The following is a 42,292-nucleotide window of genomic DNA, read 5'->3' on the forward strand; positions in this document are numbered from 1 at the left end:
CCACCGAGTTGTACACGTGGCAGGTTGAGGTTGAGCGCAGTTTGTTGGCCTCAGTTTCATGAACACCATCCAGAATCAAAGAATATAGCGGGAAAGGTCGCGGGATGCCAGCACATTCTCTAGTCGCGCCTCCACATATTCCTTGGTCACTTCCACGCGCCCTAGATTGGTCTGGAACGAAACCTCTTCCAACAGCCGTTCCAAAACCGTCGAGAGGCGTCGTGCGCCAATATCCTCCAACTCTTGGTTAGCTTGGTGAGCAAACCGGGCCACCGCCTGGATGGCCTCGGGTGTGAAGTGAAGCTCGGTATCGTCGGCAGCAAGCAAGGCGGAGTACTGCTTGATGAGTGAGTTTTCCGGTTCCCGCAGGATTCGCTCGAACTCCTGGGGCCCGAGGGGCTCGAGCTCCACCCGGATGGGGAAGCGGCCTTGCAGTTCGGGAATCAGGTCGGAGGGCTTGGAAACGTGAAAGGCCCCAGCGGCGATAAACAGCACATGATCGGTTGAGACCGGCCCCAGGCGGGTCGAGACCACGGTTCCCTCCACAATGGGGAGCAGGTCCCGCTGTACGCCCTCCCCCGAGACATCCGGCCCACCCACCGTCCCCTTGCCTCGAGCGATTTTGTCCATCTCGTCTATGAACACAATGCCTTCTTCCTGGGCCCGCCGCAGGGCCTCCTGGGTGGCTTCTTCCTTGTCTACGAGGCGTTCCGCTTCCTGGTTTTTGAGGACTTCCAGGGCTTCTTTGACCCGCAGCTTGCGCCGCACCCTGCGCTGAGGCATCAACCCTTTGAGCATGTCTTGCAGGCCTTGCATCTGCTCGCCGCCAAACATACCCATCATGGGCAGGCGGGCTTCCTCGGCCACCTCGATCTCCACGATCTGGTCGTTGTAGCGGCCCGAACGCAGCTCAAAAGGCTGTATCCGCAGTAGCGAGGCCACTTCCTCTTCGGCCAGGCTCTGGGCCCGCCCCTCCACCTTGCTCTTCATCTCCTGCATGACCAGTTGGTAGGAAGCCTCCGCCAGGTCGCGTACGATGGAGTCTACGTCGCGGCCCACGTAGCCCACCTCGGTAAACTTGGTGGCCTCCACCTTCAGAAAGGGCGCTTCCGCCAGCCGGGCCAGCCGCCGGGCAATCTCGGTCTTGCCCACCCCGGTAGGGCCAATCATCAAGATGTTCTTGGGCATGACCTCTCGAGCCAGCTCGGGTGGCAGTTTCTTGCGGCGTATGCGGTTGCGCAGCGCAACAGCCACCGCCCGTTTGGCAGCAGCCTGCCCCACGATGTGTTTATCCAGCTCGCGCACAATTTCGGCGGGGGTCAGGTTCATGTCCCACCCCCCACGCTCAGCACCTGGGTAGGCTGGCCGCTGGTGTAAAGGTCAATCTCCCCCGCCAGCCGGATAGCCTGTTCGGCAATCTCGGTAGCAGACAGGCTGGAGTAGCGCAGCATCGCCTTGGCCGCCGCAAGGGCATAGGGGCCCCCCGAACCCACCGCTATGACGGGTTCATCGGGGCTCAGCACCTCGCCGTTTCCGGACAGCAAGAGCAGGTTTTCCCGGTCGGCCAGCACCAGCATGGCCTCGAGGTTGCGCAGCACCCGGTCGGTTCGCCAGAGCTTGGCCGTTTCGATGGCCGCTCGAGGTAAGTTGCCCTTGGCCCCCGACAAAGCTCCCTCGAACTTCTCCAACAGCGTCAGCGCATCGGCCACCGCACCCGCAAAACCCACCAGAATGCCCTCTCCCTGCTGCAAACGGCGCACCTTGACCGCTCCGGTTTTCATGATGGTTTGTCCGAGGGTGACCTGGCCATCGCCTGCGATTGCGGTGACACCGTCTCGACGTACTGCCACGATGGTGGTGCCGTGCATTCGCTACATTCCTCCGGAATGTAGCGCCGCACGGTGAATCTGACATGAGAAGCGCTCTTTGTGGCACTTGGGCGAGCACTACGTACAGCCACCTGAGACCAGGCTAGCCCTGGGCTTATGGTTTGCCTACTAGTCCCTTGAAGCCTTCGGGAACAGGTAAACTGCGGATTCGGTTCAGGGGCCACCAGACCGCATTGGCGCGGCCCGCAATCGCGCTGGTGGGAACCGGCCCAAAGGTGCGCGAGTCCTCCGAACCCCCAAAAGTGCGGTTATCACCCATCACAAAGTAGTAGCCCGGCTTGAGTTTGAGCGAGCCGGTATAGCAGTGCTCCCCGTTCCGGCTTTTTTCCAGGTCTGCAGGGCTGGGAGGCACGAGCATTTCCAGGGTCGGCCTGAGGTACTCGGGCAGGCTTTCAGGGGAAAAGCGCACCTGTTGCTGGGTAATCAGCGCGGTCAGACGCTCGTTTTCGTAACAGACCACGGGATAGCTGTCGGGATAGGGGGTGAGGGAGGCGGTGATGTGCAGCTCGTTGATCGGCTGGCCGTTGAGGTACACCACCCCTTCCCGCAGGCTTACCTCGTCGCCCGGCAGGCCGATAATGCGCTTTATAAAAAAGGCCCGAAACTGGAAACCCAACACCGGGAACTGGGCTACCGCATTGGGCGTACCCTCAGGGGGCTTGACGATGGCAACCTCTCCCCTGGCCCACTGCATTAGGCCAAAACGCACCAGCCAGGTTTCGTATTTGGGCACAAACACCCGCTCCCCATTCAGCAGGGTGGGGTTCATGGAGCTACCCACCACCCCCACCGTGGTAAAGACAAACGTGGTTACCAGGAAGGCCAGCAAAAGGGCCTCGCCCACCTGGCGAAACCATTCCTTGAAGAGATAGTCCAAAAATCTGCGCATCGTAAAAGGTCCCCTTGGTCTGGGCTAAAGCCCGGCCCATAGCATAACGCACCCTCCCTCAACTGCGCTCCTGGTCTTGCCTAGCCCCAAGTAGCCTCCATTGCTGCTATAGCCGCCACCACAGGCTGTTTGGATACCAGTGATTTGGTAAGTTAAGGATTGATATGGAGTGAAGTTCCCAAAATGAAGTGCTCAAAGCAACTTCCAGATATTAAAGGAGCCAAATCCATCCCAGGAATTAAGTTACCGGAGCACTAGTCCCCTGCGCCAAACTTTAGAATTTCAGGCGAGCCTGCGAAGCCGCCTTGCGACCCGCCTCGACGATTTCCTCCAGGCGACCGAACTGTTCGATGCCCACCCCCGGCAGCTCGGGGCGGATGTAAAGCTCGGGGGGGTACAGCGAACGGCGCGCTGCGGTTAGGTGGTTTTGCATAATATCAATGGCGCGGCGCACCTGTCCGATTGACGACCGGGGAACCCCCGGCAAACGCATCTCTGGGGTCACGTCCACCGCTAGTACGTATTTGGCCCGCATGAACCGGGCTGCGTCTACCGGGAGGTTATCCAGCACCCCGCCATCCACATAGGTTCTGCCTTCGTACTGAACCGGCGCGACCAGGCCCGGATAGGCCACCGAAGCCAGAACCGCCCCCGGCAGGTCCCCTTCAGAAAAATAAGCCAGCTTGCCGGCCTCGAGGTCCACCGCCGTTACGACCAGCTTTTTGGGGAGTTCTTCGAACCTGGCAGGCAGGTATTTAGCCAGGAAATCCCTCAGGCCCCGCTGGGAGATCAGGCCAGGTCTGGGCACCAAGTCCAGCAAGCGCAACCAGGGGGTCGAACGGGAAATCTCGAGGATCTCGGCGGGCTTTCTACCCGAGGCATACAAGGCCCCAACCACGCCGCCCATGCTGGTTCCGGCAACCACCTCGGCCTCGAACCCCTGGGCCTCGAGCACCTCCAGCACCCCAATGTGGGCGAGCCCCCTGGCCCCTCCCCCCGACAACACCAGACCGCGCACTTTGCTACCTCCAGACCGCCGTTTAGCTTACATAATTCTATACCCAGACCTTCATAAGCCCACTCCCCCCTGCTTCTTATCCGGTGCTGTGAGAGACGGTTCAAACCTTACGAAGCTAATAAAATTCCGAAGCCAAAATAGCTGAGCAGAATTGCCCAAAACCCTGCCAAAAAATCGGTATAGTGATGTTTGTGGGGCTCGCCGGTGTTACCTTGGAAGACCGTTACAAGGTCATTCGACCCATTGCCCGTGGAGCATTGGCGACGGTCTATCTGGCCTTTGACATTCATGGCACACCCTACGCACTAAAGGTCTTTCCCAAGGGATTCGAGGGTCGGGCCGACCGTGAATGGAAGGTTGGACATCAGCTCAAACATCCCCATATCAACCCAGTACTGGCCCGGCTGAGCGTGCCTCACGATGGCATAGAGCAACCTGCCGTTTTGTTGGCTTACGCACCGGGTACCCGGCTCTCTGAATGGCGCAAAGACAACCCCGACAAGGTGCTGGGGGTATTTCAGCATCTGCTCGAGGCCCTCGCGCACATGCACAGCCTGGGCCTGGTTCACCGCGATGTGAAGCCCGACAATCTGGTCGTGGATGGCACGGGAGAAGCGCGTCTGGTGGACTTCGATCTTTCCGGACCCCAAAGCGAGCGTTTTAGTCATAAAGTTCGTCTGGGCACAATTGCCTATATTGCCCCCGAGCAAGTCCGAGGGCAATCACCCACGCCTGCATCTGACATGTACTCGGCTGGCATCTTGCTCTACTGGGCGCTCGCAGGCGAGCTACCCTTTGTCGGTGAACCGGTGGAAGTCATGAACGCCCATCTAAACGAAATACCACCGCCGTTGATTGCTGCACCGGATACAAACCTGCACGTTACCGCCGAACTACAAAGCTATCTAAACCGGCTCATCAGCAAAGACGTAACCAAGCGATATGCCAATGCTATAGAAGCCCTGCTAGACTTCGAGAAGATCGGTCTATCGCGGGCTTCCTAGAGAAGTTCTCAGAAAGAAGAGCCCAATCCCATTCGTGAGGTGTGCTGTGGTAGACTTATATTTTGCCGCTATTCCTAGCGGCAAAAAATGAAGACCGTGATAAGGTAGCACGATACCGCCCGAAAAAAACAAAAAGGGATGACCGAAGCCACCCCGCTGTTTTTTCCAAACGTTAGCGCTTAGACAGTTTTTTGTAAGGCAGATCTAGTTTGCCGGTGTAGTGCGAGTCTGGGCGCAGGAGGCGGTTATCAATCTTGGTGTACTCGAGGATATGCGCACACCAGCCCGAGATGCGGGCCACCGCAAAAATGGGCGTGAAGAACTCGAGGGGATAACCCAGGTCAGAATAGACCACCCCTGAGTAGAAGTCCACGTTCGGGTAAATGCCCTTGGGATTGTAAATGGCCCCAGCCTGCCGTTCGACTTCCTTCAGAATGGCGTATTCCTTGCTGTGACCGTGTTTGACCGCCACCTCCCCGGCGTATTTGTCAAGCACTCCTGCCCTCGGGTCGTAGGATTTGTAGACACGGTGTCCCATGCCCATCACGCGGCCTTTTTTGGCTTGCAGATCAGCCAGCCAAGCCGAGACCTTCTCAGGGGCACCAATCTCGGCAATCATCTTCATCACCGCTTCGTTGGCCCCTCCGTGGCGGGGCCCTTTGAGCGCACCAACTGCGGCCACAATCGCGCTGTAGATGTCGGCCTGGGTGGAATAGGCGGCAATGGCCGTGAAAGTGGAAGCATTAAAGCCGTGTTCGGCCTGCAAAATCAGGGCCACATCCATCAACTTAACTTCCTCTTTGTTGGGCACCTTGCCGTTGGACATGTAGAGAAAGTTGGCTGCGTGGGACAGACCTTTGCGGGGAGCCAGAATCTTCTGCCCTTCACTATGACGCTTGGTGGCAGCCACAATGGTGGCAAATTTGGCGATCAACGAAAGTGATTTTTGGTAGAGCGCTTCGGGGGAAACATCCCCCTCGGTCTCGTCTACCATCCCCAGCTCACTTACAGCGGTACGCAGCATGGACATGGGGTGGGCGTTGCGGGGAAACTGCTTGATCTGCTTGATGATCGAGGCAGGTAGGACCCGCAGCGAGGCCAGTTTGGCGCTGAACTCCTTGAGTGCAGCCTTATTGGGCAGGTGGCCGTGCAACAGTAGGTAGGTCACTTCTTCGAAGGTGGCATACTCGGCGAGATCTTGGATTTTATAACCACCATAGTACAGACGGCCTTGTTCTCCATCAATGAAGCAAAGGCTGCTTTCAGTAAAAATTACGTCCTCTAGACCCCTGGCAATCGTCGCAGTTGCACTCATGTTTTCTCCTGTAACCTTTCCGGCCCATCTCGACTTCAGCCTGTGTATTCTATCTTGTTTCTACACCGAAAAACCGCAGAACAACTCATAATCCTGCAGTGTAGTTACACTGGGAGTGGTTCCACAGACCGGGCAGTCGGAGCGCTGCGGAAACCGAATGGTTTGAAGGTGAGTGTGCAATCCATCGTAGAGCAAAAGCCTACCGGAGAGCACATCACCCACCCCCAGCAAAACCTTGAGCGCTTCGGTGGCCATCAAGCTGCCGATTACCCCCGGTAGAACGCCGAAAACCCCCGCTTCCGAGCAACTCGGAACCGTTCCGGGTTTGGGCGGGTTGGGGAACAGGCAGCGGTAGCATGGCCCCCCCTGGTAATGGAAGACCGAAAGCTGTCCTTCAAATTGGTGTATTGCTCCGTATATGAGGGGCTTGTGCAAGAGTACACAGGCATCGTTTACCAGATAGCGGGTGGGAAAGTTGTCGCTACAGTCGATAACGAGGGTATACGGCTCGAGCAAGCGTAGCGCGTTTTGCGAATCCAGCTTGAGGGCATGGGTCTCTACCTGTACATGCGGATTGAGATGGGTCAAACGGGCCTTGGCAGCCTCGGCCTTGGACTGCCCAACCGCTTGGGTATCGAACAACACCTGGCGCTGCAGGTTGGAGAGATCCACACGATCCATCTCCACAACCCCTAAACGGCCCACCCCCGCTGCGGCCAGGTACATCAAGACCGGCGAACCCAACCCTCCCGCACCTACCACCAGTACTGCACTCTGTTTCAACTTGGCCTGACCCGCGCCACCTATCCCCGGTAACACAATATGCCGGGCGTAGCGATCAAGTTCGTCTTTTGTCCACATAGCAATTTCTCAGCTTCAGCATCAAAATCATCCTATTATTTGAGACTAAGGCCTAACTACCCAGCCGCTAACTCCACCACAACCACCACCTCTTCCCTCTCTGGCAACCAAAAGGCTCGGATATCCCCTGTTTCCAGCGCAACAATGACGTAGGGAACCCGCCAGAAAGCCTCCAACCGGTCGGTCTCACTGGGTTGAGCCGGGCCGGTGGGATGGGAGTGATAGATGGCGACGAGCTCGAGCCCCGTCGTTTCCATCTTTCGCAGTGCTTCGAGCAAAGCCTGAGGGTTGGCCTCGTAGCACAGTTGGGGGGTAGCGTGGATGTTTTCCAGCGGCCAGACCTGCCTCACCTGACCCCACTGACCTACCCAAAGCCCAACGCCTTCGTTGGGCTGCACCGCCCTGAGATGAACCAAGGTTTGCTCGAGGCAATCCTGTGAAACCCGAAGCATGGCTACTCCCGCCCCTCGAGCAACAATACCGCACTCAGGAACTCGTTGAGCGGCAACAGCTCACGAAAGGCCCTCTCCATGGTTGCCAGCAGTTTTTCCGAGAGCACCTCTTCCTCACTTAAGCCATACGAAACCGTAAAGCTGCGCTGTTTGAGATCTTCGATTAAGGGATGATCTGTGCTGTAGCCCTTGGGGGGGCGGGTGAGCTTACCTTCGCCATCCAGTTCAAGCCGCTTGCGCAGTTCCAACCAGCGGTAATCCTGTCGCGCAATGGCTATCCTTATCCGCCGGAGATGTTCTGGCTCGGGCATCCAAATGCCCGCTCCCAAAAAGCAGTGGTCGGGCTCCAAATGAATATAAAAACCCGGCATGTGTACATCCTGCCCCAACCGATGGCGAAACTGGGCCGCCGCATGAGTCTTGTAGGGGGATTTGTTGGCGCTAAAGCGGGTATCGCGGTTGATACGAAAGAGGCTACGCGAACCAGCTACATAATCGGGACTGATCTTCTCCAAACGTGGGGCGAAGTCTTCAATAAAACGCAAAAAAGGTTGCCGCACTAGGCTCTCATAGCGGTGCTTGTTGGCCTGAAACCAAGTACGGTGGTTGTTGTAGCGCAACTCGATCAAAAAGTTGAACAACTCCGGCGCAAAATAAGCCTGCTTTCTGGATAGCACGGGTGGCATACCTAAACACTACCGCTGGGTTGTATACAGAATTGTTAGCAAGTTTCGGATCAGTTTAACTTTCAGCTATCAATCGCTCTGGTGCCTTTGTTTCATCCACCAGGTTGAGGCCCAGGGCGCGCTCAGCTAGGCGTTCCCCGGCCTCAGCGAAGGGATGGGAGATCAGGGTTGCACCAGCTTCAGCTAAAATAGGATCTTCTTCGCGGTGGTAGCTGGTAGCGGCAATGGTTCCAGGAAAGCCCCGTAGTTTGAGTCCCTGGATGGCCCGTACTTTGGCCTCCAGATCGGGCAGGGTCAGTAACACGCCGCTAAGACCCCTCAAGTCCAAGCGCTCCCATAGTTCAGGGTCCTCGGCATCGCCATAGCGTACCTGACGCTTTTTGGCGCGGTGAGCATCCAACTTGCCTTCGTCGGCATCTAGCCCCAGCACCCGGAACCCCTGGCGCTCGAGCATTTTGTAGGCAGCCCCACCGGTGCGCCCCATCCCGACTACCAGCCACTCAGCTCCACCTAGACTGGTAGGTTCGTCGTCTGCGTGTTTACCCTTTCGCTCAAAACGAAGCAAGAAGGTCTCATGGCGCTGAAACAAGCCGTGCACCGAGCGGTTGAGTGGAGCTGCAACCGCCAGCGAAACCGCAACAACCAGGCCAACAACCTGGCTCATGGACTCAGGTAGCAGGTTGCCCTCTACGGCGGCCACGCTGGTAATTAGGGCAAACTCGCTGTAGCTCGAAAGCGAAGCACTGGTCACAAAGGCCGTGCGGGCGCGCAGCCCAAAAGCGATGAAGAGGGCAAAGAACAGCATGGCTTTGAGCGGAAGCAACAACAGGAAGCCCAGTGCCAGCGGCAGGCCCTCGGCTGCCGGTAGCCCCATTAGCCCAATCTGGAGGAAAAAAGCCACCAGGAAGGCTTCTTTTAGGCCCCACAGGGTACGCGAAAGCTCCGAGGTTTGCGAATGTCCGGCCAAGGCTGCACCAATTAGCAAGGCCCCAAGCTCGGGCGAAACCCCCAGACTTTTAGCCAGACCAGCTCCACCCAGCGCCAATCCAAGCCCATAGAGCAGCAAGAGTTCGTCATGACCGCTCTTTTCCAGAATCCAGCCCACGATTGGGCGTAACAACGGCAGTGCCAACAACAGCAAAGCCCAGGGTGTGGGATTTTTGACCCCGGCGTATGCCAGTAGTCCCACCGCGACTAAATCTTGCAAGACTAGGATGCCAACCGCCACCCGTCCGTGGAAGGTGGATAGTTCTTTTCGGTCGTCCAGTAGCTTTACTGCCAGTACGGTACTCGAAAAGGCCAGTCCAACTCCCACAAAAAGCGCAGCATTGTTCCCTAGGCCCAGTAGAAGTGTAATCAAGCCCAACAATAGGGCAAACAATACCAGGTGGATGCCCCCTACCCCCAGCACTTCAAGGCGCACCAGGCTGGCAAAACGGAGCTTCAGGCCCACTGTGAATAAAAGCAACAACACCCCAATGTCAGCAATTTCACCAAGCAGGTTACTGTTGTGGTAGCCTAAAACCCACAACACAAAACCAGCCCCCAGATAGCCCACCAAAGGCGGCAGCCCAAAACGGCTCGCCAACAACCCCAGTGCATAGGCTGCCCCTACCCAAAGCAACTCCATAGCTAAATCATAGGGCCTAAGTGGTCTGGTAAGCTAAGGACTGATATGCAGTGAAGTTCCCAAAATAAAGCGCTCAAAGCAACTTCCAGATATTAGGGAGCCAAATCCATCCCAGGAATTAAGTTACCGCAGCACTAGCAGGGAAAGCTATGGTTTAGATTTCTTTGCGGAAAACACCCCGAAAGGCGGTTGGCCCAAGCGTCGGGAAAGCCTTGGCATCACAACCAGCTCTTTGTTTTCAAGCCAGAGCGCGTCCAGCAAAGCCTGGGCTAGTAGGCCAGCATTACTGTAGCGGCGTAGTGCTACACGAACCGGATCACGCTGGGCTGCCATCAGCACTATCTGCATACCCCCTCCCAGCATGTCGCGCAGGCCATCTACTGCTTCGATCTGGGTCAAAGAATACTCTTCCCAGCGACCAAAACTGCGGATGCGCAGCCGATGGGGGGTGACCTCGAGGCCGCTTAGCCAACCCTCGTCTACCCCTAGAAAAACCATATACAGCCCCAATAACCCAAACAAGACGACCGACCAACGCGGCTCGACACCCTGCAACCAGGCTGCCGCGCAAAGCGCAGCCAATCCCAGACCCATGCCCATCATGCCAACTGCTAGAACATAGGTTTGTATGCTGCGTTTAGAGATCACCCGGAGAACCTCAGCCATTGGGGCAAGTGTAAAGAGGGATCTTAATACACACAAGAGGCAAAACTGTTTCGGTAGTCCGATGGCAATTACCACAATCAGAGTGGCTAATTTGACAACCACCCTAGGCGCAGTATCCAAATGTGTCCTGGATTTAGGGATGGTGGCCCGAAGCTGGTAATAAGAAGTCCTTTTGAGTTATTCCCTTAATATCCCCTGGCCACCAGTGGAATAGGGTGTAGCCCTGGGTAAGCGCTGGCTGGGTTAAGTGGTGTTGTAGTCGGAGTTCCAACCGGGGGCGGCGCTGACGTTGGGCCAGTTGCATGGCTCCACTTTAGTGGAAAGAGTATTGAAGATTTTATATAAGCCCCTGCCACAACCTAAGTGCGCCCAAGATAGAGATTTTGGTTTTGCATCTACCAGATGCATTTTTGAGGTTTGCAGCGGAGCTGCTTTATCGTGAGTTTCCGCAATCGCAGCTCCCAACCTTACTTGCCCACACAAAAGTTGCGAAAGACCCGGTCAATCACTTCTTCCGATACATCTTTGCCTAGGATTTCCGCCAGTGCATCTAGCGCGCTTTCAATTGAAACCCCAGCTAGGTCTTCCGGGGCCAACAAGGCTTCTTGCAGATGGGCCTCGGCCCGGCGCAGGGCTTCGACGTGGCGCTCGTTGCTGACCCAGATTTCGCCCTCGGGAGCGTCGCCCAAGAGCCGGCTGTGGATTTCTCGGCGTAAATCCCCCAGACCCTGGCCGGTCTGGCTCGAGACGGCTAAGAAGGAAGCGTCCTGCCATACCGGAGGTAGATCGGCCTTGGTCGCCACCCGCAAGGTGCGCTCCCAGGGCAGGGCAGCAGGACTGGTTCTGGGCTGGCTTTGGTCGGCCAGATACAAGACCAGATCGGCCTCTTGGGCGATTTGCAGGGCCCGTTCGACCCCACTCTTCTCAATCACATCCTCGGTTTGGCGCACCCCGGCGGTATCCACTGCCACGATCGGCACCCCAGCAATTTCCAATGGGGCTTCCAGGTAGTCGCGGGTAGTGCCAGGAATCGGGGTGACGATGGCCCGTTCGTAGCCCAACAGCGCATTTAACAGACTGGATTTGCCCGCATTGGGAGCACCTACCAGTGCAATGCGAGCCCCTCTCTGGGCCATGCGTCCAGCGGGGGCAGTAGCAAGCAGGTGTTGGACTTCACGCAAGACCGGCTGCAAGGTTTCTGCAATTCGCGCCGGCTCCACGCCTTCTTCGGGGTAGTCCAGCCAGGCCTGGATATGGGCCAGCAGGTTGAAGAGCTGCTCGGAAAGGTGTTGAATTTTCTCTGACAAAACCGCACTCAGTCCCCGCAGGGCTTGCCGCCGGGCCGCGTCCGATTCCGATTCCACCAGATTCAACACCGATTCGGCTTGGGCCAGATCCATTTTGCCATTTAGATAGGCTCGAAGCGTAAACTCACCGGGCTGAGCTGGACGGGCACCCTGTTCGAACAGGGTCTGTAGCACTTTTCTCAATACCGCTGGAGAACCGTGGGTATGCAGTTCGGCGCTGTCCTGCCCGGTATAGGAACGTGGTTTTCGGAAGACCAGCAGCAGCGCTTCATCGAGAATCTCCAGGGTGCTGGGGTCGCAGATTTTGCCATATGTGAACCGCCCACCAGCCAGCTTGTTGGGATTTGTGCCGATCCAGAGCCTCGAGACCAACTCCAAGCTGTCGGTGCCCGAGACCCGCACAATTCCCACCGCGCCCTTGCCAGGGGGGGTGGCGATGGCAGCAATGATGTCGTTGAGTGAAGGCAAGCCCACAAGGTTTTAGTTTATTCGGGACAGAGTCCAGTCAATGAGGGTCAGGGCAGTTTTGCTGCGGGTAATGGGGTCGCCCCCAAAAAGGCGGTTGATCAGCTCAAAATGGGGAAGGGGGGCCTCGAGCTTGGTGATGTGGGCAAATACCGCCCCAGCGGGGGGCATGGGTTTGTGGTTGGCGGCCCACAAGCCCTCGAGGATTTTCCAGCTCTGGATGCTAGCCAGGTAGCCCATCTTGAGTTGAGCCTGTTCGTTGTGCGCGGTCTGGAGTTTACGTCGAGCACTTTCCAGCCAGTAAGCCAGGGCTTTGCGTTCGGCCTCGGGCATCTGGTAGGTGTTAAGCAGATTTTCGGCCTCCGCGCGCAATTCGGCCAGCTTGCCCTCGAGGTCGAAGAGGATCTTGCCGTCTAGGTGGCTGTAGAGCTCCATAGGGTTGTGGCGCATCCTGTCGCGAGCCTGTACCAGGTTGCGAAAGTGCATTTCGATCAAATAATTTTGCCGCGTCTCGCTGCGGAACTTGCGTTCGCTAACCCCGCTCAGCAGCACCCAGAAATCCACATCAGAGCCGGGGGTGGCATCACCTCTGGCCCTGGAGCCGGTAAGTAGCACCCCCATCACCTTGGGGTCAGATTTGAGCGAATCTACGATCTGGGTAATAAGGTTGTCCATCAGTTGGGCTTTCTGGAGCCATAGCGGCTGCTAAGAACTTCGGCCAGTATCAATGCAGTTTGTTTGTCAAGCAATTGATTGCCATTACCACACTTAGGTGACAGGATGCAACGTGGACAACCACCCTCACAGGGGCAGCTTTGCAGCAGATCACGAGCAGCCATCACCCAACGCGGGAACTGCCGCGCAGCCGCTCGAGCATACCCCACCCCGCCCGGATAGCCATCGTAGATGAAGATGGTCGGCCCGCTGCCCGAGGGCAGGGGCCGGGGATAGAAGGCATACGAGACACCCCCAATGTCCTGCCGCTCGGCCAGCACAAAAAGGGGCAGTAAACCAATCAGGGTGTGCTCGAGGGCGTGGATGGCCGAGGGAACCTGGGCTTCGGTCAGGAAGGTCTGGTTGGGCCAGCGCGGATCGATACGATCCCCTGGTTCAAAGGTCGGCAGAATCGCCAAACCCTCGCAGGGATGGAACCAGACCGCCTCAGTCTGGAAGGTCAGCTCGGGCATTAGCAATACAACCTCATCCAACACCGTCTCGCTCAAAAAGCGCTTCTTCACATACCCGGTAACCCGCTCCCGCAGCATCACCGGCCCCACCCAAATTCCACTCCCAAGTTCCTCACCTTGCAAAACCTCTATCTCGGTCTGGGCCCGGGGTTGGGTGTAGTAGTCCTCGAGGCCTGGCAATAGGACAATTTCGCGCTTCTCGGGATCGAGGTTGCGCACCAGATAGCTCTCGCCCTGATGCAGGTAAACCGCTCCTGGATGGGCCTCCCAGTAGGCTTGCCGTTCATCCAGGGTGCCCAGCAACTGGCCGGTGTTGTCCCGTAAACTAAAGCTATGGCCCAGCCCCCGTAGAATCAAATCCTGATGCGGGGTGCGCTTAGGCGAGTAGAGCCTTCCATATTTCTCCACCAGGGGGGGCTGGATGTGGAGCCAGGGTTTGTAAAAAGGCTCGAGGATCTGAGACCTATCTTCTGTTCCCTGGGGCTCAATCTTGAATGCTGGATGAGCGGCAACCGGTAGTTCAATTGGCAACTCTCGCGCCGCGCAATGGGCATGTAGGGGGTAAAGGATTGGATTTTCCGGATCGGCAACGGCCGATTCGGGGGGGCTGGCTAAGAGCAATTCGGGGTGCTGTTCAAAATAGGCATCCATGGGGTCTTCACGGGGTATCCACAAAACCAGGGCCCGCTGCTTCCCGCGACCGGCCCGTCCAGCTCGTTGCCAGAACGAGCTTACCGATCCCGGATAACCCAACAGAATTACCGCGTCTAGGCTGCCAATATCCACCCCCAGTTCCAAAGCACTGGTGCTCACCAAAACCCTGACCTCACCTTCTTGCAGGGCCTGTTCCAACTGCCGCCGCTCCGAGGCCGTGTAGCCTGCCCGGTAAGGTCGCACCCGCGCGTCGGCGGCGTAGCGGGCTACCAGCTCGGCGGTTCGGCGGGCATTGGTAAAAATCAAGGTACGCAGACCCTGCACGGCGGCATGGCGGGCCAGCAGTGCGGCTTCCAGATTGGCACTGCGGCGATGCTTGCCTTCCTTATCGAGGGTCTTGGGTATCCAGATGGCAAATTCGCGCTCGGCCCCCCTGGGGTTTGCTGTAACTGGATGGAAACTCAGCCCGGTTAGGCTATAGGCATGTTCGGCGGGGTTGGCGATGGTAGCGCTGGCTGCAATTACCTGGGGGTTGGCTCCATAATGTCGGGCCAGCCGCAGCAGCCGCCGCAAAATCAAGGCCGTGTGGGTGCCAAACACGCCCCGATAGGCATGGAGTTCATCTACCACAATGTAGCGCAGCTTGGACAGGAACTCCGCCCAGTCACTATGGCGGGGAAGTACTCCAAAGTGCAGCATGTCGGGGTTGGTGAGGATGGCACGGCCTCTCTCCCTGGCTTTTTTACGCTGCAAATCAGATGTATCGCCGTCGTAGGCATAGATTTTATCCGCTACCTCGAGCTGCTTACCCATCTGCCGTAGACGCCCCAGTTGGTCGTGGGCCAGGGCCTTGGTGGGATAGAGCAGGATGGCGGTCTGCTCCTCCAACACAGCCTTGAGTACAGGTACCTGGAAGACCAAGCTCTTGCCCGAAGCGGTTGAGGTAGCCAAAACCACATGCTGGCCGCGCTGCAAGAGCTCCAACGCTTCACCCTGGTAGCTAAAGGGTTGTACCCCCAAAGCCATCAGGACACCGGAAAAGAAACCCTGGTACTGCACGATTTCGGGTGGGCGAGCAGGCAACACCCGCACAAAACCAAGCTGGCCGGCGTAACCTTCTAGGTCGCGCAGCCATTCGCAATAGGAACTATAGGGCAAAAGTTCGTTAGGCAACACCTTGGGTTCTCTTGTTTCTGAGGCGGTTGGGTCTAACCACGACATGCCAGATTGTCGCATGATACCGTTACCGCTTGAATCCTTCACCGTTGGACGTAGTCAGAGGTGAAGGATTCAAGCCGACCGAAGGGAGTAGAAAAGCATTTCGGTAGTATCGTTTAGGCTTGTCAAAGTGAACGATACTACCGAAATGCGTATGACTCATGCCAAGTCTGGGTATTTAGTCTCTCGAGTGGAGACTATACACCCCAACCAAGTGGACGATCCCCTTTCGGGACAGACCGCTGACGCGGCTGTGCACCATTGGGACGATCCCCTTTCGGAACGGGCAATGGCCTTACACCGTAGGATACGCTTTCTTCGCCGAACGCAAGGAGGGGTGTGAACTAGGCTTCACAAAGATGTTCCCCTTTGAGCGTTGGATGATTATCTATGTGAAGACATATCAGTTTCTTCCAGGGTCGAGGTGTCCTGGCGATGTTTCTAGGCTTTCGGCTGTACATTTTCAGCGATAAATTCCCGGCCTCTGTTCCCGCACCTGGGCCATCACAAATATTGGAATCAGTACCAGCAGTGCACCAAAGAATCCCAGCACATGCAGATCAAACCCCTCGACAATGAGCCCTCCCAGGATGGGGAGGGTCATGCCCGCGGCGTTTGACCAAAGCTCGAGCACCCCAATGGCCTGACCGCGTTTGGTGGGTGGGGTGACGTCGGTCACCATGGTATTGGAACCCAGAAAGGCCCCCGACCAGCCCAGCCCCACCAAAAAGGTTCCAGTGGTAATGACCCAGTATCCGTCGCCCAAGCCCACCAGCAATGCCCCCGACCCAGCCACCACCAGTCCAGCCAAAATCACCGGCTTGCGCCCAATCCGGTCGGCCAGCCGTCCAATGGGCCAGGAAAAAGCAAACATACCCATCGCATGCAGTGCTACCGAGAAGGAAATCTGTGAGAGACTACAATCCAGTGCCTTGAGGGCCAAGGCCGTCATGGCCATCATCATGACCATCTGCCCCTGCACCGTTACTGCCGATAGGATGGCTGCTGCCCGTACACGCAAGAGGTCGCCCCGGTCAAGTTCCACCGAATTGGAGCCAGCGCTATCCAGCGCCCAAGCTGGGTAATACTTCTCCATCTCGAGGGCAATCTGCTTCGGATCCGGTCGGATGCTCTTCACCAGCAAAAAACACGGCAAAACCAGCACTGGAACCAGCAGCCAGGCCAGGGCAATTTCATTGATACCCAGGAGTTTCCCCAACCGTTCGGCCAGCGAGACCAGCAAGGGAGAGATGCCTGAACCAAACAAAGAGCCCATCGCCACCAGACTGATGCCCTCTCCGCGCCTGCTGGGAGGATACATATCAGCAGCCGCCACCCGCATCTGCTGCACAGCCCCCACTCCACTGCCGAATATCAGCGCCCCCACACAAAACAGCGCAAATGACCCCAGCAAGGTGGCCATGCCTATGATCAAGGCTCCCACTAGTGACAGCCACAACCCCAGATACATCCCAGCCTTGCGTCCGTGCTGGTCGGTCAGACGTCCGACAAAATAGGCTGTCATCGCCCTGGAAAAAGCCATAATGCTGGTCGCTACCCCAGCAAAGGCTGCATTGCCTAGCAACGTCACCACCTGGATTGCGCCAAGGGTTGGTACTAGCTGCATCCCTGCCCCATTGATGGCCTGGGCTATCGCCAACCGCCAGGTGTTTCTCTTGACCAGGGGTGGAATTGGTACTTCGGGATGAGCCTGTACACTGGGCTGCGCGGACACAAAAAGTAGTATATGCTTGGTTTTCAAGCTTGATGAGGCCCAACTGCGCGAGCCTTTGATACCAAGTTTGGGTAGATAGTACTCCGGTAACTTAATTCCTGGGATGGATTTGGCTCTCTTAATATCTGGGAATTGCTTTGAGCGCTTCATTTTGGGAACTTTTCTGTATATCAATCTCTAACGTACCAAACCAATAGTCTCTCGATGAGAAAAAGAGAGATGCTTTCCTCCCCGAGGGCAGCGAGGGGTATCCATTGGGCTTAACAAAGATGTACCCCTTGATGGGTTCGAGGATTATCTTTGTGAAACCCAGTATTACATAATCACGAGGCTACGAACATTTGGAACTGCTGAATCCTGCTAAACTTGAGGGGTGGAAGCTACCCCCAAAAAACTTTCGCCTGTTTTGCAATTGGGATTGGTTGGATTGATTGTGGCCGGTTTAATCGCACTGGCACTATTGTCCTCCCCGGCTGAGCGAAAGGCGGGGGATTTGCCTCAGACCCAGCTGGTTAGGTTGGATGGAACCACCCTACTATTGCAAAGCGGCAAACCTACTGTGCTCACCGTCTGGGCAACCTGGTGCAGCTATTGCCAGCAGCAGCTACCGCAGTTTGATGAGATGGCCCGCCGACGTCCCGATGTGCATTTTGCTTTTGTGAACGATGGAGAGCCCGCTTCACTGGTACGGCAGTTTCATGACACCAGGGGATTTACCACAGCAGTGGTATACCAGGATGCTCTCCGCACGGTTTCCAATGCCCTGCGCGTGAATGGCTATCCCTCCAACTTTTTCTATAACTCTAAAGGTAAGCTGGTCGGCGAAGTGCGCGGCTACATGAGCAGCGAGCAACTACAAGCAGCCCTGGCACAGCTCGACTGATACGGGTTTAGTACACCGTCAGGCAAAGAATGACGTAAAGTACGGGTGCCAATAAAACACGAGGTACCCTCGAGTGAGGCCGAGCGGAAGTCCCTTCAAGATTGATACGCATTCCGGCAGTATCGTTTAGGCTTTCCAAAGTGAACGATACTGCCGGAATGCACTCCTACTCCCTTCGGTCCGCTTGAACCCTTCACCTTTGATTACACCCAAAGGTGAAGGGTTCAAGCGGAACCGGTATGAAATAACCTTTATCTTCGGATAAGTCCTAATCTACTGACCTGAAGGATTCTACCTACTTCCCCTCGTCGCGTTTACGTTTCATGTAACCTTCAATGTTTCGCTGGCGCTCACGAGCAATGGCCAGAGCATCTTCGGGCACATCCTGGTTGATGCCGCTACCCCCAGCCACAAACGAACCATCGGCCAGGGTTACAGGCGCAATCAGGACGCTGTTGGAACCCACAAAAACCCGCTTCCCTATGGTAGTTTTGTGTTTGCGCTGACCGTCGTAGTTGGCGGTAATGACCCCCGCTCCGATGTTGGACTCCTCACCCACCTCGGCATCGCCCAGGTAGGCCAGGTGCCCGGCTTTGGCTTTTTTGCCGAGGTGGGCGTTTTTGAGCTCTACGAAATTGCCCACGTGGGCCCCTTCCTCTAGATAGGCCTTGGGGCGAAGTCGAGCAAAGGGCCCGGCATCGGCCCCGGTGGAAACGTAGGCTTCCTCGCACACCGTGTGCGACCGGATAATGCCCCCAGCCTCTACCGTGGTATCCCGCAGTACTGCATAGGCCCCAACCTCCACCCCGTCGCCCAACCGGGTTTGACCGCGCAAAATCACCCCCGGCCACAGCGTCACGTCGGGAGCCAGTTCAACAGTGGGCTCGAGGTAGATGGTCTCCGGTTGAATCATGCGCACCCCTTGGGTCATCCAGTGGTCGCGCAAGCGCTGGAGCAAAACCCGCTCCACCTCGGCCAGTTGGGCTCTGGAGTTGACCCCCAGAAGCTCACCGGTATCCTTGGACTCCATAGAGGCCACTTTCTGCCCTGCTTCGTGGTAGATTCGAATCAGGTCGGGCAGGTAGTACTCCCCTGCCGCGTTGTGGTTGTCTACCTGTTTAAGCTTTTCCCACAAGCTTCCATCAAAGCAGTACACGCCGGGGTTGATTTCCTTGATGGCGCGCTGCTCTGGGGTCGCGTCCTTGTGCTCGACATTGGCCAGAATGTTGCCACTCTCATCTCTCAAGATGCGCCCGTAGCCGGTGGGATCATCCAATTTCATGGTCAGCATCGCCATTCCGGCTGCCTGCTCGTGCAGCGCATTGACCAGCCCCACCAGCGTTTCCTTGCGGGTCAGGGGGGTATCTCCCTGGGTCACCACAATGGGGCCCTGGAAATCTTTCAGGATGGGCCGGGCCTGGGCCAGCGCATGGGCAGTGCCCAGTTGTTGCTCCTGAACCACAAAACTTAGGTTCGGGTAGCCCTCAAAAGTCTGGCGTACCTGTTCAGCCCCATGACCCACCACCACCACTACCCTATCGGCACCGCTGGCAAAAGCGGTATCTATGCAATAACCCACCAGGGGCTTTCCCAGCAAGGGGTGCAGAACCTTGGGCAGTTTGGATTTCATGCGGGTTCCAAGGCCCGCCGCTAAAACAACCACCGCGTGTGCCATAAGCACCTCGATTTTATAGCCAAACCGCCACAATCACCGTTTACGAACAAGTTCCTCTGAATGCCATCGCGCACGATAGACTGGCTCTAACGCTTATTTTTCTTGGGCCTGGCAGGAGCAGGTTTGGGAGCAGGGGTTTGCGTAACCGGAGCAACCGGAGGGTTTTCCCTCGAGCCTTTCCAGCGCATCAACAATACGATGGCCACAATAATTAGCGGGATCGAGACAATCTGGGTTGCGGTAAAAAGTCCAATACCGGCTTGTTCGTTCAGATAAACCTTGACCCACAGCGGATTGAGCCGGAAGGTCTCCTCGAAAACCGAGCGCAGCACGCTATACCACAACACAAACTGCCAGAAGACATAGCCATAAGCCCGGTTCTGTCGCAACCAGAAAATGGCCAGCAGCAGCAAAACCACCCCGATCAAAACCCCGTAGAGCTGGGTGAAGTGCACGGGGCCGCGCACAATGGCTTCAGGGGCACAGCGGGCCACCTCGCTGATATCGTTGATGCCAGGGCAAACACCGGGAAAGCCGCTGGCCGAAGCAGGCCAGGTAAAACCGATGGGCCAGTTGGTCAGGCGTCCCACGGTGTCGGATCCGTTCATGATGTTGCCCAGGCGGCCTGCGGCAATTCCGATTGCAATCCCCGGTACCACCGCATCCAGATAGGCCCAGACCGGAATTTTGTTGCGGTAGTAGTGATAAACAAAGGGAATTAACCCCCCAATAATGGCCCCGTGAAAGGAAAGCCCACCCTGCCAGATGTAAAAAGCAGAGGCGGGATTGGCACTGAAGTCACCTGGGCTGGTCAGCACATAGCCCACCCTGGCCCCAACCACGCCCCAGATAACCGCCCAGAAGGCAATTTGCTCGAAGCGGTCGGGGTCGTGACCCCAGCTTTTGAGGATACGCTTGGCAATTTCGAAAGAAGCAAATATCGCCAGCACCAGAAACAACCCATACCAACGTATTTGCAACGAACCGATTTCGATCAGGATTGGATCCATCTCCGCCTCCAGCTATGAAGATAACTTTTTGAATAGGCGCTCGAGGGTAAACTTGCCCTCGAGCAGCACCTTGCCACCTCTGAGCAACACCGGAACCCGAAAAGTATAGGCTTTTTTCAGGTTCTCATCCGCATCTACATCCTGTAAAACATACGCGATACCCTGCGCCGCCAGCATGGCCTCGGCCTCCTCGCAAAGGTGGCAGCCTTTTCTACTTATCAGCACATAGTCCATCTGGAGTCCAAGTATAGCCCCTACCGGTAAAACTGTGGCTGTTTATCGCGGTCGGAGCCGGGACGAGGCTTGCCGTGGGGTGCTCAGAAAATTGCCCGGATTACCAGAACGCCCATCACCAGGTGAATCAAGAACTTCCCAGCCAAGCCGCCCAGCAAACCCAGCACCGCTCCCCAGGCTCCGCGCAACGCATTCTCGGCAGAGCGACCGGCTACCAGTTCACCCACGTAGGCTCCAACCCATGGCATCAGAAACAAACCCAGCGGCGGCAGGACAAAAATGCCCAGAATACCGCCGATGAAGGCACCCCATACCCCCTGGCGACTACCGCCGAAGTGTCGGGCCCCCAAAGCCCCTGCGATGTTATCCACCAACGAGGATAGAACCGTCAGCACTGCCAAGCCAATCCAGACAGACAGGGAAAGCTCGCTGAACCCCACCAACACTTCGTGCAGTAAAGCCACCCCGACGATGATGAACCCAGCCGGCACCACCGGGATAAAGGTCGCAAAAAGCGCCACCACCCACACCACCACGAAAAGCCAGTCGGCAAAGGCATTCACGTGCCAGAGTGTAGCAGCCCATGATGAGAAGCGAAAACCGCTAACCCACTACGGTTTTCGCTGTTTTTGCCGCCAGACAAAAACCAAGCGCCCTACCACTAAAGCCTTCGACCTTAAGACTCGGTGAGAAAAACCCTATTCAATAACCCGACCGACCTTAGACTGTTGAAATATATGGGTGCCAGACTTCGCCGATACTTTCTTACGGGCCTGCTATCCACGCTACCGATAGCCGTGACCGTGTACGTATTGGTTTGGGTCTACAACTGGTCGAACAATATCATCGGCGGCATCTTGCGTGCAATAGATGCCGAGCCCTCGAGATGGTTGTTGCCCTTTTTGCCCATTCTGGGAATAGTGGCAACCCTCGGACTCGTTGCGCTGGTAGGCGCCCTGGCAGGCAACTATGTGGGCCGCCTGATTTTTGGAGCTATTGATCGCAGCATCAAGACGATCCCCCTGGTGCGCGAGGTATATAACGCAGTGCAGCAAATATCGCACACCTTGCTGGGTCAGCCAGAGGTGCAGTTTCAGCGAGCTGCCCTGATTGAGTATCCCCGCAAAGGTCTGTATATCCTCTGCTTTATAGCCAGCCCCCAGGTAGGGCGGAAACTATCGCCGTTGCCGGAAGGCTACACGGTGGTGCTGGTTCCCACCAGCCCGGTACCCGCCTCCGGGATGGCCATCATCGTTTCTACCGCAGATGTGATCCCACTAGACATCAGCATCGAGGATGCCCTCAAATACGTGGTTTCAGCGGGATTTATTCTGCCCGACGGAAAAGTCAAACAACTAACCGGGGTCAGCTCCATTGCGCCGAATTCCTGACGTCAACGCAAACCGCGTGACTCCCCTGGTTTTTCACCAAACTGTTCCTGGGCTTGCTCTAGGTACTGCAATAAGGTCGTCAGATCGGGGAAATGCAGGGTCTCTCCCCCATCAGCAGGTTTGACCGATGCTTTGAGGGTGCCATCCGGCCCTTGCCACATCCGAACAATGAGTGTCACCGCCTTTTGGCGCATGACTCCCCCTTTCATGGCTTCAACATAGCGGGTCGGGCGTTATATTTGCGTTACTACTGAAATAGAGAGGAGGTGCAGGGAGCACTCAATTCATGTGAGAAAGAGCATGAGGTAGAAGTAGAGGAAGGAGAACAGCATAAGTAGAGGTTCTTTTTTCCCCTGCTGGCAGTTATTCTCTTGTTCCCCTGCTCTCATACTGGATTCCCCGGTCATCTGTCCCCCCAAGACAGCGCTAGCATGGGCGCATGGAAACGATTTCACGTACCGGTAAGGCCCTAGGACGTAGCGAAGTTGAAAAGGTCTATCAGAGCAAGTTGGCTGACCTCGAGCTTGCGGCCGGGATGATCAAGAGCAACACAAGAATCTATGTCTCGGGCAACGCCGCCACCCCCACGCCCTTGCTGGAAGCCTTGGCTGCGCGCAAAGACGAGCTGGAGAACGTCGAGCTGGTTCACGTGCTTCAGCTTGGTTCAGACCCCTTTCTGGCTCCTGAAATGGAAGGCCATTTTCGCCGCCGCTCGCTGTTTGTGGGCCCCGCCGACCGGGAAGCCGTGAACAGCGGACGCGCCGACTACGTGCCCATCTCACTGCATCAAGTCCCCTGGCTGTTCAAGCGTGGGGTGTTGCCCCTGGACTATGCCCTGGTACAGGTTTCCCCGCCCGACGAGTTTGGTTTTGTGAGCCTGGGCGTGGAAATTATCGCTACAAAAGCCGCAGTGGAGAACGCCCGGAGGGTCATCGCACTAGTAAACCCCCGGATGCCGCGTACCCTGGGGGATACCTTCGTCCACGTTTCCAAGTTTGCCGCCTTTGTCGAGGTGGACTTCCCACTACCGGTACTGGCTCGAGACCGCTTTGGCGAGGTTGAAGGCAAAATCGGCCAGTACGTGGCAGACCTTATAGACGATGGTTGCACCTTGCAGATGGGAATTGGGGCCATTCCAGACGCGGTGCTGGCCAACCTAACCGGACGGCAAGACCTGGGAATCCACACCGAAATGATTTCCGATGGGGTGATGGAAGCCCTCGAGAAGGGGATCGTAACCGGGCAACGCAAGAGTCTGCTTCCCGGCAAGGTGGTAGGAACCTTTGTGTTGGGCTCCGAGCGGCTGTACCGCTTTGTGCACAACAACCCCTTGTTCGAAATGCGGCCCGCCGACTGGGTCAACAACCCCTTCAATGTGGCCCGCAACGACAACATGATCGCCATAAACTCGGCCCTCGAGGTAGATATCACCGGACAGGTATGTGCCGACTCGATTGGCACCAGAATCTACTCCGGCTTCGGCGGGCAGCTCGACTTCATTCGGGGCGCTGCAGCCAGCAATGGCGGCAAGCCCATCATTGCCCTGCCTAGTAGCGGCAAAAATGGCACACTGAGCCGCATCGTTCCCTTACTGAAAACCGGGGCAGGGGTGGTGACCACCCGGGCCGATGTGCATTACGTTGTGACCGAGTATGGTGTGGCCGAACTCTTTGGAAAGAGCCTACGCGAACGTGCCCAAGCCTTAATCGGTATTGCTCACCCCAACTTCCGTGAAGAACTCAGCAAAGCCTCTTTCGAGCGAGGGTTTTTGCCCAAAGGCTATCCAGGTTTTTCCTCATTTAGCTAGATTTGGCAGGGCCAATCGCTGGTCTTAGGTCGGCGCACGAGGCCCTGAACCGCCAAGGCGGTTGGCCAATTCGCACAGCAATAGTGGATTGCTACGCGGAACCATCTCAGTTTTCAAACGAACTGCACAGCAGTATCTTGAAAAATCACAGGCCGTCGCCTCGCAGCCTCGGGAGCAGGAAGATTTTTGCGGTCACTGCCCTCCAGCATTTCCCCACGAGCTTGCTTCAAGGGCATGCCTCGAGTACTCCGTACCGGGCTTTTCAACTTAATCTGATGGGCCTAATGCCGAAAGTGTCTCAATTAGGATTGTGAACTACCAAAGATTCGTCGAAACCCAGCGCCTGGTACATCTGGTCAATACTACGAGAGATATCGGTTGTGGTCTTCTCAACCTGGTCAATATATTGCGGTACCAGGGGATCATCCTGGCTCACATCATCACAGAAGATCTGCCAAAATTTCCGTACACTCGCCAACCCTTCGCTCAGCTTGGGCTCTCGACTGACCCACGACTTGAAAGCAGGATGGGATTCGACTCTGCATAAACGAAAGCTTTCTGCCTCAATCTGCACCAGCAAATTTTGAACGCGCACTTGAATAGACATATCTTATGCTAGCCGATTTTGCGGCATGGATAGCGTGAACTGGGGCGTAAACTGGTGTGGCAACCCTTCAACGCAACCACCGATTTCGTGAGGGACGATTCATAGGCGGCCAGCGCAACCCGCATGGCCTGAAAACCATCGTTCCAGGTCACACTGGGCGGGCGCTTCTCCCGGATGCTGGAAACAAACTCCTCCAGCATGGCCTGGTTGGGGTCGGGGCCAAAGCCCACCCAGCTTGGGTTTCGTGAAGCACCGCTTGAATAGAGGGTCAGATAGTGGGCAAAGGAATCCATCACGTCCGTACCGGTCTCCCCTATTATCTCCATTTTCAGGTGACCCCAGCGGGGATACCGGGTGGGACGACTTCAACTGCAATCAATGCTGGCTTGCATTCTGTTGGAAAGGCTTAGCAGTAACAGGCCAGCCGTGTCAACAGGCGCATCACCCCCAGCTTGCCAATCTGCCCTTTGACCACCAGCTCGCGGCTCAAGCGATACTGGGGGAAGAAACGCACGACCATCGCCACAAAGAAGCGCACCCCTGCTTGATCACAGGCCGCTATCATCTCGAGTCCATCCTGCACACTCAGAGCAATCGGCTTCTCGCAGACCACATGCCGCTTGGCAAAGGCGGCCTGCACGACCATTTCCTTGTGCAGGTGATACGCATTTCGGTAGTATCGTTCACTTCGGCAAGCCTAAACGATACTTCCGAAATGCTTTTCTACTTCCTTCGGTCGGCTTGAATCCTTCACCTCCGACTGCGGCGGGCGGTGAAGGATTCAAGCGGAAACGGTATGAGTAGGCACGCAGATGTCTACGATATCCACGTCGCGCAGCAGTTCTGGGTAATAAGGCTAGGCGGGTGGCTTGCTCGAGGCTCGCTGAGCTACAACCCATCAGCTCGGCACCCGCGGTACGCCAACCCGCCGCATGTACCTCCGCCATCACGCCACTTCCCACAATCCCTACCCGCATACATCCTCCATCGTTCGTGAACAAATACCCTCGAGCTCTTTTCTAATCTTCACAAATGTGTACCAAGGCATATTTATATTTGAGGACACCGGTTCATTCGCTTTATGGGAAACGTCAAAATCTCTGTGCAGGAAAGAAATCCTTATCCATCATCAGTACCATTGGGCAAAGCGTCCCCTTGACAAACTGCCAGACCCTCGTCCATATACTTAGCCGTATGCCGGATTCGACCTTGATTGTAGTGGAATCACCCGCTAAGGCCAAAAGCATTCAGAAAATGCTAGGGGCTGGGTATGAGGTGCGGGCCAGCAGGGGCCATGTTGCCGACCTACCCGAGCGTGATCTTGGGGTGGATATCGAAGCAGACTTCGCACCGCAGTATGAAGTTAAGAAGGATAAGCAGCCTGTGGTAGATGACCTCAAGAAAGCGGCCCGGGGTAAGCGGGTGCTGATCGCCACCGACCCCGACCGCGAAGGCGAGGCCATTGGCTGGCATGTAGCCAGGTTGCTGGACCTCAACCCGCAAAATGCATTGCGGGTGGAGTTCCACGAGATTACCCCCAAGGTGGTTCGGGCTGCGGTGCAACAGCCTCGCCCCATAGACCAGAGCCTGGTAGACGCTCAGCAGGCCCGGCGGGTGTTGGATCGTCTAGTAGGCTACCAGCTTTCGCCGGTGCTCAGCATGGAGTTCCGGCGCAGGGCGCTATCGGCAGGACGGGTACAGTCGGTAGCACTACGGCTGTTGGTTGAGCGCGAGCAGCAAATAGAAGTATTTGTGCCACAGGAGTACTGGACGATTGAGGGGCAGTTTGAGTCTGAGGGCCATAAGTTCAAAGCCATGCTCTACAGCGTGGGCCAAGAACGGCTCCAGACCGGCAACCAGTATCTCATCACCGACGAGCATCAGGCCAGGGAGATCGCCCGCCAGGCCCAGGCTACTCAGGGCTACCGTATCCAGAGCATCGAGCAGCGGGAGCGCCGTCGCAACGCTGCCGCCCCCTTCATCACCTCCACCCTGCAGCAGGCGGCCAGCAGCCGCCTGGGCTGGACGGCCAGCCGCACCATGCGGGTTGCCCAAAAGCTTTACGAGGGTGTGGATCTGCCGGAAGGCACGGTGGGGTTGATTACCTACATGCGCACCGACTCAACACGGGTCTCACAGGAAGCCCTAACCGAGGTGCGGCAGTTCATCCCCAGCCATTTCGGGCCGGAGTACCTGCCTGCCAAGCCCAACTTCTACTCAGGAAAAAAGGCTGCCAACGCACAGGACGCCCACGAAGCCATCCGCCCTACCTCGGTTTCCCGAACCCCCGATGCCGTCCGGAGGTACCTCTCGGACGAGGAGTTCAAGCTCTATCAGCTTATTTGGCAACGCTTTGTGGCCTCCCAGATGACCCCCGCCATCTTCGACCAGACGACCGTCGGTATCGCCGGTGGAGCGTTTTTATTCAGGGCGATGGGGTCTGTGCTGAAGTTTGATGGGTTCTTGCGGGTGTATGGGCGTGAGGAGGGTGACGACGCCGAAAACCTGCTGCCGCCCTTGCGGGAAAACGCGGCTGCAACGCTGCTGGACCTAAAACCCGAACAACACTTCACCGAACCACCACCCCGTTACACCGATGCCAGCCTGGTCAAGGCGCTGGAAGAGATGGGCATTGGGCGGCCCTCGACCTATGCGCCCACCATTGATACGCTCGAGCGCCGCAGCTACCTCGAGCGTTCGGGTAAATCACTCAAACCTACCCCGCTGGGCCGCGAGGTGACGGGCTACCTGGTAAAGAGTTTTCCCGACGTGGTGGCCTACGACTTCACCGCCCAGCTCGAGACCCGCCTCGACGACATCGAGGAGGGCAAGGCCCAGTGGCCCAAGGTGGTGCGGGAGTTTTACGAGCCTTTTCTCCAGGATTATGCCAAGGTTCCGCAGAAACTCTGCCCCAAGTGTGGGCGCCCCTTGGAGCTGAGGGTCTCGAGGTTTGGGCAGTTTTTGGGATGCACCGGCTATCCCGAGTGCAAGTACACCGAGCGGCTGGAGCTAAAGAAAGAACCCGAAGCCATCGGCGAAACCTGCCCTTCGTGCCACCAGGGGCAGTTGGTGCGCCGCCATGGCCGCTACGGGACTTTTATTAGCTGCAACCGTTACCCGGAGTGCAAATATACCCGCGACGAAGCTCCTTCTACCGGCATCGAATGCCCCAAATGCCATGCGGGTGAGGTCGTACAAAAAACCAGCAAGCGGGGCAAGCCCTACTACCGCTGCAACAACCCGACCTGTGACTTCCTGGTATTCGATCCGCTGGTGCAGGAAAAGTGCCCCATTTGCGGCTGGAACGATATGGCCAAGGGCCGCTCGGGCAAGCGAGCCTGCTCCAACCCCAGTTGCGAACGCTACGGCGGCCCCGACCTGCAAGCCCTGAACGAACGCCGGGCAAAAGGCAGCACAAAAACCAGAGGCAAGGGTAGCAGCAAGCCTACCGAACCCTCGGCCACCTGGGCCAACCTCGAGCCCCTTCTCGCAAAGGTGGGCCTGACCGCCGAGCAGGCCGAAGTGGCACGGCGCACCCAGGGACAGCAAAAAGCTGTGGCCGAGGTCGCCCAGGCCCTGGGCAAACCTGAGGACGAGGTCCTAAAGCTCTTCCGCCAGGCCATGTTCAAGCTGCGCATGGAGTATGGAAAAAGTAAATCGGACAAAGGCCAGGGTCGAGGGGCTAGGGGGAAAACCAAGCGCCCAGCTAAAAAAGCGAAATCCAGCGAACCCAGTGCAACCTGGGCCGACCTCGAGCGCTTGATCGGGCGGGCGGGCATCTCCGATGAACAAGCGCTCGTGGCCCGCTACAGCAAAGGACAACAAAGAGCCATCCCGGAAGTTGCCAAGGCCCTGGGTAAATCTGAGGAAGACACCCTTAAGCTTTTCCGTCAGGCCATGTTCAAGCTGCGCATGGAGTATGGCAAAGCCCGTAAGGAAGTTGTGGCCTGAGGCAGCCCGAACCCTCCAAGCTCACATGAAACTTCACTTGGTGCGGCTGGCTAAACGCCAAGGGGAAGCCCGTTTCCCTGGCATCGAAGGGTTTCGCTCGTACCTGCTGACCCAGCCGGAGCAGGTTGGCGAGGCCCGCCTCTATCTGCTGCTCGAGGGTGAGGTGGTAATTGACTTACCCGACAAGAGCTACATTCACCTGCGCAAAGGTGAGGCGGCCCACCTCGAGGAGCCCCACCTGATCTCCCCCATTAACCCCAGCGTGATTGCCGTCTGGAAACTGCCATAGGAGTTTCCAAGCTTTCTGCTTGGAGCCTTTTCATACCGTTTCCGCTTGAATCCTTCACCGTTGGACGCAGTCGGAGGTGAAGGATTCAAGCCGACCGAAGGGAGTAGAAAAGCATTTCGGAAGTATCGTTTAGGCTTGTCAAAGTGAACGATACTACCGAAATGCGTATCGTATGGAATATCGGCAAACCCCCCAGGGAATACCGCATCCCTCCATCCCGTGAAGGCATGGTACGCTCTCCGCAGATGTCAGTAAACAGAAACCGCAATTCTCCGTGCAGCTCGAGGTTTCACTGTAAGGTGAACCTGAAGCGACTCGCGTGGGAAACTGTCCCCATGAAGCAATTAATCTTGGAACGGTAAAGCTTCTGGCTCAAAGCTTTTGGCCCGCAGCCGATCCCATGGAAGCTCGTCGAGGGGGTAGTATTTGTCAGCTTGTTGAGCCAAACGATACGACGAAAGCACCTGGAAGGTGGTGTTCTCGGCCTGTTTACCCATGTCTTGAATGACCTTGAGCACCTCGGCAAAATCGCCATCGCCCGAAACCAATACTGCCACATCGTAGGCATCGGCGTAGGCCAGCTTGAGCATATCAATGGCGATCTGTATATCTACGCCTTTTTCCACGAAACCATCGCCCCGGCGCTCTAAACGTCCCAAACGCACCATCACATAGGGCACCCGCTTCAGATAGTTGAGAAAACTCTGGTGGGCTTTGGCAGCCGGGTCTTCGTTGGGCAAGGGGGCATTGTAGTAGTAGGCCCGCAACAGCGAACGCCCTGCCGCAAGCGCAGAGACGAAATTGATAAAGTCCAGCCGATAGTCGGTTCCAAGGGTTGAAACCAGCCCTTTATAAAGGTTGCTTCCATCAATAAATACCGCCACACGATCCATGGTTGCAGATATGATAGTGGGCTGTCAGAACCAACAAAGTATCGCCCAGCCATTTTCTGATTGTTCTTAAGATCCCAAACCGAACCAATACTATCCAGCAGTGAACCTCCACGCATGTTCTGCTCGATGTTATCTATACTTTGGCACACTCAAATAGAAACCTTCAGCCTGGGAGTTTGTTTCCGCCCACAAGCCCATGACGGCACAATATGCAGATTGCAGTGCAGACCCAACAAGCGTTTTTGAGCAGGCTTCAAATGGGTTGCCTAAACTCCTGCAAAATCCCCAGGACTTCATCCACATCGGCCTGGGTATGTTCGGCCGAGATCTGGAAGCGAATTGAGTCTTCGCCCCTGGGAACCACCGGATACATAATTGCCGTAGCCAGAACCCCCCGTTCACGCAAAAAGCCAACCAGGCGGTTGGTTAGGGCCCCATCCCGCAAAAGCAGGGGCACCACCGGATGTGCGCCTGGAAAGGACTCATACCCCAGCGAAAGCAGGCCCTGGCGAAAGCGTTGGGTCATGGCGTGGAGGTGGCGGAGACGCTCTTGACCCTCTGCACTATCCAGCAGTTCCAGCGAAGCCAAGGCTGCCGCCGCCTCGCCGGGCGTGATGGGGTTGGAGTAGATGTACATAGGAGAGGTTTCCCGCAGATAAGCCACTAAATCTGCCGAACCCACCATATAGCCCCCGTTCACCCCAAAGGCTTTTCCCAGCGTGCCAACCAGAATGTCGGCCTGGGCAGCGGTGTATTCCTCGGTTCCCCGGCCACTGGGGCCAAAAGCACCCACCCCGTGCGAGTCATCCACAACCAGAATGGCATTTTCGGCAAACTGGCTATCGTATCGTTGGACAATCTGTGAGATTTCCGCCAGCGGCGCGTGTGAACCGCGCATACTGAACACCCCATCGCTCAGAACCAAAACCCGCTTAGCGCCCAGGGAAACAGCTTTTTGCAGGGCTTGTTCCAAGCCTTGTAGATCGAGGTGCTTGTACACCATTTTCTCTAAAGGCCGGGCCAGGCGAATCGCATTTATGATGCAGTTGTGGTTGAGTTCATCGCTGATGAGCACGGTTTTGTCGCTGGTGAGGGGCACCACCACACTGAGCACGGTGGCGTAGGCCGAGGAGAAGATCATGGCCGCCTCACGCCGATGAAAATGCGCCAGACGCCGCTCCAAATCCACATGGGATTTATAAGTGCCGCTGATAAACCGCACCGCGCCCGGCCCCACCCCAAAGCGCGCTATGGCTGCTTGCACGGCTTCCTTGAGGGCCGGATGCCCCGACAGACCCAGGTAGCTGTTGGAGTTCATGCGAATAAAGGGCTTGTCACCCTGGCCTTCCAGCAGATAGCGCGGCCCCTTGGTCCCTTGGGAAGACAATACCCCCACCACCACGGCTTCCTGCCCCTTGCGGCGGCCTTCTTGCTCGAGGGTTTCTACTTGCTGGCGCAAAACTGGTGTTAGACGACTCAACGGCATTTCAAGCCTCCTTCGGCACAGCGCGCCCGGAAAGCTTTTCCAGCATATCCGCCGTCATGCTGGCCAGGTCAAACTGCGGCCTCCAGCCCCATTCGGCTCGAGCGGCACTGTCGTCAAGCCGGTGGGGCCAGGACTCGGCTATGGCCTGGCGAACCGGGTCTATCGCGTAGTACATCTTGAAATCGGGTCGGTGCTTCTGGATCTCGGCGGCCAGTTCAGAAGGAGTGCAGCTAAACGCAGCAATGTTGAAGGCGTTGCGGTGAAGGAGCCGCTTTGGGTCGGCCTGCATCAGCTCGAGGGTAGCCCGTATGGCATCGGGCATGTACATCATGGGCAAGCGGGTATCCGGCCCCAGGAAGCAGGTGTACTGTCCGTATTTTAGGGCCTGGTGAAAAATCTCCACCGCATAGTCGGTGGTGCCCCCGCCCGGAGGTGCGGTGTAGGAAATCAAGCCGGGGTAGCGCAAACCCCGCACGTCGAGACCAAAGCGCGGGGCATAGTAGTCACACAGCAGCTCACCCGCCACCTTGGTTACACCGTAGAGGGTATTGGGACGCTGGATGGTGTCCTGGGGGGTGGGATCGTGGGGGGTGCTGGGGCCGAAAGCGGCGATGGAGCTGGGCACAAAAACCTGGCAACGGGCCCGCCGCGCTACCTCCAGAACGTTGTGGAGCCCTTCCATATTGACCCGCCAGGCCAGCTCGGGCTGGGCTTCGGCCCGGGCCGAAAGGATGGCCGCGAGGTGGTAGATGGCATCCAGGGGATAGCGCTCGAGTAAGGCCTGTAAAGCCGCTCGATCGGTGCAGTCCAGGCGCTCGAAAGGCCCCTCGAGCGCAGGGTGATTGGGCGCGAAAGGTCGTATGTCGGTTGCAATCACCCGCTCTGCCCCAAAAGCTGCCCGTAGCGCGGGAACCAACTCCGAACCCACCTGCCCCAAGGCACCCGTTACCAGAACCCATTTCATATGCCTTTATCGTATGCCAGAGCCCAGGGACTTCTCTCCTGACCTGCCCCCGAAGCACACCTTGGTTTGTTTGTTACCGCAACAGCCCTCATCGCCAAGGGACATCGTCTTCCGCAATTCTGGACTATTCTCAGGAGTTTGAACTCACCTCAGGATTTAAACCCTGGCCACTCGCGCACTACGGGTTTTGGTGAATCACGCCTCCCTCGCCATGCACATGGCCGTGGGCGATTTCGTCTTTATCGGCCGGGCGCACCGTGTGGATGGTCAGACGGTATTCCAGGGTCTTCCCCGCCCACTTGGGGTTAGCGTCCAGTGTCACGCTGTCGCCGGCAATCTCCACCACCCGGTATAGCAAAGGCTCTCCGTCCGAGCCCTCCGCGGTAAAAGCGCCCCCCAGTCGGGGTTCTTCGGGTAGCTCCTGGCGCTGTACCACCACCCGCTTGGCCGGGTCATAAGGGCCATAAGCGCTTTCGGGCGGGAGGCTCACAAGGTAGTCACCTGGTTTTTTACCCATCAACAGGGCCTCGAGCCCCGCCGGTAGATGGGGGGCATGGTGGGTCAGGATGGTGATGGGGTGACCCTCGGGGCTACGGTCTACAAGCGCCCCGTCTATATGCAGGGTGTATTCGAACTTGATAACCCAGTATTCTCGAATCTTCATCAATACACCTATTGATAACACATTATCATCTTGAAACCTCAAAAAATGTAAAGCCTGTTCGTCTACCTGGTATTGCTTGAAGTATTGTAGGGGGCATGACCCCGTTTCAAAAGCGCATCCCGGTCAGTGTGATCGGAGGGTTTTTGGGCGCCGGCAAGACCACCCTGGTCAATCACCTGGTGGCGAGCGGAGCCCATCGGTTTGGCATTATCGTCAACGAGTTCGGCGAAACCGGCATAGATGGCTCACTGATTGAAAACGTGGACACCGACGGCATCGCCGAGCTATCCAACGGCTGCTTGTGCTGTGTGGGGCGCGAGGACCTGGTCTCGGCCCTGTTCAAGATCATCTCGCGCAAGGATAAGCCCGATTATGTCCTGATCGAGCTTTCGGGCCTGGCCGACCCGGTGCCGGTGGCCCAGACCGTGATGGACCCCTTTGCTCGCACCAAGTTCGAGCTGGACGGCATTATCGGGGTGGCCGATGCCCGTAACCTCGAGCAAACCCTGCGCGACGGCCCCGAAGGCGCGGTGCAGCTCGCCTATGCCAGCACGGTGGTGCTCAACAAAACCGACCTGGCCCGCCCAGAGCAGGTAGACCAGGCCGAGGCTTTGATTCGCAAAATCAACCCCCTGGCCCAGATTTTCCGCACCGCACAGTCCAGGGTAAACCCCCAGGACCTGCTCCATCTTCGCGCATTCGACCTGGACTGGCGGCCCCAGCACTACCAGCACCTGCACATGCCCAACGTCCAGAGTTTTACCCTCAGCGCCGAGGGTCTGCTCGAGCGCCCCAAGGTCAACGAGTTCATTGACCAGTACCTGATCTCCCGGCCCGACGCGGTTTTCCGGGCCAAGGGTTTTCTGAGCGTTAAGGGCTTCGACAGGCAGGTGCTGTTCCAGTCGGTGCGGGAGATTTTTAGCCTCGAGCTCTCCCAGGAGCCGCTGCAAGCCCGCTCGAGGCTGGTGGTGATTGGCCGGGGCCTCAACCAGTTCGAGTACGAGGAGGCCTTCCGGGCCCTGAAGGCCCGTCTGTAACTTCGTTCCTATGCGGGAAGCCGGCCAGGAGTATGCTTGAAGGGTATGAGCGCCGCCTTCGAGGTGGAACAACTGGGGCTCGTCCCCTACGCCCAAGCCTGGGAATACCAAAAAAAAGTGCACGCCGAGGTGGTGGCGGGGCTGCGCCGGCCCACCCTGCTGCTGTTGGAGCACCCCCGCACCATCACCCTGGGCCGGGCCGCCAAACCCGAGAATCTGCTCTTGAGCGAGGCCCAGTACCGGGCCCAGGGCATCGAGCTCTTTAGCATCGAGCGGGGCGGCGACGTCACCTACCACGGCCCCGGCCAGTTGGTGGGCTACCCCATCTTTCCGGTGGGGCGGCAGGTGCGGGGGTTTTTACGGCAGCTCGAGGCCGTGATTATGGCGGTAGCCAAAACCTACGGCATCGAGACCTACGCCACGCCGGGCTACGCCGGGGTCTGGGTGCGCAGGGCTGCGCCCGTGGCCGGCTGGCCCGACCTGGAAGAAAAGCTCTGTGCGTTCGGGGTGGCGGTCAAGCAGGACGTAGCCCTGCACGGCTTTGCCCTGAACGTTAACACCAACCTGGACGACTTCAACCTGATTGTGCCCTGCGGCCTCAAGGACAAGGGCGTGACCTCGCTTCAGAAAATCCTGGGCCACGCGGTTAGCATGGACGGGGTGATGGAACGGGTGGTGCAGGCTTTTGAGCAGCAGTTCCCGACCTTCGACCAAGCCCCTCTACCCTCCAAGGAACTGGCATGAGCAAATTCAAAACCGTTCAACTCGAGGACTTCCAGCACGGCGGCCTGATCGAGCTCAAAGTCATCCCGGGCGGCATCGCCCAGGAGCGCCCCGAGCCGGTGGATCGCAACAAACCTTCCTGGCTGCGGGCCACCGTGCCCACCGGCCCCAACTACCAGCGCCTCAAAGAGATGACCAAGCGGCTGCGCCTGAGCACGGTCTGCCAGGAGGCCCTATGCCCCAACATCGGCGAGTGCTGGGGCCACGGCACCATGACCATCATGGTGCTGGGCAGCGTGTGCACCCGGGCCTGTAAGTTCTGCGCGGTGGACACCGGCAACCCCAGGGGCTGGGTAGACCCCCTGGAGCCCCTGCACGTGGCCCAGGCCGTGGCCGAGATGGGCCTCAAGTACGTGGTGCTGACCTCGGTAGACCGCGACGACCTCCCCGACGGCGGGGCCGCCCACTTCGCCGAGGTGGTGCGGCAGATTAAGCGGCTCGACCCCTCGGTCAAGGTTGAGACCCTCACCCCCGACTTCCAGGGCAACCTGGCGGATGTGGAGACCGTTTTGCGGGGCGGCCAGGAGGTGTTCGCCAACAATCTCGAGACCGTCCGCCGCCTGACCCCCCGGGTGCGCGACCCCCGCGCCGGCTACGATCAGACCTTGAGGGTGCTCGAGCACGCCAAAAAGGTGCGTCCCGAGGTGCTCACCAAGTCCAGCCTGATGCTGGGCCTGGGCGAAACCGACGAGGAAATCCGCCAGGCCATGCGCGACCTGCGGGCCGTAGGGGTGGATATCGTGACCTTCGGGCAGTACCTGCGCCCCACCCAGCACCACCTGCCGGTCGAGCGCTACGTGACCCCGGCGGAGTTCGCCATGTACCGCGACTGGGGCCTCGAGGAAGGCTTTATGGAGGTGTTCAGCGGCCCCCTGGTGCGCAGCTCCTACCGGGCCGAAAAGGTCTTTTTCGAGGCCACCCAGGCCGAGTAGCCGCCTATGGCACGCCCTGACCGCCGCATAAGCCGAACCCTGGCCTGGGGCGATGCTTTGTGCATCGTGCTGTTTGCCGCAATTGGTCTGCAAGCCCACGGTGAGCCCCTCAGCCTGGCCGGAATCATCCGAAACGCCCTGCCCATCCTGCTGGTCTGGTGGCTGGTTTCGCCCTTTTTACGCACCTACACCCGGCCTGGCTGGCAGAACCTGCTCTACACCTGGGCCATTGCGGTGAGCGCCGGGGTCTGGCTGCGCTTTATGGTGCTGCAAAAGCCGTTCGACCTGGGCTACCTGATCTTCTGGGCAGTTGCGCTGGGGGCCACCCTGGTATTGCTGCTGGCCTGGCGGGGGCTGGCGCTGGTGTGGGTGCGTCAACTGCGCAGCAAACCCTGACCACGCTACACTGGGGTCATGCGAGTCAACATTGCGGGCACCTCGCCCTACGAGCCGGTGGTGGGTTATAGCCGGGCGATTCGGGTCGGGTCGTACATTCATGTAGCCGGAACCACCGCCACCGATGCCAGCGGACAACTGGTTGGGTTGGACAACCCCTACACCCAGACTGTGCAGATTTTGCGCAACATCGAAGCTGCCCTCAAAAAGGCTGGTGCCAGCCTCGAGCACGTGGTTCGCACCCGCATTTATGTGGTCAATATCGAGCGCGACTGGAAAGAGGTAGGCCGGGCCCATGGGGAGTTCTTTGCCCACATCCGCCCGGCCTCAACCATGCTCGAGGTCAGCCGGCTGGTCGAACCCGGGATGCTGGTGGAGATTGAGGCTGATGCAATTGTGTCCTAAAGGAATGGCAGACAGTGGCCTTTACCGCTAGGGGTGTGTACCGCTTGTATAGTGTGGATTATGCGCCTCGTTTCCATCAACCTGGGCCGCCCGGAGCCCCTACAAATCGGCCCCCGCCCCACCACCACCGGCATCTACAAAAACCCGGTTGAAGCCGCTCAAATTTCCACTTTGGGGCTGTTGGGCGACCACGTGGCCGACCAGGAGCACCACGGCGGCCCCGACCAGGCGGTGTATGTCTACAGCGCCCAGGATTACGACTGGTGGATGGAACAGTTGGGCGAGGCGCTGCTGCCCGGCACATTTGGCGAAAACCTGACCTTTTCAAGCTTCGGCGACGAGCCCGTGCGCATTGGCGACCGTTTTAGGGTGGGTGAGGTTCTGCTCGAGGTCACCGCCCCCCGCATCCCCTGCTCGACCCTGGCCGCCCGCATGAACGATCTGGAGTTTGTAAAGAAGTTCCGCCAGGCCGCGCGGCCTGGCTTCTATGCCAGGGTGCTGGAGGCAGGTCAGGTACAGCAGGGCGACCCCATTCACAAAATTTCAGCTCAAATGGCCTTCCCCACCCTAGCCGATGTATTCCATCTCTGGTACGACAAAACCCCCGAAGCCGCCCGGCTTCGCTGGATCCTCACGGCCCCCCTAGCCGAGCGAGCCAGGGGGGTCTATGCGGAGCGCCTTCAATCACTCGAACCGCTTTGATCCATCAGCAAGCCTCGAGGCAGCCAACTGGTTTCTTGCCCACAGGTTCACGTAACCGGGCGCGCATCTTGATCCAACTGCCGTTTCCCTTGGAACACAACCTCAAGGAACTTAATCCAGCACTAATACCGCACTTATGTAGCGCCTAGACAAGCTCTTTCATTACTTCCAAAACTCTGTAATCAACAAGAAAAACGCATCTACCTGGGTTCAAAGCGTCACCTAACGTTACGCCAGGAAGTCACAAACTTAACGGCTTAATTTACCGTTAATTACGCAGTATATTAAGTGCGTCCAAATAGCAAGTGTTCAGGGGAGGTGGTACACACCTAAATCCAAACAATTCCGCTCTAATAACCTGAAGCTTCACTGACGAAAAGCCAGGAGGTTCCATGCTAAACAGGGCTTTATGGGTAGGTTTGTTGGGGAGTGTGGCCTTGGTCGGCTGTAGCAATCAGCCCTCCAATGCGTTTCAGCTTAAAAGTAGCCTTGCGGAGGTGACCGAAGAAGGGAGCATCCAGCTCTTGGCAGGGGTAGGGGGTCAGGTCAGCAAGGTAGAGTTCTTTGAAGGCAGCCGCAAAATTGGTGAAGATCTCACCGCGCCTTTTATTCAGGAAGTAAACCTCACCGTGGACCACAACGGCGAGTTGGCTTTCACCGCCCGCGCCACCATGAACAATGGCAGCATACAAAGTAGCAGCACCCAAGTGCGGGTCAATATCTCTCACGTCAAGGGCAGGGTCTACCAGACTGCCCGCTCTGGGGGTAATACCCTAGCGGGAGCCACCGTCATCTTGAATTTTGGCCAGGTCAAGGCCAGAGCCACCACTAGGGTAGATGGCTCCTTCAAGATTCCGGTCAAGGGCAGGCCCTGGGGCTTCGATATCCTGGTGCTGCCACCGCCTGGCAACATGGGCCTGCGCGCACTCGGCTACGATAGCGTGCCCCTTTCGGCTTATGTATCCAACCTGGGCGCTTCACGCGAACTCAACATCTACCTGCCGGGGGGCCCGCAGGCTCTCAACCCCGTGGCCCCGCCGCGCTTTGGATGCATTACTGGGCGGCTGGTAGATACCGATGGCAGCACCCCGGTGGTGGGTACCCCGCTTCCAGGGGGCAGCGCCCCCAACCGCACCTCCCCCACGGCCTGTAATGGCTCACGCCCCTCTGGCTTAAGCCTAGCTGCGGTGCCTTTGCGCCTAGGCGAGACGGGCCTGTTAACCTATCGCGGTACCCAAGGGGTCATCAGCGGAGCGGGTGGGAATTTCCTGATGCCGGTCATCAGCAGCTTCAACTCTTTTGCCACCGAAGGCTTTGTGTGGGCGGGTGACTATAACGGCATCAGTCCGGATGGCAACGAAATCTATTGGAGTAAGTTTGCCTACATTCCCCAGGTTAAGACCTTCATCAACAGCGGTCAGATCACCAACCTCGCCGATCCCATACAGCTACAGAACTTCGACCCTGCCAGCAATCCCAACGTAGCAACCATCCCTTTTAGCCACGACACTTCAGCGCTTGCGGCGGGTGGTTTCGACTTCAGCGCCAGCGGCAATGCTCTCTCGCTGACCGAGGTTTCCTTTGAACCCTCGGTGACCGGTGGCAGCATCACCCTGGGTACCTATTTCGACTTTAGTGCGGGGCCCCGCAATCTGCGGGTCTACAAAATTCCTGCTGGCAAACAAGGCCAGACCCTGGCCACCGAAAGCCAGGCGCTCAAGTTTGATGCTGCTGGTAATCTAGCCGCCTTTTCGGTGGTGTATCGCTGGTTCAATGGCACCAACCTATCTGCTAACAAAGCCGATTTCATGGCGGTGCCGGTACTGCAAACGCCGTCCAACGGGGCCACCGACGTTAGCCGCAATCCCCGCCTATCGTGGAAAGCCGTAGACCGTCCGGCAGTCTATACAGTCACCCTCTACGACGGCGACACCGGCGCACCGGTTCTTACCACCTATACCCCCGAGACCTTCCTAAACATTTACCAAATCAAGCTCGAGCCAAACAAGGTTTACTTCTGGGATGTAGCCGCCGACGAGAGTGCGCAGATGATTGACTTTATCTCGGTAGACCCCGATGCCCAATTGGCTGCTCGCTATGTTGACCTCGACACCCTCAACGCTTTGCGCAACACCCGCTACCAGAGCAACAGGGTCAATAGCTGGCGGGGTCGGGTAGCAGAGGCTTTCTTAAATAGCGCGGGGTATGTCCCACAGACCGGCTGGTCGCCCGGTTCTACTTGGTTGGTGCAGTTGCTCGAGCGGGGTTACCGCTTCTCCGGCAGCGAGACTTTTGCCTTCCAGACCGGTAACTAAGGGGGTGATGAGGATGAAAAAAATGGTTTTGTTGAGCATCGCCGCAATCCTTCTCGCCGCCTGTGGCAGTAACCGCCAAAGCCAGCCCTCCCAAGGGCAGCCCGACCTGACCGTTATTGGGGGTAGCCAGGCCGTGGCTGGGGAAATCTTGGTCAAGTACCGTGGGGGCGTTTCGATGAGTTCAGCCACGGCACTCTCGGGTAGCCAGTGGGTGGAGAGCACCGGCAGCGACGACTGGGGCACCCTGGCCCGGATCAGCGTTCCCAAAGGCCAGGAACAACGCTTTATCGAGCAGTACAGTGCCCAAACCGGGGTCGAGTACGCCGAGCCCAACTTCTGGATTCCCAACGATCGCCAGAACGTGCAGGTAAACCGAGTATCAGGGCCCTCGGCGCAGCTTAGCTCGACCGATCCCTACCTTACCCAGGTGCCGCCAGGTGATGCTTTTGCCACGGCGGGGGCGCATAACCCTACAGGGCTCCGGATCAGCGGTGTGGTGCAGGCCAGCATTCGCGTTGGCACTACCGATCTACCCGTCGTGGCTCAGGTCTCCTCGAGCGGTGCAACCATCAGCGTGGCGGTAGCCCTCAGCCCCGACCTGAACCTCATCGGGCAGGGCACTTTGCAAAGCAATGGCAGCTACACCGGCCCTTTCACCCTCAAACCCACAGCCCTGGGCAGCAATCCTTGCGATGCCACCTGCTCGACGGGCACCTGGACAGCCACCCTCACCAGCGTTAGCCAAAACACCAGCCTGGTAGATGCCAGCGGCACCCAGACCCGTACCTTCGACTTTGTCGGCACCGTAGCCACCGGGCCTGCGGTGGGCACTCCGCTGGCAACCACCCTGGCCGGGCCGCTTCCGCTGACCATCGTGCTGAGGGGGGTCTTTACCTACAACAACGTGCCCTGGCTTTGGGGTATCCACCGCATCGGCGCCCCGTCCGTCTGGGCCAGCGGCGTGACCGGCCAGGGTGTGCTGGTGGGGGTTATAGACGATGGCGCCGACCTCACCCACCCCGACCTAGCCCCCAACCTGTGGCGTAACCCCAACCCCAACAGCCGGGTCTGCCCTGGCTTACACGGCTACGACTTTGCCAACGAAGATGCCGATCCCACCGACACCAACGGCCACGGCACCCACACCGCCGGAACCGTGGCAGCGGCAGCCAATAACATCGGCGTAGTGGGTGTGGCCCCCGAGGCCAAGCTTCTAATCGTGAAGGGGCTAACTTACTTTGGTGGAACGGCCTACATGCTGACCAGGGCCCTCAAATATGTGGCGGACTGCGGGGCCAAGGTCTCCAACAACTCCTGGGGCGGCTCCCAAAAGAGCAAAGCCTTCGAGGATGTGCTTAAGTATGGAACCGCCAAGGGACACGTCTACGTCTTCTCGGCGGGCAACTCCTTCGACGCCGGCAACCCACCCTCCGACCCGGTACGCAACAGCACCACCATCGCGGGTGTAATTGGCGTGGGGGCCATGAGCGCCAACAACCTGCGTACGGCTTTCTCCAGCAGCGGCCCCTACGTGACGGTAATTGCCCCCGGCAACGCCATTCTTTCCACCATTCCCCAAGAGCAGGGCAACCCCGGCGATCCCTACGGCTTCTTGCAGGGTACCTCGATGGCGTCGCCCCACGTAACCGGGGTGGTGGCGCTGATGTTTAGCGCCAAACCCAGCCTGACCCCGTTGCAGGTGCGGGTGGCCCTCGAGCAGACCGCCAACGCTACCCTCACCGCTCAGCTGGCAAAGCCGGACTACTCGGCAGCCATTCCGGGGCAGTTTGGCTACGGCCTGGTGGATGCAAAAGCCGCAGTGGACTATGTGCTGGCAAACTACTAGCTAAATCCCGAGCTTAATCTCTCCCCCAGCGGCCCCTCAGTCGCTGGGGTTATGCTTTGAGCCATGCGTTGTTTGATGGTTTTGTTATTGACCAGCATGGCTCTGGCCCAGCCAGCCCCCGTCCCCCCCCCTCGCCAACCGGAGGAGCCCAGGGGAGCCGGAATGACCATTGAGGTACAGGTCCAGATACACAACAAGCCCGCCGAGGGGCTCATCCTATCCTTGGGTCGCCGCAGCCCGGGCCGTCAGCTGCCGGCCTACATCCGGCCCATCCGACGGGTGAGCGACGCCAGGGGGGTCGTGCTTTGGTCGGATGTCCCGAACGGGTACTGGATCGTCAACCTGCGCGACCCCAAGACCGGGTTTGCCCTTTCGCTACCAGTTCAGCGTGAATACCTCAATCAGCCCATCCAGATTGGGCCATACACCCTCCAGCTTTTCATAGCCTTGCCTTGAGGTAGGCTTCCAGTCGTTCCTATGTCTAGATGACATTCCTACAACCATGGCTCAAAGGTTTGACAGTTTCACCCACGGGTAGGGTATACCGAAGCAACCCCCTCTACGCTGTTTAGCGTTGAGCCGGCGTTGATACCGTTTCCGCTTGAATCCTTCACCGTAGGACGCAGTCAGAGGTGAAGGATTCAAGCCGACCGAAGGGAGTAGAAAAGCATTTCGGTAGTATCGTTTAGGCTTGTCAAAGTGAACGATACTACCGAAATGCGTATGAGAAGGTTTTAGCCTTACCAAGCCTGTCTTCCGAAACCCGGCCTCAACCAATAATACCGTTTCCGCTTGAACCCTTCACCTTTGGGGTGTAATCAAAGGTGAAGGTTCAAGCCGACCGAAGGGAGTAGGAGTGCATTCCGGCAGTATCGTTTAGGCTTTCAAAGTGAACGATACTGCCGGAATGCATATAATCCCTTCGTGTGCTACCTGCAGTCTACCCTTCCACCCCCGCCATCCTGAGCAGAAGACGGCTGCGGATGAGGTTGTGCACCAGCAGAATCAGGTTCACCCGCGCCAGGAAACCTGCAAACGACCGGGCC

The 42,292-nt window shown here is 57.7% G+C and carries 41 protein-coding genes; 15 read left to right on the top strand and 26 right to left on the bottom strand.

Translation table 11 applies throughout. The annotated features are described in order from the left end of the window. Window positions 1-75: 75 nt before the first annotated feature. From WKI89_RS14290 to WKI89_RS14305, 4 genes are all read right to left on the bottom strand, one after another. The gene (locus WKI89_RS14290; RefSeq protein ID WP_337870730.1) at window positions 76-1,329 is read right to left on the bottom strand and encodes an ATP-dependent protease ATPase subunit HslU; all 1,254 of its coding nucleotides are present in this window, start codon (window positions 1,327-1,329) and stop codon (window positions 76-78) included. Further along, window positions 1,326-1,868 carry an ATP-dependent protease subunit HslV gene (gene hslV, locus WKI89_RS14295; RefSeq protein ID WP_337870731.1) on the bottom strand — a complete coding sequence of 181 codons (543 nt, stop codon included), beginning with the start codon at window positions 1,866-1,868 and terminating at the stop codon, window positions 1,326-1,328. The genes WKI89_RS14290 and hslV overlap by 4 nt, the downstream gene beginning before the upstream one ends. A 115-nt stretch (window positions 1,869-1,983) precedes the next feature. Next, entirely contained in the window at window positions 1,984-2,778 is a 795-nt protein-coding gene (lepB, locus tag WKI89_RS14300) for a signal peptidase I (RefSeq protein WP_337870732.1), read from the bottom strand. A 274-nt stretch (window positions 2,779-3,052) separates the two neighbouring features. Beyond that, on the bottom strand, window positions 3,053-3,796 hold the full coding sequence (locus WKI89_RS14305) for a patatin-like phospholipase family protein (protein WP_337870733.1): 744 nt from the start codon (window positions 3,794-3,796) through the stop codon (window positions 3,053-3,055). A 185-nt stretch (window positions 3,797-3,981) separates the two neighbouring features. On the opposite strand from WKI89_RS14305, the gene WKI89_RS14310 reads away from it, so the two are divergent. Further along, window positions 3,982-4,800, top strand: a complete 819-nt coding sequence (locus tag WKI89_RS14310; protein ID WP_337870735.1) for a serine/threonine-protein kinase — start codon at window positions 3,982-3,984, stop codon at window positions 4,798-4,800. A 172-nt stretch (window positions 4,801-4,972) separates the two neighbouring features. Here WKI89_RS14310 and WKI89_RS14315 read toward each other — a convergent pair whose 3' ends face one another. From WKI89_RS14315 to WKI89_RS14360, 10 genes are all read right to left on the bottom strand, one after another. After that, complete coding sequence (locus WKI89_RS14315; protein WP_337870736.1) at window positions 4,973-6,115, bottom strand: citrate synthase/methylcitrate synthase; 1,143 nt, start codon at window positions 6,113-6,115, stop codon at window positions 4,973-4,975. A gap of 60 nt (window positions 6,116-6,175) precedes the next feature. Further along, window positions 6,176-6,976: a molybdopterin-synthase adenylyltransferase MoeB gene (gene moeB / locus WKI89_RS14320; RefSeq protein WP_337870737.1), complete on the bottom strand. Its 801-nt coding sequence runs from the start codon at window positions 6,974-6,976 to the stop codon at window positions 6,176-6,178. 56 nt (window positions 6,977-7,032) lie between these two features. Beyond that, window positions 7,033-7,428, bottom strand: coding sequence for a M67 family metallopeptidase (locus WKI89_RS14325; protein WP_337870738.1), 396 nt, complete (start codon window positions 7,426-7,428; stop codon window positions 7,033-7,035). Window positions 7,429-7,430: 2 nt separating this feature from the next. Further along, a complete protein-coding gene (locus WKI89_RS14330) occupies window positions 7,431-8,114 on the bottom strand; it encodes a DUF2461 domain-containing protein (protein ID WP_337870740.1) in 684 nt (227 codons plus the stop codon). Between the two features lie 55 nt (window positions 8,115-8,169). Then, window positions 8,170-9,744, bottom strand: a complete 1,575-nt coding sequence (locus WKI89_RS14335) for a cation:proton antiporter family protein (RefSeq protein WP_337870742.1) — start codon at window positions 9,742-9,744, stop codon at window positions 8,170-8,172. A 147-nt stretch (window positions 9,745-9,891) separates the two neighbouring features. Further along, entirely contained in the window at window positions 9,892-10,410 is a 519-nt protein-coding gene (locus tag WKI89_RS14340) for an amino acid ABC transporter permease (RefSeq protein ID WP_337870743.1), read from the bottom strand. Window positions 10,411-10,877: 467 nt separating this feature from the next. Then, on the bottom strand, window positions 10,878-12,191 hold the full coding sequence (gene mnmE / locus WKI89_RS14345; protein WP_337870745.1) for a tRNA uridine-5-carboxymethylaminomethyl(34) synthesis GTPase MnmE: 1,314 nt from the start codon (window positions 12,189-12,191) through the stop codon (window positions 10,878-10,880). A gap of 6 nt (window positions 12,192-12,197) precedes the next feature. Further along, window positions 12,198-12,857: a nucleotidyltransferase domain-containing protein gene (locus WKI89_RS14350; RefSeq protein ID WP_337870746.1), complete on the bottom strand. Its 660-nt coding sequence runs from the start codon at window positions 12,855-12,857 to the stop codon at window positions 12,198-12,200. Next, window positions 12,857-15,199 carry a DEAD/DEAH box helicase gene (locus WKI89_RS14355; RefSeq protein ID WP_337870748.1) on the bottom strand — a complete coding sequence of 781 codons (2,343 nt, stop codon included), beginning with the start codon at window positions 15,197-15,199 and terminating at the stop codon, window positions 12,857-12,859. Before WKI89_RS14355 ends, WKI89_RS14350 begins: the two co-directional genes overlap by 1 nt. Before the next feature lie 505 nt (window positions 15,200-15,704). Continuing rightward, window positions 15,705-16,976, bottom strand: coding sequence for an MFS transporter (locus WKI89_RS14360; RefSeq protein WP_337870750.1), 1,272 nt, complete (start codon window positions 16,974-16,976; stop codon window positions 15,705-15,707). A gap of 373 nt (window positions 16,977-17,349) precedes the next feature. Here WKI89_RS14360 and WKI89_RS14365 point away from each other — a divergent pair, with 373 nt between their 5' ends. Further along, a complete protein-coding gene (locus WKI89_RS14365; RefSeq protein WP_337870751.1) occupies window positions 17,350-17,859 on the top strand; it encodes a TlpA disulfide reductase family protein in 510 nt (169 codons plus the stop codon). Window positions 17,860-18,154: 295 nt separating this feature from the next. Here the strand turns inward: WKI89_RS14365 and glmU are convergent, their stop codons facing one another. From glmU to WKI89_RS14385, 4 genes are all read right to left on the bottom strand, one after another. Further along, window positions 18,155-19,534, bottom strand: a complete 1,380-nt coding sequence (gene glmU / locus WKI89_RS14370; protein ID WP_337870752.1) for a bifunctional UDP-N-acetylglucosamine diphosphorylase/glucosamine-1-phosphate N-acetyltransferase GlmU — start codon at window positions 19,532-19,534, stop codon at window positions 18,155-18,157. 86 nt (window positions 19,535-19,620) lie between these two features. Further along, window positions 19,621-20,544, bottom strand: coding sequence for a prolipoprotein diacylglyceryl transferase (gene lgt / locus WKI89_RS14375; RefSeq protein WP_337870754.1), 924 nt, complete (start codon window positions 20,542-20,544; stop codon window positions 19,621-19,623). Window positions 20,545-20,556: 12 nt separating this feature from the next. Then, entirely contained in the window at window positions 20,557-20,778 is a 222-nt protein-coding gene (locus WKI89_RS14380) for a glutaredoxin family protein (protein ID WP_337870756.1), read from the bottom strand. Window positions 20,779-20,861: 83 nt separating this feature from the next. Next, entirely contained in the window at window positions 20,862-21,341 is a 480-nt protein-coding gene (locus tag WKI89_RS14385; protein ID WP_337870759.1) for a DUF456 domain-containing protein, read from the bottom strand. A gap of 174 nt (window positions 21,342-21,515) precedes the next feature. Between WKI89_RS14385 and WKI89_RS14390 the strand changes: the two genes are divergently transcribed. Beyond that, a complete protein-coding gene (locus WKI89_RS14390) occupies window positions 21,516-22,169 on the top strand; it encodes a DUF502 domain-containing protein (protein ID WP_337870762.1) in 654 nt (217 codons plus the stop codon). Between the two features lie 2 nt (window positions 22,170-22,171). Here WKI89_RS14390 and WKI89_RS14395 read toward each other — a convergent pair whose 3' ends face one another. Continuing rightward, on the bottom strand, window positions 22,172-22,363 hold the full coding sequence (locus WKI89_RS14395) for a hypothetical protein (RefSeq protein ID WP_337870764.1): 192 nt from the start codon (window positions 22,361-22,363) through the stop codon (window positions 22,172-22,174). A gap of 245 nt (window positions 22,364-22,608) precedes the next feature. Between WKI89_RS14395 and WKI89_RS14400 the strand changes: the two genes are divergently transcribed. Then, the gene (locus tag WKI89_RS14400; protein WP_337870765.1) at window positions 22,609-23,976 is read left to right on the top strand and encodes an acetyl-CoA hydrolase/transferase C-terminal domain-containing protein; all 1,368 of its coding nucleotides are present in this window, start codon (window positions 22,609-22,611) and stop codon (window positions 23,974-23,976) included. Between the two features lie 298 nt (window positions 23,977-24,274). Here the strand turns inward: WKI89_RS14400 and WKI89_RS14405 are convergent, their stop codons facing one another. The 3 genes from WKI89_RS14405 to WKI89_RS14415 all read right to left on the bottom strand — a co-directional run bounded on the left by WKI89_RS14405 (window position 24,275) and on the right by WKI89_RS14415 (window position 25,229). Then, entirely contained in the window at window positions 24,275-24,583 is a 309-nt protein-coding gene (locus WKI89_RS14405; protein ID WP_337870767.1) for a hypothetical protein, read from the bottom strand. Between the two features lie 8 nt (window positions 24,584-24,591). Next, window positions 24,592-24,909, bottom strand: a complete 318-nt coding sequence (locus WKI89_RS14410; RefSeq protein ID WP_337870770.1) for a Gfo/Idh/MocA family oxidoreductase — start codon at window positions 24,907-24,909, stop codon at window positions 24,592-24,594. 80 nt (window positions 24,910-24,989) lie between these two features. After that, a complete protein-coding gene (locus tag WKI89_RS14415; protein ID WP_337870772.1) occupies window positions 24,990-25,229 on the bottom strand; it encodes a Gfo/Idh/MocA family oxidoreductase in 240 nt (79 codons plus the stop codon). A gap of 548 nt (window positions 25,230-25,777) precedes the next feature. Between WKI89_RS14415 and topA the strand changes: the two genes are divergently transcribed. Then, window positions 25,778-28,534 carry a type I DNA topoisomerase gene (gene topA / locus WKI89_RS14420; protein ID WP_337870773.1) on the top strand — a complete coding sequence of 919 codons (2,757 nt, stop codon included), beginning with the start codon at window positions 25,778-25,780 and terminating at the stop codon, window positions 28,532-28,534. Window positions 28,535-28,559: 25 nt separating this feature from the next. Beyond that, the gene (locus WKI89_RS14425) at window positions 28,560-28,823 is read left to right on the top strand and encodes a hypothetical protein (protein WP_337870775.1); all 264 of its coding nucleotides are present in this window, start codon (window positions 28,560-28,562) and stop codon (window positions 28,821-28,823) included. Between the two features lie 344 nt (window positions 28,824-29,167). Here the strand turns inward: WKI89_RS14425 and WKI89_RS14430 are convergent, their stop codons facing one another. The 4 genes from WKI89_RS14430 to WKI89_RS14445 all read right to left on the bottom strand — a co-directional run bounded on the left by WKI89_RS14430 (window position 29,168) and on the right by WKI89_RS14445 (window position 32,830). After that, window positions 29,168-29,716, bottom strand: coding sequence for an NYN domain-containing protein (locus WKI89_RS14430; RefSeq protein ID WP_337870776.1), 549 nt, complete (start codon window positions 29,714-29,716; stop codon window positions 29,168-29,170). A 253-nt stretch (window positions 29,717-29,969) separates the two neighbouring features. Continuing rightward, window positions 29,970-31,202 carry a pyridoxal phosphate-dependent aminotransferase family protein gene (locus tag WKI89_RS14435; RefSeq protein ID WP_337870779.1) on the bottom strand — a complete coding sequence of 411 codons (1,233 nt, stop codon included), beginning with the start codon at window positions 31,200-31,202 and terminating at the stop codon, window positions 29,970-29,972. A 1-nt stretch (window position 31,203) separates the two neighbouring features. Next, window positions 31,204-32,166, bottom strand: a complete 963-nt coding sequence (locus WKI89_RS14440) for an L-threonine 3-dehydrogenase (RefSeq protein WP_337870780.1) — start codon at window positions 32,164-32,166, stop codon at window positions 31,204-31,206. A 178-nt stretch (window positions 32,167-32,344) separates the two neighbouring features. After that, complete coding sequence (locus WKI89_RS14445; protein ID WP_337870782.1) at window positions 32,345-32,830, bottom strand: peptidylprolyl isomerase; 486 nt, start codon at window positions 32,828-32,830, stop codon at window positions 32,345-32,347. Window positions 32,831-32,925: 95 nt separating this feature from the next. On the opposite strand from WKI89_RS14445, the gene WKI89_RS14450 reads away from it, so the two are divergent. The 9 genes from WKI89_RS14450 (at window position 32,926) to WKI89_RS14490 (ending at window position 41,702) form a co-directional block, all read left to right on the top strand. Continuing rightward, window positions 32,926-33,867: a GTP-binding protein gene (locus WKI89_RS14450; protein ID WP_337870784.1), complete on the top strand. Its 942-nt coding sequence runs from the start codon at window positions 32,926-32,928 to the stop codon at window positions 33,865-33,867. 45 nt (window positions 33,868-33,912) lie between these two features. Further along, complete coding sequence (gene lipB, locus WKI89_RS14455; protein ID WP_337870786.1) at window positions 33,913-34,611, top strand: lipoyl(octanoyl) transferase LipB; 699 nt, start codon at window positions 33,913-33,915, stop codon at window positions 34,609-34,611. After that, a complete protein-coding gene (lipA, locus tag WKI89_RS14460) occupies window positions 34,608-35,582 on the top strand; it encodes a lipoyl synthase (RefSeq protein WP_337870788.1) in 975 nt (324 codons plus the stop codon). Before lipB ends, lipA begins: the two co-directional genes overlap by 4 nt. Before the next feature lie 6 nt (window positions 35,583-35,588). Then, window positions 35,589-35,978: a DUF3054 domain-containing protein gene (locus WKI89_RS14465; RefSeq protein ID WP_337870790.1), complete on the top strand. Its 390-nt coding sequence runs from the start codon at window positions 35,589-35,591 to the stop codon at window positions 35,976-35,978. An 18-nt stretch (window positions 35,979-35,996) separates the two neighbouring features. Next, window positions 35,997-36,383 (top strand): RidA family protein, encoded by a 387-nt coding sequence (locus WKI89_RS14470; protein WP_337870792.1) that lies wholly within the window; start codon window positions 35,997-35,999, stop codon window positions 36,381-36,383. A 60-nt stretch (window positions 36,384-36,443) separates the two neighbouring features. Further along, window positions 36,444-37,085 carry an MOSC domain-containing protein gene (locus WKI89_RS14475; RefSeq protein ID WP_337870793.1) on the top strand — a complete coding sequence of 214 codons (642 nt, stop codon included), beginning with the start codon at window positions 36,444-36,446 and terminating at the stop codon, window positions 37,083-37,085. Window positions 37,086-37,582: 497 nt separating this feature from the next. Then, window positions 37,583-39,400 (top strand): hypothetical protein, encoded by a 1,818-nt coding sequence (locus WKI89_RS14480; RefSeq protein WP_337870795.1) that lies wholly within the window; start codon window positions 37,583-37,585, stop codon window positions 39,398-39,400. Between the two features lie 13 nt (window positions 39,401-39,413). Then, on the top strand, window positions 39,414-41,246 hold the full coding sequence (locus WKI89_RS14485; protein WP_337870797.1) for a S8 family serine peptidase: 1,833 nt from the start codon (window positions 39,414-39,416) through the stop codon (window positions 41,244-41,246). 63 nt (window positions 41,247-41,309) lie between these two features. Further along, a complete protein-coding gene (locus tag WKI89_RS14490) occupies window positions 41,310-41,702 on the top strand; it encodes a hypothetical protein (RefSeq protein WP_337870799.1) in 393 nt (130 codons plus the stop codon). The last annotated feature ends 590 nt before the right edge of the window (window positions 41,703-42,292 follow it).

This window comes from Meiothermus sp., from assembly GCF_037443965.1.
In the GTDB taxonomy this organism is placed as follows: domain Bacteria; phylum Deinococcota; class Deinococci; order Deinococcales; family Thermaceae; genus Meiothermus.

Excerpts from the sequence above, each read along its gene's own strand:
- WKI89_RS14290 (WP_337870730.1), bottom strand. The coding sequence starts at position 1,329 with ATGAACCTGACCCCCGCCGAAATTGTGCGCGAGCTGGATAAACACATC.
- hslV (WP_337870731.1), bottom strand. The coding sequence starts at position 1,868 with ATGCACGGCACCACCATCGTGGCAGTACGTCGAGACGGTGTCACCGCA.
- lepB (WP_337870732.1), bottom strand. The coding sequence starts at position 2,778 with ATGCGCAGATTTTTGGACTATCTCTTCAAGGAATGGTTTCGCCAGGTG.
- WKI89_RS14310 (WP_337870735.1), top strand. The coding sequence starts at position 3,982 with ATGTTTGTGGGGCTCGCCGGTGTTACCTTGGAAGACCGTTACAAGGTC.
- WKI89_RS14315 (WP_337870736.1), bottom strand. The coding sequence starts at position 6,115 with ATGAGTGCAACTGCGACGATTGCCAGGGGTCTAGAGGACGTAATTTTT.
- moeB (WP_337870737.1), bottom strand. The coding sequence starts at position 6,976 with ATGTGGACAAAAGACGAACTTGATCGCTACGCCCGGCATATTGTGTTA.
- WKI89_RS14325 (WP_337870738.1), bottom strand. The coding sequence starts at position 7,428 with ATGCTTCGGGTTTCACAGGATTGCCTCGAGCAAACCTTGGTTCATCTC.
- WKI89_RS14330 (WP_337870740.1), bottom strand. The coding sequence starts at position 8,114 with ATGCCACCCGTGCTATCCAGAAAGCAGGCTTATTTTGCGCCGGAGTTG.
- WKI89_RS14335 (WP_337870742.1), bottom strand. The coding sequence starts at position 9,744 with ATGGAGTTGCTTTGGGTAGGGGCAGCCTATGCACTGGGGTTGTTGGCG.
- WKI89_RS14340 (WP_337870743.1), bottom strand. The coding sequence starts at position 10,410 with ATGGCTGAGGTTCTCCGGGTGATCTCTAAACGCAGCATACAAACCTAT.
- WKI89_RS14350 (WP_337870746.1), bottom strand. The coding sequence starts at position 12,857 with ATGGACAACCTTATTACCCAGATCGTAGATTCGCTCAAATCTGACCCC.
- glmU (WP_337870752.1), bottom strand. The coding sequence starts at position 19,534 with ATGGCACACGCGGTGGTTGTTTTAGCGGCGGGCCTTGGAACCCGCATG.
- lgt (WP_337870754.1), bottom strand. The coding sequence starts at position 20,544 with ATGGATCCAATCCTGATCGAAATCGGTTCGTTGCAAATACGTTGGTAT.
- WKI89_RS14380 (WP_337870756.1), bottom strand. The coding sequence starts at position 20,778 with ATGGACTATGTGCTGATAAGTAGAAAAGGCTGCCACCTTTGCGAGGAG.
- WKI89_RS14390 (WP_337870762.1), top strand. The coding sequence starts at position 21,516 with ATGGGTGCCAGACTTCGCCGATACTTTCTTACGGGCCTGCTATCCACG.
- WKI89_RS14395 (WP_337870764.1), bottom strand. The coding sequence starts at position 22,363 with ATGCGCCAAAAGGCGGTGACACTCATTGTTCGGATGTGGCAAGGGCCG.
- WKI89_RS14400 (WP_337870765.1), top strand. The coding sequence starts at position 22,609 with ATGGAAACGATTTCACGTACCGGTAAGGCCCTAGGACGTAGCGAAGTT.
- WKI89_RS14405 (WP_337870767.1), bottom strand. The coding sequence starts at position 24,583 with ATGTCTATTCAAGTGCGCGTTCAAAATTTGCTGGTGCAGATTGAGGCA.
- WKI89_RS14410 (WP_337870770.1), bottom strand. The coding sequence starts at position 24,909 with ATGGAGATAATAGGGGAGACCGGTACGGACGTGATGGATTCCTTTGCC.
- WKI89_RS14415 (WP_337870772.1), bottom strand. The coding sequence starts at position 25,229 with ATGGTCGTGCAGGCCGCCTTTGCCAAGCGGCATGTGGTCTGCGAGAAG.
- topA (WP_337870773.1), top strand. The coding sequence starts at position 25,778 with ATGCCGGATTCGACCTTGATTGTAGTGGAATCACCCGCTAAGGCCAAA.
- WKI89_RS14425 (WP_337870775.1), top strand. The coding sequence starts at position 28,560 with ATGAAACTTCACTTGGTGCGGCTGGCTAAACGCCAAGGGGAAGCCCGT.
- WKI89_RS14430 (WP_337870776.1), bottom strand. The coding sequence starts at position 29,716 with ATGGATCGTGTGGCGGTATTTATTGATGGAAGCAACCTTTATAAAGGG.
- WKI89_RS14435 (WP_337870779.1), bottom strand. The coding sequence starts at position 31,202 with ATGCCGTTGAGTCGTCTAACACCAGTTTTGCGCCAGCAAGTAGAAACC.
- WKI89_RS14440 (WP_337870780.1), bottom strand. The coding sequence starts at position 32,166 with ATGAAATGGGTTCTGGTAACGGGTGCCTTGGGGCAGGTGGGTTCGGAG.
- WKI89_RS14445 (WP_337870782.1), bottom strand. The coding sequence starts at position 32,830 with ATGAAGATTCGAGAATACTGGGTTATCAAGTTCGAATACACCCTGCAT.
- WKI89_RS14450 (WP_337870784.1), top strand. The coding sequence starts at position 32,926 with ATGACCCCGTTTCAAAAGCGCATCCCGGTCAGTGTGATCGGAGGGTTT.
- lipB (WP_337870786.1), top strand. The coding sequence starts at position 33,913 with ATGAGCGCCGCCTTCGAGGTGGAACAACTGGGGCTCGTCCCCTACGCC.
- lipA (WP_337870788.1), top strand. The coding sequence starts at position 34,608 with ATGAGCAAATTCAAAACCGTTCAACTCGAGGACTTCCAGCACGGCGGC.
- WKI89_RS14465 (WP_337870790.1), top strand. The coding sequence starts at position 35,589 with ATGGCACGCCCTGACCGCCGCATAAGCCGAACCCTGGCCTGGGGCGAT.
- WKI89_RS14470 (WP_337870792.1), top strand. The coding sequence starts at position 35,997 with ATGCGAGTCAACATTGCGGGCACCTCGCCCTACGAGCCGGTGGTGGGT.
- WKI89_RS14475 (WP_337870793.1), top strand. The coding sequence starts at position 36,444 with ATGCGCCTCGTTTCCATCAACCTGGGCCGCCCGGAGCCCCTACAAATC.
- WKI89_RS14485 (WP_337870797.1), top strand. The coding sequence starts at position 39,414 with ATGAAAAAAATGGTTTTGTTGAGCATCGCCGCAATCCTTCTCGCCGCC.
- WKI89_RS14490 (WP_337870799.1), top strand. The coding sequence starts at position 41,310 with ATGCGTTGTTTGATGGTTTTGTTATTGACCAGCATGGCTCTGGCCCAG.